41 protein-coding genes and 9 pseudogenes are annotated in these 57,671 nt (G+C 59.5%); 29 read left to right on the forward strand and 21 right to left on the reverse strand.

Annotated features, from left to right (window positions below; translation table 11 throughout):
- Positions 1-389: 389 nt before the first annotated feature.
- The 6 genes from AC1RZR_RS32800 to AC1RZR_RS32825 form a co-directional block, all read right to left on the reverse strand.
- The gene (locus AC1RZR_RS32800) at positions 390-1,112 is read right to left on the reverse strand and encodes a glycoside hydrolase domain-containing protein (RefSeq protein WP_481829382.1); all 723 of its coding nucleotides are present in this window, start codon (positions 1,110-1,112) and stop codon (positions 390-392) included.
- 117 nt (positions 1,113-1,229) lie between these two features.
- On the reverse strand, positions 1,230-1,802 hold the full coding sequence (locus AC1RZR_RS32805; RefSeq protein WP_481829383.1) for a glutamate acetyltransferase: 573 nt from the start codon (positions 1,800-1,802) through the stop codon (positions 1,230-1,232).
- A gap of 137 nt (positions 1,803-1,939) precedes the next feature.
- Positions 1,940-2,815, reverse strand: coding sequence for a hypothetical protein (locus AC1RZR_RS32810; protein WP_481829384.1), 876 nt, complete (start codon positions 2,813-2,815; stop codon positions 1,940-1,942).
- Positions 2,816-2,947: 132 nt separating this feature from the next.
- A complete protein-coding gene (locus AC1RZR_RS32815) occupies positions 2,948-3,682 on the reverse strand; it encodes a helix-turn-helix domain-containing protein (protein ID WP_199201597.1) in 735 nt (244 codons plus the stop codon).
- A 231-nt stretch (positions 3,683-3,913) separates the two neighbouring features.
- Positions 3,914-4,867, reverse strand: coding sequence for a LysR family transcriptional regulator (locus tag AC1RZR_RS32820; protein ID WP_436175297.1), 954 nt, complete (start codon positions 4,865-4,867; stop codon positions 3,914-3,916).
- Between the two features lie 479 nt (positions 4,868-5,346).
- Positions 5,347-6,768, reverse strand: a complete 1,422-nt coding sequence (locus AC1RZR_RS32825) for an alpha,alpha-trehalose-phosphate synthase (UDP-forming) (protein ID WP_481829385.1) — start codon at positions 6,766-6,768, stop codon at positions 5,347-5,349.
- Positions 6,769-7,234: 466 nt separating this feature from the next.
- On the opposite strand from AC1RZR_RS32825, the pseudogene AC1RZR_RS32830 reads away from it, so the two are divergent.
- From AC1RZR_RS32830 to AC1RZR_RS32840, 3 genes and pseudogenes are all read left to right on the forward strand, one after another.
- Positions 7,235-7,407: pseudogene (locus AC1RZR_RS32830) on the forward strand (Tn3 family transposase); the annotation flags it as partial.
- 2,020 nt (positions 7,408-9,427) lie between these two features.
- Entirely contained in the window at positions 9,428-9,619 is a 192-nt protein-coding gene (locus AC1RZR_RS32835) for a hypothetical protein (protein WP_244748469.1), read from the forward strand.
- Between the two features lie 312 nt (positions 9,620-9,931).
- Complete coding sequence (locus AC1RZR_RS32840) at positions 9,932-10,777, forward strand: ProQ/FINO family protein (protein WP_481829386.1); 846 nt, start codon at positions 9,932-9,934, stop codon at positions 10,775-10,777.
- A gap of 599 nt (positions 10,778-11,376) precedes the next feature.
- On the opposite strand, the gene groL is transcribed toward AC1RZR_RS32840, so the two are convergent.
- Both groL and groES read right to left on the reverse strand, forming a co-directional pair.
- Entirely contained in the window at positions 11,377-13,032 is a 1,656-nt protein-coding gene (gene groL, locus AC1RZR_RS32845; protein ID WP_481829387.1) for a chaperonin GroEL, read from the reverse strand.
- 65 nt (positions 13,033-13,097) lie between these two features.
- Positions 13,098-13,394 carry a co-chaperone GroES gene (gene groES, locus AC1RZR_RS32850; protein WP_481829255.1) on the reverse strand — a complete coding sequence of 99 codons (297 nt, stop codon included), beginning with the start codon at positions 13,392-13,394 and terminating at the stop codon, positions 13,098-13,100.
- A gap of 497 nt (positions 13,395-13,891) precedes the next feature.
- Between groES and AC1RZR_RS32855 the strand changes: the two genes are divergently transcribed.
- On the forward strand, positions 13,892-14,152 hold the full coding sequence (locus AC1RZR_RS32855) for a DNA -binding domain-containing protein (protein ID WP_481829613.1): 261 nt from the start codon (positions 13,892-13,894) through the stop codon (positions 14,150-14,152).
- 898 nt (positions 14,153-15,050) lie between these two features.
- On the opposite strand, the pseudogene AC1RZR_RS32860 reads toward AC1RZR_RS32855, so the two are convergent.
- Positions 15,051-16,229 (reverse strand): annotated as a pseudogene (locus tag AC1RZR_RS32860) (DUF1173 domain-containing protein).
- A 923-nt stretch (positions 16,230-17,152) separates the two neighbouring features.
- Between AC1RZR_RS32860 and AC1RZR_RS32865 the strand changes: the two are divergent.
- The 3 genes and pseudogenes from AC1RZR_RS32865 to glyA form a co-directional block, all read left to right on the forward strand.
- On the forward strand, positions 17,153-19,111 hold the full coding sequence (locus tag AC1RZR_RS32865; protein ID WP_481829614.1) for a putative bifunctional diguanylate cyclase/phosphodiesterase: 1,959 nt from the start codon (positions 17,153-17,155) through the stop codon (positions 19,109-19,111).
- A 330-nt stretch (positions 19,112-19,441) separates the two neighbouring features.
- Entirely contained in the window at positions 19,442-21,862 is a 2,421-nt protein-coding gene (locus tag AC1RZR_RS32870; RefSeq protein WP_481829388.1) for a bifunctional diguanylate cyclase/phosphodiesterase, read from the forward strand.
- A gap of 452 nt (positions 21,863-22,314) precedes the next feature.
- Positions 22,315-22,950, forward strand: a pseudogene (gene glyA, locus AC1RZR_RS32875) (serine hydroxymethyltransferase); the annotation flags it as partial.
- A 165-nt stretch (positions 22,951-23,115) separates the two neighbouring features.
- On the opposite strand, the pseudogene AC1RZR_RS32880 reads toward glyA, so the two are convergent.
- Positions 23,116-23,295: pseudogene (locus AC1RZR_RS32880) on the reverse strand (hypothetical protein); the annotation flags it as partial.
- Here AC1RZR_RS32880 and AC1RZR_RS32885 point away from each other — a divergent pair.
- From AC1RZR_RS32885 to AC1RZR_RS32895, 3 genes are all read left to right on the forward strand, one after another.
- Positions 23,224-23,448: a hypothetical protein gene (locus AC1RZR_RS32885; RefSeq protein ID WP_481829627.1), complete on the forward strand. Its 225-nt coding sequence runs from the start codon at positions 23,224-23,226 to the stop codon at positions 23,446-23,448. The pseudogene AC1RZR_RS32880 and the gene AC1RZR_RS32885 overlap by 72 nt on opposite strands.
- 345 nt (positions 23,449-23,793) lie before the next feature.
- Complete coding sequence (locus tag AC1RZR_RS32890) at positions 23,794-24,564, forward strand: hypothetical protein (RefSeq protein WP_481829389.1); 771 nt, start codon at positions 23,794-23,796, stop codon at positions 24,562-24,564.
- A 109-nt stretch (positions 24,565-24,673) separates the two neighbouring features.
- Positions 24,674-25,579, forward strand: a complete 906-nt coding sequence (locus AC1RZR_RS32895) for a hypothetical protein (protein WP_481829390.1) — start codon at positions 24,674-24,676, stop codon at positions 25,577-25,579.
- A gap of 938 nt (positions 25,580-26,517) precedes the next feature.
- Here AC1RZR_RS32895 and AC1RZR_RS32900 read toward each other — a convergent pair.
- From AC1RZR_RS32900 to AC1RZR_RS32910, 3 genes are all read right to left on the reverse strand, one after another.
- Positions 26,518-26,811: a type II toxin-antitoxin system RelE/ParE family toxin gene (locus AC1RZR_RS32900; RefSeq protein WP_481829391.1), complete on the reverse strand. Its 294-nt coding sequence runs from the start codon at positions 26,809-26,811 to the stop codon at positions 26,518-26,520.
- Entirely contained in the window at positions 26,808-27,053 is a 246-nt protein-coding gene (locus AC1RZR_RS32905; protein ID WP_481829392.1) for a CopG family ribbon-helix-helix protein, read from the reverse strand. Before AC1RZR_RS32905 ends, AC1RZR_RS32900 begins: the two co-directional genes overlap by 4 nt.
- Positions 27,054-27,573: 520 nt before the next feature.
- Positions 27,574-27,780 carry a hypothetical protein gene (locus AC1RZR_RS32910; RefSeq protein ID WP_481829393.1) on the reverse strand — a complete coding sequence of 69 codons (207 nt, stop codon included), beginning with the start codon at positions 27,778-27,780 and terminating at the stop codon, positions 27,574-27,576.
- Positions 27,781-28,287: 507 nt separating this feature from the next.
- On the opposite strand from AC1RZR_RS32910, the gene AC1RZR_RS32915 reads away from it, so the two are divergent.
- The 4 genes from AC1RZR_RS32915 to AC1RZR_RS32930 all read left to right on the forward strand — a co-directional run bounded on the left by AC1RZR_RS32915 (position 28,288) and on the right by AC1RZR_RS32930 (position 34,003).
- Positions 28,288-29,472: an MFS transporter gene (locus AC1RZR_RS32915; protein ID WP_481829394.1), complete on the forward strand. Its 1,185-nt coding sequence runs from the start codon at positions 28,288-28,290 to the stop codon at positions 29,470-29,472.
- A 226-nt stretch (positions 29,473-29,698) separates the two neighbouring features.
- The gene (locus AC1RZR_RS32920; RefSeq protein ID WP_481829615.1) at positions 29,699-30,760 is read left to right on the forward strand and encodes a saccharopine dehydrogenase family protein; all 1,062 of its coding nucleotides are present in this window, start codon (positions 29,699-29,701) and stop codon (positions 30,758-30,760) included.
- Positions 30,651-31,946: a SidA/IucD/PvdA family monooxygenase gene (locus AC1RZR_RS32925; protein ID WP_481829395.1), complete on the forward strand. Its 1,296-nt coding sequence runs from the start codon at positions 30,651-30,653 to the stop codon at positions 31,944-31,946. Before AC1RZR_RS32920 ends, AC1RZR_RS32925 begins: the two co-directional genes overlap by 110 nt.
- A gap of 59 nt (positions 31,947-32,005) precedes the next feature.
- Complete coding sequence (locus tag AC1RZR_RS32930; RefSeq protein ID WP_481829396.1) at positions 32,006-34,003, forward strand: class I tRNA ligase family protein; 1,998 nt, start codon at positions 32,006-32,008, stop codon at positions 34,001-34,003.
- Between the two features lie 256 nt (positions 34,004-34,259).
- On the opposite strand, the pseudogene AC1RZR_RS32935 reads toward AC1RZR_RS32930, so the two are convergent.
- The 3 genes and pseudogenes from AC1RZR_RS32935 to AC1RZR_RS32945 form a co-directional block, all read right to left on the reverse strand.
- Positions 34,260-34,597: pseudogene (locus AC1RZR_RS32935) on the reverse strand (DDE-type integrase/transposase/recombinase); the annotation flags it as partial.
- 790 nt (positions 34,598-35,387) lie between these two features.
- Positions 35,388-35,498, reverse strand: a pseudogene (locus AC1RZR_RS32940) (S-(hydroxymethyl)glutathione synthase); the annotation flags it as partial.
- Positions 35,499-35,585: 87 nt separating this feature from the next.
- Entirely contained in the window at positions 35,586-36,371 is a 786-nt protein-coding gene (locus AC1RZR_RS32945) for an aspartate/glutamate racemase family protein (RefSeq protein ID WP_481829397.1), read from the reverse strand.
- A gap of 617 nt (positions 36,372-36,988) precedes the next feature.
- Here AC1RZR_RS32945 and AC1RZR_RS32950 point away from each other — a divergent pair.
- Together AC1RZR_RS32950 and AC1RZR_RS32955 are read left to right on the forward strand one after the other, a co-directional pair.
- Complete coding sequence (locus tag AC1RZR_RS32950) at positions 36,989-37,651, forward strand: hypothetical protein (protein ID WP_481829398.1); 663 nt, start codon at positions 36,989-36,991, stop codon at positions 37,649-37,651.
- Between the two features lie 155 nt (positions 37,652-37,806).
- Positions 37,807-38,337, forward strand: coding sequence for a ProQ/FINO family protein (locus tag AC1RZR_RS32955; protein ID WP_481829399.1), 531 nt, complete (start codon positions 37,807-37,809; stop codon positions 38,335-38,337).
- Positions 38,338-38,604: 267 nt separating this feature from the next.
- Here the strand turns inward: AC1RZR_RS32955 and AC1RZR_RS32960 are convergent, their stop codons facing one another.
- The 4 genes and pseudogenes from AC1RZR_RS32960 to AC1RZR_RS32975 form a co-directional block, all read right to left on the reverse strand.
- Positions 38,605-39,201, reverse strand: a complete 597-nt coding sequence (locus tag AC1RZR_RS32960) for a DUF309 domain-containing protein (RefSeq protein ID WP_481829400.1) — start codon at positions 39,199-39,201, stop codon at positions 38,605-38,607.
- Positions 39,202-39,438: 237 nt separating this feature from the next.
- On the reverse strand, positions 39,439-39,624 hold the full coding sequence (locus tag AC1RZR_RS32965; RefSeq protein ID WP_481829401.1) for a hypothetical protein: 186 nt from the start codon (positions 39,622-39,624) through the stop codon (positions 39,439-39,441).
- Positions 39,625-39,953: 329 nt separating this feature from the next.
- A pseudogene (locus AC1RZR_RS32970) lies at positions 39,954-40,478 on the reverse strand (LLM class oxidoreductase); the annotation flags it as partial.
- Positions 40,479-40,970: 492 nt separating this feature from the next.
- Positions 40,971-42,023, reverse strand: a pseudogene (locus tag AC1RZR_RS32975) (ABC transporter substrate-binding protein).
- Between the two features lie 401 nt (positions 42,024-42,424).
- On the opposite strand from AC1RZR_RS32975, the gene AC1RZR_RS32980 reads away from it, so the two are divergent.
- Both AC1RZR_RS32980 and AC1RZR_RS32985 read left to right on the forward strand, forming a co-directional pair.
- The gene (locus tag AC1RZR_RS32980) at positions 42,425-42,811 is read left to right on the forward strand and encodes a hypothetical protein (protein ID WP_481829616.1); all 387 of its coding nucleotides are present in this window, start codon (positions 42,425-42,427) and stop codon (positions 42,809-42,811) included.
- 115 nt (positions 42,812-42,926) lie between these two features.
- Positions 42,927-43,559, forward strand: a pseudogene (locus AC1RZR_RS32985) (class I tRNA ligase family protein); the annotation flags it as partial.
- Between the two features lie 82 nt (positions 43,560-43,641).
- On the opposite strand, the gene AC1RZR_RS32990 reads toward AC1RZR_RS32985, so the two are convergent.
- Entirely contained in the window at positions 43,642-45,297 is a 1,656-nt protein-coding gene (locus AC1RZR_RS32990; RefSeq protein WP_481829617.1) for an MFS transporter, read from the reverse strand.
- Positions 45,298-45,645: 348 nt separating this feature from the next.
- Between AC1RZR_RS32990 and AC1RZR_RS32995 the strand changes: the two genes are divergently transcribed.
- The 11 genes from AC1RZR_RS32995 to AC1RZR_RS33045 all read left to right on the forward strand — a co-directional run bounded on the left by AC1RZR_RS32995 (position 45,646) and on the right by AC1RZR_RS33045 (position 56,842).
- Complete coding sequence (locus AC1RZR_RS32995) at positions 45,646-45,921, forward strand: hypothetical protein (RefSeq protein WP_481829402.1); 276 nt, start codon at positions 45,646-45,648, stop codon at positions 45,919-45,921.
- A 99-nt stretch (positions 45,922-46,020) separates the two neighbouring features.
- Complete coding sequence (locus AC1RZR_RS33000; protein WP_481829403.1) at positions 46,021-46,716, forward strand: hypothetical protein; 696 nt, start codon at positions 46,021-46,023, stop codon at positions 46,714-46,716.
- Positions 46,717-46,755: 39 nt separating this feature from the next.
- Complete coding sequence (locus tag AC1RZR_RS33005; RefSeq protein ID WP_027054576.1) at positions 46,756-47,004, forward strand: type II toxin-antitoxin system Phd/YefM family antitoxin; 249 nt, start codon at positions 46,756-46,758, stop codon at positions 47,002-47,004.
- The gene (locus AC1RZR_RS33010) at positions 47,001-47,408 is read left to right on the forward strand and encodes a hypothetical protein (RefSeq protein ID WP_056567551.1); all 408 of its coding nucleotides are present in this window, start codon (positions 47,001-47,003) and stop codon (positions 47,406-47,408) included. The genes AC1RZR_RS33005 and AC1RZR_RS33010 overlap by 4 nt, the downstream gene beginning before the upstream one ends.
- A 447-nt stretch (positions 47,409-47,855) precedes the next feature.
- The gene (locus tag AC1RZR_RS33015; protein WP_481829404.1) at positions 47,856-47,987 is read left to right on the forward strand and encodes a hypothetical protein; all 132 of its coding nucleotides are present in this window, start codon (positions 47,856-47,858) and stop codon (positions 47,985-47,987) included.
- Between the two features lie 179 nt (positions 47,988-48,166).
- Complete coding sequence (locus tag AC1RZR_RS33020; protein ID WP_481829405.1) at positions 48,167-49,069, forward strand: DUF3991 and toprim domain-containing protein; 903 nt, start codon at positions 48,167-48,169, stop codon at positions 49,067-49,069.
- Between the two features lie 331 nt (positions 49,070-49,400).
- Positions 49,401-50,006, forward strand: a complete 606-nt coding sequence (locus AC1RZR_RS33025; RefSeq protein ID WP_481829406.1) for a DUF1419 domain-containing protein — start codon at positions 49,401-49,403, stop codon at positions 50,004-50,006.
- Between the two features lie 9 nt (positions 50,007-50,015).
- The gene (locus AC1RZR_RS33030; RefSeq protein WP_027054579.1) at positions 50,016-50,414 is read left to right on the forward strand and encodes a DUF3085 domain-containing protein; all 399 of its coding nucleotides are present in this window, start codon (positions 50,016-50,018) and stop codon (positions 50,412-50,414) included.
- 84 nt (positions 50,415-50,498) lie between these two features.
- Positions 50,499-55,610, forward strand: a complete 5,112-nt coding sequence (locus tag AC1RZR_RS33035; RefSeq protein WP_481829407.1) for a helicase-like domain-containing protein — start codon at positions 50,499-50,501, stop codon at positions 55,608-55,610.
- A 320-nt stretch (positions 55,611-55,930) separates the two neighbouring features.
- The gene (locus AC1RZR_RS33040; RefSeq protein ID WP_481829408.1) at positions 55,931-56,092 is read left to right on the forward strand and encodes a hypothetical protein; all 162 of its coding nucleotides are present in this window, start codon (positions 55,931-55,933) and stop codon (positions 56,090-56,092) included.
- A 270-nt stretch (positions 56,093-56,362) separates the two neighbouring features.
- The gene (locus AC1RZR_RS33045) at positions 56,363-56,842 is read left to right on the forward strand and encodes a Ros/MucR family transcriptional regulator (RefSeq protein ID WP_481829409.1); all 480 of its coding nucleotides are present in this window, start codon (positions 56,363-56,365) and stop codon (positions 56,840-56,842) included.
- The last annotated feature ends 829 nt before the right edge of the window (positions 56,843-57,671 follow it).

The following is a 57,671-nucleotide window of genomic DNA, read 5'->3' on the forward strand; positions in this document are numbered from 1 at the left end:
GTGACGCCTTCTCCCCGAATTCCGTTCACAGCGTTGCCGTTTCCAATGCGCTGGCCGTTGATGTACCTGCCTTAGGGTAACTTTCAGAAACACGTCTGCCGGGTGGTGCGACCAAGCATCACACCACCCGCTCCGGCATCGATCTGTCGAGCGGCGACATCGCACGACGTCGGCGTGGTACTGGTGCCCAATGTCGGCCGCCGGTTGGGCGTGGGTGGACGGCGCTGCAGGTACTTCCGGGGATGATGATGGCGGCCGCACCGCTCGATTGTAGCGGGGCGAGCGCGTGGAGAGACGATTTGCGAGATACCGCGAACAACCTTACACTCGCCGTTGACGTCGGAGACCTCTACGAACATAAACGCGACAACGTTTTCAGCTTGCCGCGCCTACGAGCCGGAGTCCCTCGCCATCCTAGGCCAGCGAGCCTTCGCCCGACTCATCAACTTGGAAGGCCCCGATCTCCCTCCGAGGAACCCGAACGATATTGCGGTCATAGCCACCCCAGAGGAGCCATGGGCAACCTCTGGAGGTACCTGCCGCATCGACCATCGGTTGGAATAAAAGAACTTCTCGGTTCCAAGAAACAGTGGCGACATAGATATCCCTGGAACCGTGATCAGTCCCTCCGCCAATAATTTTGAGAGCACGGCACCGCTACCATACGCGCCGACTACGAAAGTGCCGTTGATCTCCTCTTTAATCGCGTGGAAGTAGGCGAGGATAGGGCCATCGATCTGCGTAGCCGGATAGTCCAAATCGACGGCGAAAAAAATCGTACTGCCTCTATCTTTCGGCTGGCCGACGCGCTTTGCGAACCCCATAGCACTCCTTGCATTTGCAGTACCGATCGAGCTCGAGAAATTGGAAATATGGCGGCTGCTGTCCTGGAAAATCGGTAGAATTCCGAAACCGTGCCCAGATAGTAGTTTGGCCTCCACTGGTGTGATGGTTTTTGGCCTCGCGGAACTCGCGTAATACCGAATGACCGTGGTCACCCCCGATCTTCGCAAGAAAGTGAGAAATTTCCGGCCTGGCGCATTGTTGAGACGGACGCTGACATCCGCTGCGGACCATCCGTCCGCCTTCGCGAAGTCTTCATGATAGGGCATGGGCTTTCCCGCTACAAAGCGCACCACCGACTTCGCTCCGCTGACGAAAGCTGCGGTATTCACATACTCAACGAGCGTGCTGCTCCTTCTGGCTGAATGTAACGTCTGGCATACGGATCAGGGCAAGACGCGCAGGTAGTAAGGTGAGTCGCTCGGCGGGCCGAAGCGGCCGAAAACCTGCGCGATAGTGGACAGCGTATCCTTGTTTGACAGATTCAGGCACGCCTTCAGCAATGTTGAGGTGACGGCGAAACTGCCAGGGCTTCCACCATCGAAAACGGCAAGGCAGGTTAAAGATAAATAGATTTTCGCGGAGTCGGATTGATCCAGGATGAAGCAATTGAATGCAGTCGGTTCGCCGTATCTGCTCAGATAGACACTGATGGGCTTCGCCAGATCGACGCCTGCTTTGTCGCCGTCGACAGCATCGGCGCAAATTGACGCGAGGGTACTTGGCAAATCCGCAACGGCCATCGTGCGGTTCAGGGTCGTCGAAGCCGTGGCGGCCTCCACCTGGTTCGGCACCATTTGCATGGCATTCTGCCACATACTAGGATCCAAGTTCAGAATTGAGCCTTCGGACAGTTTCCGGATCAAGCCTGAGCAAATCCTCTCCGCTTCGAGGGGGCCGCTGCTCTGGACGCCGATTACCAGGAAGAGGCCCGCAGTTGTTTCTGCGATCGAGTTCATAGTTGGTTTCTTATAGAAGCAGGGCCGGAGTTCGTCGGCACAGCTGTCAGCCGGACCTGATCTATGACGCCGGCGAGGTTTCTTCGAATTCACACCGTCGGTTGGTGCGCTGCTGCTTTCGAGACCAATCATGAGGATCAGACCTGGGGCGTGATGTCTTGTTGTGGGGTCGAGCCGCCGTTAAAGAAGTTCTTGGCATTCACAAACTGCTCGGTGGCGTTCTTATTCACGATCTCCTGGAAGTTTTTGTAATCGGGGCCGCCGTTGCGGATCCGGCGGGTCTGAACGATATTGGTAACCTCGCTATAACGTAGGTCGACGTTGACATATCGTGTCGATGAGCACGAAGATTTTAGATCAAGGAAGTACTCATTGAACGTGACTTCTCGAAGAACAATTGCTCCGTAGTCGTAGTATCCGCCTGCCCCGTTATCGAGAAGGTAGCTTTGGTAGGTGCATGTCAGAGCCTTGTACTGCTGCGATTTGCTGTTGGCGCTGAAGGCCAGGTTGCCCATCTCAGTGAGGAAGGACTCGAAATCCGTTAGCAGAGACGCCCCGTCAGTGACGATCGCCTTCGCGATCAAGGAGAGGAACGTGGCTGAAACGGAGGTGCCAGCAAACTTGTTTGAGTAACCTTTCTGTTTTTGCGCTCCCATCGAAAGGTCGGGAATGTTGCCCACAACGTTCGTCCATGTGTTGATGTCAAGTTTTTCCGCATCAACCTTAGGATAATGGGTATGCATGTAGTCGTGAATGAGCCCTCCTATAGCCAGAAGGTTGTCCTGATTTTCTTTCATGATGCCGCTGTACGCCGGGTCATCGGGTTTCTGACCAATGAGGTGAAACTGTACTGTTCCTTGATCGTTGGCGATCGTGTCGTCACCGGGGCGCGCAGCACCTGGCTGGGCCAAAAGAAGGGACTTGGCGCCGAAAAACGTGCTCGCCGCCTCATAGTTCTTGTCCGAATAGCTCTGTTCATGCCCTTGAAAATGCGCTGCGACCGCGTTCAACATGCTTATCTTCCTTTTCTGAGCGTTGCTGTAAAAGCCGCAAAGTGCCTGGAGCGGGTAAGCGCTTGAGTATCAGGTAATCTTTGCGTGTCTTCACTGGCTGTATACCAGTTTGTTTCGATCCCCACCTTTGCGTCAGGCAGACCTTTCTCTGCGCGCCGCCATTTTGCGATAGCGCAGCGGCGAGAGCCCATGGATCGCCTTGAACGCCGTGGAGAAATTGTTGCTGTTTTCGTAGCCTAAGGATTCAGCGACCTCGGCCACGCTTTCATGCCCGCTTCGCAAGCGGGCGGCAGCCTCCATCATCCGATAGTGCCGTAGCCAGGTCATAGGCCCGCAGCCAAAGGCAGCCTCGAAGCGGTTGACGAGCGTTGTCTTGTTAGTCCCGGCTATGCGCGCCAGTTCGCTGAGGGCGATCTGCTGATCGACTCGCTGTGCCAGCAGATCGCACGCCTTCTGAACGAGGGGGTCGGCTGAGAAGAATAGCGGTGCAGAACGCCGCGCGATCTGGGCGACGCAGGCGATCAGTCTGCTTACAACTTCCTGCTCGATCAGTGGCCACAACAGGTAATCGGAATACCCGTCGGAGAAAACCGCCTCTCGGTCCAGCCTGTCTTCGGAAACCAGGGCTAGTTGCACCAGCCCGGAAGAGAGCTTCGCATGACCGTACCCATGTTGCTCCGGTTCGCGGCAATCGATGATGACGATTTGCGCGCAGTGCCCCAACCGCAACAAACGGTGCTCAAGGATATCGATCTGCCGCGCTTCGTTGGGCAGATTGCCGAAGATCCGAGAACTCGCAATTTGTGCCAAACACTTACCTGCCAAAGGGTCCGGGCCAAGATACGCGGCCAGAATCGATGCATGCACCACACCCTGCCTGCGAAGGCCTTGACGCGGCCGAACGGCGGTCGAAGAAGGAGGGTCTTGGGTTGTGTAGTTGGCTGTAAGTGTGAATACCTTCTTCACAGCAGATGCTCGCTCGAAGTCAGCGCGCGTCGGTTTCACTCAGTTGGGACAGCGGAACCAGCATCACGTCCGATGGACGAGGGGGGTAATCAACTGGCTCGGTCCTGAAGATAGTGCCAGACCTCGATCGCATCACGCTTCTTCCCTTGGCGAAGCATCAGCCGTTTGCCCTCTCATTGTCGATGGACGCGCCAACTCTGTTCCCGCCGCCGCTGCGGCGGCAATCTTGTGGCGCAGCCAGTGATGTTCTGGGTCGCGATGGCAACGCTCGTGCCAAATCAGCCCAACCTCGTAAGGCGATAGTTCCACCGGCGGATCGACAATCGCCAGGGGGAGCAAGGCGGCGATCCGTGTCGCGACGCGGTGTGGTACAATCAGCACCAGATCAGTCGCCGCGATGGCTACAGCGGCCGTCAGGAGGTTGGAAACCAGCACCGGATCGCGATCTCGGAGGTGTAAATTTGCCAGATCGTCATGCACCCGTCCGAAGCCGCCCTTAGAATCCGAGTCAACGGCAGCGTGGCGCAGGGCAGCGAAGGCCTCGATCGTCCATTCCTGCGCCAGGGCTGGGTGGTCGCAACGTAGCAGGCAGGCGAAGCGATCAGTATAGAGCCTGCGCCGAAAGAAGCCCGGTGGCGTTTCACCGGTCTGCCCAACGGCCAGATCGATCTCACCTTGTTCAAGCCGCCGGAGCGCGCCAGTTAGAAACGAGCCGGTGACGATGTCGAGATTAGGCGCGTGCTCGCGCAGCAGGGGTAGGAGAGGCGGCAGCAAGATCAGGGCTTGGTGGTCGGGTATCGCCATTATTGTCTTTGATCGCCATTCCCCCTGGCGGTTCACGATCCCGCGGAGCGCATCCAACACCGGCGGCAGCATTCGGGCCAACCGTTCGGCCTGCGGCGTCGGGACCAACCCGCTCGAGCCGCGAACCAAGAGGTCGTCATTGAAAATGCCACGCAGCCTTGTCAACGCTCGGCTCATCGACGGTTGGCTCAAGCGCACGTGCCGAGCCGCATGCGTGACGTTGCGGTGCTCCAGCAGCGCCTCAAGAGACACCAGTAAATTCAGGTCAATGGATGCCAACATTTGCTGTTGCCGTGGGGCGCGAGCGCCCTCGACAATCGGTCGTGGCCGCTCACGCGTGTTTGAAGAAAGCTGCCGACTGCAAGAGAGCTCACCCATGTCTTTTTCCTCTTGTTTTAATGTGGAATGTGCTCAGGCCACGTCTTGAGATCTGGCGTGCGGTGTAGGTCGATGCTGCTTAGCCCATCAGCAATGTCGCCAACCTGGTGGTCGACATATTCAATACACGGGGTCTCGTCAGCGAAGCGATGACAGTCGAATACTCGACGCCGACGGAGCCGGGGACGAGAGCCCTCTTGCGCGGATCGGCCAAACTAGTTTGATGTGTGACCGCAGCCGCGAGTTCTTCGCTCCCGTGCCAGCATAATCGGCTACAACCCAACTGGGTGGTTGGCCTGCGGTCATCGCCATCCACCACAGCACATTAACCACGCCTCGGCGAGGCCGGAATGCTGCCCTGATCCAATTGGTCGCGATCAGCCTCATGCTGGCAAGTCCGCCGCCTCGAGCTTGGCGAGAAAGCCGTCGCACCATCGATAGACATCATGCCCGATGAGACTGTGCTTCATTGCCTTCCAACGGTCTTTCCGTTCGTCTGGCGACATGCGAAATGCCTGTTCCGTGGAGGCCGCCACAGCCTCTGGGTCATAGGGATTGACAAGCACCGCTCCCTCCAATTCGCCAGCGGCGCCGGCAAATTGCGATAGCACGAGGACGCCTGGATTGCTTGGGTCTTGCGCAGCCACGTATTCCTTCGCCACCAGATTCATGCCGTCGCGGAGCGGCGTCACCAGGCCAACGCGTGCCAGTCGATAGAGGCCGGCCAGTTGCAGCGGGCCATGGGAACGATTGGTGTAGTGTACTGGTACCCAATCGATGGTTCCAAGTTCCCCATTGACACTTCCCACCAGTTCGGCGATGCGCTTTTGCAGCGCCAGATAGGCCGGTATTTCCCCGCGGGATTTCGGGGTAATCTGCAGCAGTAGCGTCTTGCGGACGCGATGGCTGTTACGATCAAGGAAATGGCGAAACGCCACGATGCGCTGATCGATGCCCTTGGAATAATCCAATCGGTCGACACCAATGGCGACGTCACAGCCAGCAGTCCTCTTGTAAACTTCCTGCAGATCCCCGTCGCGCGTCGCTAGCTCTGCGAGGCTCTCGAACTTGGCCGTGTCGATACCGATTGGAAAAACCCCGCAGCGAAACTCCCGCCCTTTGACCAGGCAGCTACGGTCTTTCATGAGACGCCCTAAGTTTCGGCGGCGTAGACATTCGGCGAAGTTGTCAAGATCGTCGTCGGTTTGAAAGCCGACAAGGTCATAGAACGAAAGCGCTTCCAGTAATTCTTCGCAGAGCGGCACGGTGGCGAGGATGTCCGCCGGCGGCCATGGTATGTGCAGAAAAAAGCCGATCCGGTTGCGGCAGCCGCGTTCGCGCAGTTCTTTCCCTAGAGGGATCAGGTGATAATCCTGCACCCATATGACGTCGTCCTCGCGGTGGAGCGGCATCAAAGACTCTGCGAAGAGTCGGTTGACGCGGTAGTATCCTGACTTTCTAGCGTCGTTGTATTCGGCGAGGTCGACACGGCAGTGGAAGACCGGCCAAAGAACCCTGTTGGCGAAGCCGTAGTAATATTCGTCCAGATCCTTCTGCGAGAGATCCGCAAGGGCATAGGTGATGCCGTTGGCCTCCTGCATGGTCGGTGACACCTGGTTCTTCTCGGTTTTCACCTTCCCCGACCAGCCCATCCAAAGCCCGCCTCGTTGCTGGAGCGCGGCGTTCAGCGCAATGGCCATCCCGCCCGGGGGCAGTGACCCGTGCTCGTCGGGCAACGCAACCCTGTTGGAGACAATGACCAGTCTGCCGTCTCCACCGTCCCCAACACTCATAATGTTTTTCATGGTCACTCCTGTTGCCTGTCAGCTTTTGGCTTCGATCTCTGCCAAGTTAGTGACGGTCATCAGGTGGGACAATCTCATTAGGCGTATGGTAGAATAGCGCACACAAATAGGCACTAAGCGGGACAGGAACTGAGCTCGCAAAGCTTCGGTTTTTGGATCATGTTTCTCCTAAGTTTTTAACCGAGAGCGTGGACCCGATTCCCTACGACCACTAGTTTGGCAGACCGGCGCCCCCGGCTCGCGATGAGCGCATCAACCTCCCAATTTTCCCCGCCCGCGCTCTTGTAACCGTCGGCGTGGGTTGGGTGTCGGTCAAAGCCGAAATTCAACGCCGCGACCCCGACCATTTGGCCAGACACGCTTTCATTGGCTGCGATCGGCGGCGGATGCGCCTGGTGCCTCAAACCTGGCCGGCTGACCGAACGGATTGCCTTCCTGCGCAAGCTGGAAATCGACCTTCATCTGGCGGGCATCGATCAACACTGGTGCGGTTGTGCCCTCGACGATTTGAAGAAGCTCTCGGCATCACCGGAAGGAAAGCCAACTGGGCAAACTCTTCGGGAACTCGGCCGCGTCGAGCGGTCGCTCTCCATGATCGAATGCTATTCGAGTCCCGCATTGCGCCGGCGATCTCAGGCCCGGTCGTCCTTGATGGCGCTCAGAGCAACGGCTATGTGAAACGCGGTCGCAAACCCGGCAGGCCGCCGGTTCCACCCGGCCTGAGCAAGCACCCACTCAGGCGTCCCTACCGGAAGTCGGGCGCGCCGTTCGCGGACGTCGATCTGCGGCTGACGGAGAGTGACAAGAATCCTATCGCTGACGTCGTCACGATGCTTAGCGATCCCGCTGCAGCCGGCCCCGGCCAACGAAGCTAGTTCATAGCGGCGGCTCTCTAAGCCGAGGGGTGCCTGACTGAACGGTACCTGGTCGGGCTGGCAATCCCGACCAGGTGACGCCCGATCGGGCTCTCTCGTTGTGGCCGTCCCCACGGCCATGCAACATTTCAACTTTGCTGGCGCCCGACACATCGGCCGAGCGCTAGCCGCCCTGCGTCGAACTGCGCCTGGTCAATCAAGAACAGCGCGGAAGCGGTTACAGGGGGGCATGTCGCGATGCGTTCGTTCGCAGATAGTGCAGTGTTCTGCAAGTCAGCAGCTCCTATGTCGAGATGGCAGCGCCTCGCGGTAGCGCGGGTTCTGCGGGCCGCATCGACCGCCGCGCCTCGCCAGATCGAGCGGCTTAGAGCCTCCAACATTGGGTTCGCAGTGCCGCAGTCCTAGCCAGCGAAGGTCGTGTTCGTCATCCCCGCGGTTCGCGTGCATCCGCCGCTGGCCCATCTAATGCGCCTCGCCCCCGCGGACAGCAAACAGCGAAGCCGCCATGGCCGCGAAATCTCGCAATGTCAGCTTGATTCCAGGTCCCACCCTCCACTTTTGCGAGGTGATCCGTGCAGGTGCCGGTGGATCATTTCTCACCGAGTTTCAGCCTTTGCTAGGGCCTCCTGCCCTCCCTGCCGCGCGTCACTCTACCCTGCTCGCATCGCTTCACCTCACGCGGGAAACAATGTCGTTACGGGCATCCTGTGCGGCAAATGGCACAGCGATAAGACAGAACGCAGAACGCCATAATGGCGTCCGCCAAGCAATGGGCCTCGAGGATGCGGAGGCTTCGGTCAGCCATGAGTTCGATTCCTGCAAGCGGGCCGGCTCTTTAACCAGCCTTCCCTGGCGCTCACGCGCCGGCACTTTCGCCACGGTTACCTCCGGTGTGGAGAAGTTGCATGTCGCAATCCGCTGTCGGTCAGGGACTGGCACGGCGCGTTCCGGGCCTGACACCGTCAAGCTCGGAGGGCATTCCTAGTCAAGTGGTTGCAGCTCCAGTCGGCTTTATGAAGTCGGTGACCGGCCTAAGAAGCTTCCTGATCCCCGCACTGCGACATTATTCCTGACCCGCTCAATTGGATCAGGCTACCCTAACAAAAAGACTCGGCACAATCTGGGTGCCGGGTCTTTAAGGTCACATGTGATTGGGTAGGTGATGTGACGCTTCTTGGCTACGCCCCGCATGATTAACGAGCCGTTAACTGCGCGGCATTCCTCAGCTTCTATTCGGCGAGAAGAGCGACCACATAGGTCTCTTGGCGCCGGGACTAACCCATATGTCCCGGACAATGTGCCGGCGTTATTGCGTTCATGGGTCACTGGATGACGATTTCGCCGTTTAGGGTGTCAGTCAAGAGGGCGCGCTGCATTTGCGTTCGCAAGCTGTCCCATCAGCGAGATGTAATGGCGGAATTTCCTATCTAGGAATCAATGCCCGACCGCACAAACGGGAGTCTGCTTCCGATTTGCTGCCGCCTTCGCCGCGATCTTCGCCATCCGGCTGATTGCCGCCGCAAGCCTGCGCGTGCCATGGCTCGACAGGTCAGAAACTCGGGACGGCTTATGGATGACGCTGGGGACACATTGGCAAGGCTTGTGGTAACCCTATTGCAGAGTCAACCGGGCCAGGGTGACGCAATCAGGGGCTCTCGCATACAACCGGTGTTTGGTTACTCCCGGATCATCTTCGATTTAAATCAAATACGTCTAAGGATATTGACGATTGCGCGACCCTCACCTCGTAGACGGCTAACGCGGGCGGCAACTGAGAGGGTAAAATGACAAGCGATTTTTCCGCCGCGCGAGTGCATCTAGATCGAGCGTATCATTATCTGCGAGGTGATGACCCGATGAGCCGGAGGGGGCGCGAAGCCTTGGATTTGCTAATTGAGGCAGTTGCCGGCGAGGAGTTCAAGCAGCCGAGCCAAAACGCGGACGTGCTAATGTTTCCGATTGGGCGTCGCTTCTGAGGCGATCTCCAAGGTGGCAATCATGAACGCCCGTCAAGGCATGAGCCGAGTCGGCAATCGAATGGGAGTCCGAGGCCTATCGCTCACAAACTTCGGAATTTCGCTGCGCCTATTGTCATCGGCGGCAGCTATTCCGGAATGGCCGCCGCCCGGAAGTTCCGCCGCGTCCGCGCCAGGTTCCTAGTGATCGACGCCGGGTTGCGGCCGAACGCTTTTTGCCAGCCATTCGCCTGCCTTCCTGTCCCAGGACGGCGTCGATCCGGCCGAGATCAGGAACGGTCGCCTGATTAGCTTTCGCGCTACGCGACGCCCTTGTACGACGGAACGGCCGAACGGGTGAAGAGCCGCGACGGTTTCGGCTCCTACTACCCGACGGCCTCCGCGGAGAGCCGTCGAGTTGTCGCTGCCGGCGTTTCAGATGCGCTGCCAAGGGTCAATGGGCTGGCTGAGATATGGGGAAACAGCATTCCACCGACCCTGATGTATGACTGTGAACTCTATCGGGACGGCTCGGCGTGGGTTGCTGCCGATCCTGCTCGGTCCACCAGGCACTTCGTCTGTCCGAATGAGACCGCTGCTTTGCGCTGCGGGGCGAATGCCCATTTTTCCATAATCATTGCATATATCAGTGCTAGGAAGGTCCGAATTGGAAACGAAAACAATGGGGCGAGGCTTATGATGTTGAGCCGTAGCCAAGGCAAATCGCCTGCACAGCTTTTCCGCTATCTGTCGGCCAAGTGGCCGGCGGCCTTCAATCCGAAAGCGCCCAGACCGCTCAAGATCGGCATCCATCATGACATTCGCGTGCTTGACGGCGAACTGTCCGATGATGAATTAAGGAGAGCCCTGCTGGCGTATACCAAGATGGCCAAATACTTGGCGAGACTGGATGCCGGCGCCGCACGGGTCAATCTCGATGGCAAGCCGGCCGGCGTGGTCTCGGATGCGGACGCGGTGACCGCCAAGGCTTTGCTTTGCTCCCGCAAGGACAAACAAAAGTGCAAGCAAACGCCGGAGCCAAGGGTAGAGCCTCAAGCGCCGCCCAAACCAAAACCGAAGCGAACCGCCGTGTTCAAGGCGAAGAATACGGCCGACAGCCCGACCGGCATAATCGTTGAGACCAAGCGTCGCCGGTCATTCCGAAAGCCGATGACTTGATCGCCCGTGAGCGATAGCTCGCGCCGACCGGGACAGCCCTCAGGGTCGGAGCACATGGCGCCCGCGCCAATCCGAATCGCCGCGATCGCAATGGAGCTGCCGCATTCGCGCGCGAAAAACGGACTGGTCGGTCATCCCTTCTTCGGGATGAACGAAGGCCGGAGGCTATTCCGATGGTCGTTCTGGCCACCGCTGCGACCTCTATCGTTCGGGATGGCAGTTAGGTCGATGCCGGCCCAGATTGACTGTGGCCGCTTCACGAGCCCACGCTTCTGTTTGATCTCGACGGCAAGGGGCCGCTGCTGCCTCATGCTCTCGGCGACTTGGGGAGGTGCGAACATTATCTAGGCCGATTGCACGTTTTCGCCACCGCTCCCTCATACTCATGGAAGGGTTCGAATCGTTGATTGTCTTCGAAGCCCCGACGCCAGCGGCTCTCCGCCGTATCCGTGCCCGCGCTCGCTTCTAGTCCAGCTTTCACGACCAGCGCTACTACGGCCATACGGTCGGTGTACGCGCCGAACATTTCCGGCCGGATACGACTTCAAGGAAAAGGGCGGCATCGCTGCCGCCCTCGAGATTGTTGAGGTGCGTGGACCTTAGAAATCCATGCCGCCCATACCACCCATGCCGCCGCCAGCCATGCCGGCAGGCATGCCGCCGCCAGCCGCCTCCTTCTTCGGAGCCTCCGCGATCATGGCTTCGGTGGTGACGAGCAGGCCGGCGACCGAGGCCGCGTCCTGGAGAGCCGTACGGACGACCTTGACCGGATCGACGATACCCATGGCGATCATGTCGCCATATTCGCCGGTCTGGGCGTTGTAGCCGAAGGTCGCGCCCTTGTTCTCAAGGATCTTGCCGGCAACGATCGAAGCTTCCGCACCGGCGTTGGCCGCGATCTGGCGGGCCGGAGCCTGCAGCGCACGACGCACGATGCTGATGCCAGCGGTCTGGTCGGAGTTTGCGCCGACAGCGTTGATGCTCAGCGAAGCGCGCAGCAGGGCAACGCCGCCGCCGGGAACGATGCCTTCTTCCACGGCCGCGCGTGTCGCGTTCAGCGCATCGTCAACGCGGTCCTTCTTTTCCTTGACTTCGACTTCCGTCGCACCGCCGACGCGGATCACCGCAACGCCGCCCGCCAGCTTCGCGAGACGTTCCTGCAGCTTCTCCTTGTCGTAGTCCGAAGTGGTCTCTTCGATCTGCTGCTTGATCTGGGCAACGCGGCCCTGGATCTCGGCCTTCTTGCCGGCGCCGTCGACGATGGTGGTGTTCTCCTTGGAGATCGACACCTTCTTGGCGCGGCCGAGCATGTTGAGGCCGACATTCTCGAGCTTGATGCCGAGGTCTTCCGAGATGACCTGGCCACCGGTCAGGATGGCGATGTCTTCCAGCATGGCCTTGCGGCGATCACCGAAGCCCGGAGCCTTGACGGCGGCGATCTTCAGGCCACCACGCAGCTTGTTGACGACCAGCGTGGCCAGGGCCTCGCCTTCGACGTCTTCCGAGATGATGAGCAGCGGCTTGGAGGTCTGCACGACGGCTTCCAGAACCGGCAGCATGGCCTGGAGGTTGGAGAGCTTCTTCTCGTGGAGCAGGATGTAGACGTCCTCGAGCTCGGCAACCATCTTGTCGGCGTTGGTGACGAAGTAGGGCGAGAGGTAGCCGCGGTCGAACTGCATGCCTTCGACGACTTCCAGCTCGGTTTCGGCGGTCTTGGCTTCCTCAACGGTGATGACGCCTTCGTTGCCGACCTTCTGCATCGCTTCCGCGATCATCTTGCCGACCGACTCGTCGCCATTGCCGGCGATGGTGCCGACCTGGGCAACCTCTTCCGAGGTCTTGATCTTCGTGGCGTTCTTGATCAGCGTCGAGACGACGTCCCTAACCGCGAGGTCGATGCCGCGCTTGAGGTCCATCGGGTTCATGCCAGCGGCAACCGCCTTGTGGCCTTCCTGGACGATCGACTGTGCCAGAACGGTCGCGGTCGTGGTGCCGTCGCCGGCGATGTCGTTGGTCTTCGACGCGACTTCGCGGATCATTTGCGCGCCCATGTTCTCGAACTTGTCGGAAAGTTCGATTTCCTTGGCGACGGTGACGCCGTCCTTGGTGATGCGCGGGGCGCCGAACGACTTGTCGATGACGACGTTGCGGCCCTTGGGGCCGAGCGTTACCTTCACCGCGTCGGCGAGGATGTTGACGCCGCGCAGCATGCGCTCGCGGGCATCACGGGAGAATTTTACGTCTTTGGCAGCCATTTTTAGCTCCTGGGCATTTCGCCCGAAATTCAGATTGGATGGTACGGATGAAAGGCAGCGGCGTGTTAGCCGATGATGCCCATGATGTCGGCTTCCTTCATGATCAGAAGGTCTTCGCCATTGAGCTTGACTTCGGTGCCCGACCACTTGCCGAACAGGACGCGGTCGCCGGCCTTGACGTCCAGCGGGACGAGCTTGCCAGCTTCGTCGCGGGCGCCCGAGCCGACAGCGATGATCTCGCCTTCCTGCGGCTTTTCCTTTGCCGTGTCGGGGATGATGATCCCGCCGGCGGTCTTGGATTCGGATTCGACCCGGCGAACGACCACGCGGTCATGAAGCGGGCGGAACTTCGACTTTGCCATTTTGGATATCCCTGGTGCGGAGGTTGAAAGGTTCTCCGTTGCCGGAGGGTGGTTAGCACTCGCTATTGGGGAGTGCTAAGATGTCGGTGAGATAGGCTGTAGGTTCGTACTTAGTCAAGACGGGCGGGGGGACGGACCGAAGGGCAAAAGATGTGGAATCGGCGCGGAAGCCTGCCCCCATTTACGGCGCAATCCCACTGCCTACGCGCGTTTCGGCCGTAAGCTTTGGGCCGACTTTTGTGTCTTATTTGGAATGTGAAATTATGTGAAATTAACGGCCGAGCAGTCGGCCGGAATCGACGGCCAGCCGAACAGTCTTGAGCTTTTTGCAATTCATCCCTAACCTCGGGTTGCATCGCCAAAAGGAGCGCTCGTCGCTTCGGCAGGCACTTGCAGACCATGATCTGGAACGTCGTGTCGAGGCGATATTCCCTCGGGTTCGGGTAGCCTATCGAAGTGAGATCTTCGACCAGTTGCTTACGGAGCTCGATATCGTGATGAAATACCCAGACGTTAAATCAGGTCTTAAAGATGAAGTCCCTTGGTCGGACAGCCTGACCGACGACAAGGAGCACTTCAAGACCTACTTGAGGTTCCTGGACGCCTCCGCCGACGATGCCAGTTATGAGGAGATGGCGCAGGTCATCCTCGGCATCGATCCGGCGGAAGAGCCGGTGCGCGCGCGGAAAGCCGCGAGAAGCCATCTCGATCGGGCGAACTGGATGATGACGACCGGTTACAAGCAGTTGTTCGCGTAAATAAGGATGAACGGGCGGCGACACACGCTGCTTGTTCAGACGTGATCATGGCCGTCCGCCACAAGAATGGCATGACATCCGGGCCTGCGGGATACGTCTATTTATTGTCAAACTCCGCTGCTCGTACAGGCAGAATGTTCGCTGCGCCGATGCGTCTGGCGTGGCCATGCAGGTCAGCGGCGGCCGCTCGTCATACCTGGCCGGCGCAGCTAAGGCGGAGAAGATGAAGCCGTGTTCTGAGGCTGTGCTCGGCTTCTTCTGTCATGAAATTCTCCGGTTGGCTTGAAGGCAGCAGGCGAAACCTCGTGGCATAGTAATGGTTGTGGCTGAAGGCAATAAATGTCTCGGCAGCATAAGTATCGTCATAAACTATTACGAATACGCGTTCGCCCCGGAAATCGTTTCGGCTGCTAGGCGCCGGAACCGATATATGCAGCCATGCCGTCTTGAGCTTTTGTAATTCCGAAAGCAACGTGAAATGAGGTTTTGGGCAAACGCCCGGGCTCGCAAGCTTCAGTGCACCAAGATGATCAGGCCTCGTGGTCTACTGGCATGTCGTTGAGATGTCATCCTTGCTGACTTATATGCCGTTGTGCGTCGGGCGTTCTCCTCCCATTGCGTCCGGCGCGTTCCCCTCTGGAGGTTTTTGCCCTCTTGCTTGGCCGGGTGCTGCAAGCCCGGCCCTTTTGTTGCGCGCCAGAGGCGATGAAGCTCATCAGCGGCTACGAACACGGCGTGACCCGCCCAACTTGCGAACCGGAAGGGATCGCCTGCACGTCCGCACTGCAACCCGCTCTGTGGTCCAGGGCGGATACATCATTTGCCGGGAATATCCGCTCAGACGAGCGAATTGGATGATAATACCAGCGTACCTGAAATACCGGCCGCGAACGGTGCCTCATATGATGGGCCCACCGTCTTGCCGACCAGGCAAAGTCGGCATCTCACTATCGGCCGTCCGCCAGATCCAGGAATCGAACTCCGGTCGCGACGCGATCAGTTCGCTCAGCGTTTCCTCATATGTGCCATCGGAAGAAGGGGGGACGATCTAGAGGCCAACCGGCCGCGGCTGTGTCTGCAATATCGCCGTCGCGGTTGGCCTGTCCAATGGTAGATTGCAGCGCAGTCCTTTCATGCTTCGCTCCCCGGTCCTTGCAAGGGCGTCGACCAGCTTCTTTTCATAGGCGGACTCGTAAGGCACCCAATTCTCCGCCACGACCATGATGGCCATTTCCTCGATCACCGCCAGCCCCGCCGGGGTCAACCCGAAGGTGGCAATCGCGACTAGATGCGATGCCTCATCCGCGCTCCAGAGTGCCATCTTGGTTTCAAAGCGGGTTTGAAGCCGACGTTGAAGACTCTCATCCAACAGGAACACGAACCCCGGCATGTGCTTGACGATCAACTTGTGACCGCCCCGAGCCGGGCTGAACTCCTTGACCTCGCCGACCAGGATCATCAGCTTTCTGGGGCCGCTCTTCGGGGGCAGCGCAGGTGCAAGCGCCTGCCCGCGCCTTTTCTCGATCGCGATTTTATCGGCGGACCGGAACGGCTCGGGCACGAACAGGATTTCGCTCGGCGCTCCGCCCTTGACCGTCATCTGGCCAGCGGCCTCGACGAGGTGCCAACGGATATTCCACCAATGCCGTTTGCCAGCCCATCGTGACGTCCAGACCGTCAGCTCCGCTTCGTGCCAGAGGTAATGGAGCAGGCCTCGCAGCGAGAGTTTCCTGGTGTCTCCGACCACGCTGTTCGAGCCTACGGCGCCAGCTGCCGGCACAGATCGCGTGCCGACCTTCGACAGCCGAAAGTCCAGCATCAGCGCGGCCATGCCGCTCTCGGAATCGACCTGGATAGCGGTGCCCATCAGCACGCCGAGGCCGGACAGTTCGTCGGGCGGCTCGTAAGAGGAACAGGACGGATCATGGCTGCCACCCGACGGCGGCATCCGCTTGACCATGTATTGGTCGCCAACCTGCGCAATATACATCGCCGGGCAGGGCTCTTTGCACAAGCAAAGCGGTCGCAGCTTTCTGCGGTATGCATCCGCTAGCGCAGCCTGTAGATCAGGCGGCAATGCGAGGTTTCAGACTTGCTGACTAGGTGATCGAGGAGGCGGCCCTCCGTTGCTCCGGACGCCGCCGCATCCCCACGCCCATTGAGTCATGCTTTTGCCATCGAAAACGGGCTGTTTGCCACGGCATACACGCGCATCACCGCCGAGATCATCGCTGCAATCGAAGAAGGTGCAGGTGATTGGGGCGCGTCGTGGTTCCAAAACGGAAACCAGCGCCGCCGGCCCGACCAACGTCGCATCAGGCAGGCGCTGCCGCGGCATCAACACCGTGGCGCTGCGGGTCGCAGCCATCGTCAACGGTTACAGCGATGGCCTGTGGACACCTATCGACAACGGCAGGACGCCGGAGCGCAGGTGTCGGTTCCGGCATGTGAGGACGGGCGCCGCCCTTGCCTGGGAGAGATTACCGGCGCACACGGGACCGGCTCAGTCTGGCTTCCGCGCGGGCCGGCGCGATGCTGATGACAAGGAAGGCGACGCCCCTGCTTCAGGGCGTATCCTCGGATGGCGGGCGCCGGTGACGGCCTCGAAGATTGAAGCGCCCCCGCGCGCGCATTCGTTGTGTCGCGACAGCCACGCTCCAACCAGGAACGGCTACCGGGCGGCCCCCTTTGTGGGGACGCAGATAGATAGGACATCGCGGCCGTGAACCAGCGATCGGATTAGGGCAATGTGGGTCTCAGAATGCAACAAGGCCAAGTCCTTCACGGAGGCCGGCAACAGACTTGAGGCAGAATTCCTAGGCTTGCGTCGCGACATCCCGGATAGGGAGCATCGTGTCTTTCACTATCTTCGAATTCCGGAGCCCTTTGGTTTCCCCAACTGGGCTGTCCAAATTTGCCGTTGAAATTTACTTTTTCCGAATTGTTCGGTGCTAGGAGATCAACACGCAGCTACTACTCTAGGGCGGGAGTGAAAGAGTGATGCAGCGTCTGTCAGCCGCAAAGCTCGGTGACCTTTTGGCGGGAGACCTGCGTGTTTTTGGCGGGCCCTCGACGATCGAACCACTTGCCGGCCGTATCAGGGCGGAGCAGGTCAGTATCGTGCTTCGCAACACGCTTCTTGCCATGGTTGCGAACATCCTCAATGCGGCCACTTTTGTCATGGCGTTTTGGGGCTCGCCTGACCAAACCAAAGCCATCCTCTGGGCGAGTGTGATCATCGTCGCCGCTGGTTTCGTCGGCCTAAGAGCGAGATCATCATTTCAGTCCGTCAAACCAAGATCGGTGTCTCGCCGGACAACGCAAAACCTGGTGCGGAACGCCTTCTTGTTCGGCACATGGTGGGGAGCACTTCCCGTTCTGTTCTTCAGCGGGGCAACAAGTGCCGCCCAGGTCGTCATTACCTGCCTGAGCGCGGGGATGATCGCAGGCGGCGCCGCTTCCTTTTACACGATTCCTATTGCGGCCATCGCGTATACGCTACCGATCTTCGTCGGTTCAGCGGTGGCGATCGTGTGGGTGAAAGACGCGGTCAACCTGCCGGTCGCAATCCTGATGGTGAGTTACGCCATCACGCTGTTTCGTGCCGTGCTTGCTCACGCCTTCGAATTTACCCAGCGCTTTATTCTGCAGGCGGAAAGCGAAAATGCCATTCGCAGGGATGTTCTGACGAGACTGCCAAACCGGTTCAGCTTCAACGAGCGGTTGGAGAACGCGTTGGTGGACGCAAAGCAGTTTGACCAGCACTGTGCGTTGCTTTTGTTCGATCTTAACAATTTTGCCGAGGTGAATGATCGCTTTGGCCGAGCCATGGCGGATGCCCTTTTGGTCGAAGTGGCTGCGAGACTTCGGAGATCGACGCGGGAGAGCGATGGCATTGCCAGATTGGAGGGCGGCGAATTTGCAATAATTGCTACGCGCGATATCAGGCCAGATCAGATCAGGTCCTTGGCCAAACAGATCGTAGATGCCATGTGCGCGCCGTTCTTGATCGAAGGGCGCGAAATATATTGCAGGGCCTCTATAGGTATCGCTTTGGCCCCCGCTGACGGTTTGGATACCAACCAACTCCTGCGGTGCGTCGACACCGCGCTATACAGGGCCAAGACGCCGGGGGCGGGCTCCATCCAGTTTTTCAGCCCAGGCGACGATGAAGCTGCTGCAAGGCGCCATGCCCTGGCACGCGATCTCCCATCTGCGCTGGCCAATGACCAGCTTTGGCTCGCATTTCAACCCTTTCTCGACCTCGGGAGCGATCGCATCCGAGGTTTTGAAGCGCTTCTGCGGTGGCAGCATCCGACCCTTGGCCCTATCCCTCCGTCGGAGTTCATACCCATCGCTGAAGAAACGGGTTTGATTCACGCCATCGGACACTGGGTCGTCAAAACAGCTTGTTTGGCAGCGGCGCGCTGGCCGCGCGACTTGCGGGTATCCGTCAACTTGTCGGTAATGCAGCTTAAGAACAAGGCCTTGCTGGATGGAATTGTAGCGTCCTTGGCTGAAGCCGGTTTGGAGCCCCGAAGACTCGAGGTCGAGATCACAGAAACGGTGCTGATTTCGAATTTTGAAGAAACGATTTCGTTATTACAGTCGTTAAGTTCATTATCTGTGACAGTTGCTCTTGACGATTTTGGCACCGGCTATTCATCCCTCACTTACCTCCGTAAATTGCCTCTTTCGCGGCTCAAGATCGACCGATCTTTTGTCCAGGATATGCTGGCCGATGCGGATTGCGCCGCCATTGTAAGATCATTGATTGAGTTGGCGCATGAGCTTCGAATTGAGGTGACAGCCGAAGGCGTGGAAACTCTCGACCAGCTCGACTACCTGCGCCGCCTCGGATGTGATGAAGCTCAAGGCTATTTAATCGGGAAACCTGACCGGATTGACGACATTCCTGGCATTGCTGCGAAGCAGTTTGGTCAGGAGCTAGGTGTTTGAATAGCAGGACCGGCATCTTAACCGGCGATGGTCTGGTTACCTCCTATCTCGATGAGAACGGCCGCCTTGGCCGTCGCCTACGTATGTGACGCTGGCGCGGCACATCGAGAAGGCATTGCGTCGAGATTTCGCGATCACGGCCGGAATTGCGCCCGGCTCGGGAAGAAGACGAACCTTGCCTAGGCCGCGTAATCGCCTTTGAGGGCGCAAGAGATGACCGGATTTGAGAGACGAGATGATTCAAAGCGGATTTGCCGCTTAAGCGCTTTATTCAAGTTTTGGGCGTAGATTTCTCCCCAACGGGGTGATCATCCTGCCTGGGGGAAGAGCATGTTGAAAGTCTACACTTGCATTGCGACGCAGCATGATTTGCGTCTGGTTGCGCTGGCCGCCTTCATTTGCGCCCTGGCTTCCTTCACGGCCGTGAACCTCCTCCACCATGTCGGGCGCAGTGAAAGCGAGATGCGACGGATCTGGCTAGCCGTCGCCGCGGTCGCCACCGGCTTCGGCATCTGGGCGACGCATTTCATAGCTATGTTGGCCTTCCAGCCCGCCGTACCGAGCGGCTACAACATCGCCTTGACGATCATGTCGTTGCTGGCCGCGATCGCTTTGACCGGGACGGGTCTCACAATCGGCATCTCGCCACGCGTTCCACATGGACGCTGGATCGGCGGTGCGATCGTCGGAGGCGGCATCGCGGTGATGCACTACACTGGCATGGCCGCATTCGAGATCGCGGGCCGCGTCGTGTGGGATGTGCCGCTCGTCGCCGCCTCAATCATTCTTGGCGGGCTGTTCGGCGCGGCCGCATTGCCGGTTGCCCTTCACTCCAACACGCTCAAATGGAAGGCGCTCGGTGCCCTTGTGTTGACGGTAGCGATTTGCAGCCACCATTTCACCGCGATGGCCGCGGCGGCAATCATGCCAGACCCGCGCATTGTTCTTTCCACAACGGCGTTGCCGGCGGACTGGATGGCGGCTGGCGTAGCCCTCGTTTCGATCCTCATCATCCTCTTGGCCATCATCGGCCTCGCCCTCGATGTGCGCGATCTCCGTCGCGCTGGCGAGGCAGCGCGTATGCAGGAGCTGGCCGACGCGGCCGTCGAGGGGCTGATCGTGTGCAACGAAACCGAGATCGTGGCAGCCAATCGCAGTTTCGCCGCGCTTGCCTGCGTCGACGGCTCTCAGCCGGTCGGACGCCCGCTCACGTCCTTCTTTCCCACCGTTTCCCAAGGCGAGTTCACGGGCACTGCGCAAACGCCGCTCGAGGTGGGGCTCCGCGCGACGGATGGCAGCATGGTCCCGGCGGAGCTGATCCGGCACAGCATCCTCTATGCCGGCAAGCCGCATCAGGTGTTTGCCGTGCGCGATATCCGCGGGCGCAAGCGGGCGGAGGAGGAAATTCACTTCCTTGCCCACCACGATCCCTTGACCAAGCTTCCGAACCGCACGAGCTTCAACGAAAAGCTGGAGGCCGAGCTTACGGCACATCTCGACACTGAGCGGTGCCTTGCCGTGCTCTTCCTCGATCTCGACCGCTTTAAGGAGATCAACGACCTCTTCGGCCATCTCGTCGGAGACGCCGTGCTGCAGTGTGTGGCCGAGAAGATCAGGGGCGTCCTTAAGCCCGGGCAAATGGTTGCGCGCTTGGGCGGCGACGAGTTCGCTGTGATTGTTCCCGGTCTGCCGAGCGCGGGCTATGCGACGCGCACTGCTGAGGCCATTCTGGACGCATTCAACGACACAGGCGGCAACTTGCCCGCCGGCGTCACCATCGGCACCAGCATCGGCATCGCTGTATTCCCGAACGATGCACCCGATCGGGAGACGCTTTTGAGCCATGCCGATGCTGCGCTCTATGAGGCCAAAATGCAGGGGCGTGGCCTTTATTGCGTTTTTGAGCCGGCCATGGGTGAGCATCTGCGCGATCGCCGTCAGTTCGAGCACGACATCCGTCACGCGATCTCGCGCAAGGAACTCCGCCTCGTCTATCAACCGCAGGCGCAACTCGTGTCCAACGATGTCTTCGGTTTCGAAGCGCTGCTCCGGTGGGATCATCCTGAACGCGGCGCCGTTCCGCCGGCGGTGTTCATCCCGATCGCTGAAGAGTGTGGCGCCATTCTAAAGATCGGTGAATGGGTGCTGCGGACCGCCTGCGCCGAGGCGGCAAGCTGGCAACAACCGCTAGCAATCAGCGTCAACGTTTCGGCCATGCAACTCCACGGCGGGAATTTGCCCGAGCTGGTCGGGGCAGTTCTGAAAGAAACCGGTCTCGATCCGTCCCGCCTCGAGCTGGAAATTACCGAAACTTGCCTGATCAAGGATATCGGGCGGGCGCTCGCTGCCCTGCGTCAGCTCAAAAGCCTTGGGGTTCAAATCGCCATGGATGATTTTGGCACCGGATACTCGTCGCTATCGAATCTGCGGGCATTCCCGTTTGACAAGATCAAAGTCGATCAGTCTCTTGTCCGGGCGGTGGATACCAGCGATGAGGCGGCTGCCGTCATGCGTGCGGTCTTTGGCCTCGCTCGGGGCCTCAAGCTCCCGGTCCTGGCAGAGGGTGTCGAAACGGACGCGGAGCTGACCTTTCTGCGGCAAGAAGCCTGCGATGCTATCCAGGGTTACCTACTTGGCCGACCCTGCCCGATTTCCGACTTCGCTCAGCACACGATCGGCAATGGTAGGGCAGCCGCTTCCCGGCGGCTGGGGAACCACGAACTGCGCGTGATCAAGAACAGCGCGGCTTAATGCGGCAGCGGGTCGCACGCTGCAACGTCACGCGCTGCTACAAGCCGCTCGAGCTGCGGGAGGTGATCGGCAAGGTCACGATCAATGAGGTGAGGGAAAGGTTCGATGCCAGCAGTGCAAGAGCCGCGAGTGCGATGAGCGCATAGCTATTCCACCCAACCGGAGCAGCACACGATCTGCCTCCGGCACTCGGCGTTGGGAGATCTGGCGGGACGAATAGGAAAAAGGGCCGGCGCCGTTTGGTGGAGGTTGCCTGAAATGGACGCCGGCTAGCTGGGAGTGTACGCAGCACCGATACCTGACTCTTGACGCTAAGTCACCTGCGGCAATTTGGGATGGACCGGCCCTCTAGCGGGGTAGGTCAGCACGCGCCGGGCCTGACCGGCGGGGGCTCGGAAGCGAAACATGGCAGCGGCTGACGATGTACAATACGCCATTGCTAATGCCAAAAGGATTATCAACGCGTCCCATATGGGCTGCACGAACAGACGCAGCAAATTGACTATGACCGCTTGCGCGAGACAGCCAGGCGGGAACGGCCGAAACTGATTTGGGTCGGCGGAACTGCCTATCCGCGTGCCTTTGACTACGCGGCAATGGCAGAAATCGCTCTGGAGGCCAACTCCTATCTCGTGGCCGACATTGCGCACATCAGCGGCCTGATTGTCGCCGGAGCGCATCCGAATCCCGTGGCCCATTGCGACGTCGTCACCAGCACGTCTCACAAGTCGATCCGCGGCCCCCGTGGAGGCTTTATTCTGTCGAAGAATGAAGATCGCTATCAGGTGCTCTATCATCCCACGAGCAAACACAATCTCGCCAAACGGATTGATCGCGCGGTGTTTCCTCAACTGCAAGGTGGGCCGCACATGAATATCATCGCCGCGCTCGCTGTTGCTTTGCAGGAAGCCGCGACCCCCTCTTTCCGCACCTACGGTCACCAGATCGTCAAGAATGCCAAGGCACTGGCCGAGGCGCTTCTGGGTCGTGGTTATGATCTGGTCACCGGCGGGACTGACAATCACATGCTGATCCTTGATCTTCGGGACCGGCCGCTGCCAGTGGTTTCTTCGGCCGGACTGCTCGCCGGCACTGCGCCGAGATTTTACAGCATCTTGGCGTTCGACGGCTGAAGCGCACCGATCGTGAAGAGCTGACATCGGATCGCGGGCGAACTGTGCCCGACCGGGCAATCGGTTGGCGCCATGCTCGGGGTCTGAGTAGCAACGGAACAGAAAACCTACATGAAGATTTCAAAGCTCTTCGTCCGGATCGGCGCTTTTTGGATCGCCTAGCGGCCTGAGTTCGCCTCGGGCCACGAATTTGGGGAGTGTGAAGGCGTATCGGCCGAGCATGTTGACATGTCTGAAGCCAAGCGGCGACAAGCGCGCGACATCCTCCGGCCTGACATCGTAGTCTTCGGCCACGAGCTGATGGCGTCCTTCACCGCGATTGAGCTGGATGAGAATCCGGCGCCCGGCGATCGCCTGTTGCCCAATCCGCCTCAGACGCGCAATTCTCAACCGAGGACTCTGGCGTCAGCCGGTGCCAAAGCTGGTCACAGCATTTTGTCCAAGTCCGATTGACGACAATCTGTGTTCAGATCCAAACATCCTAGGGGTTAGGATCAAGCCGGCCAGGGGGCGACTCCTCCGATTTGTGGTCGCTGCTCACAACCCGTTTGGTGGCATGCCAATTGCATTCATAGACATGATACGTGTTCCGACATTGGCCCGTCGCGCAGTCTTTAGCAGGAGTTCGCATGACATTCGTCCGAACGCAATACAGGCCGCGCATCCCATGGGACGCCCCAGCTCCGTTGGATATCGCTGCGATCGGCAGACAGGATTGCCATCCCGAAGACCGCTTTCAGCCTGTTGTCAGCTAGCCGGGTTAATTCATCGACTCAAAAATCAAGCGCAACATAAAACATGAATAAGCAAAAATCACCGAGGAAGCTTTCAAAAATCGCCTGTGCCTGCCTGTTGTCGGGCAGCTTGCTGGCAGAGTCGGCGCATGCTGTCACGCCGGACAATGGCCAGATCCTGAGCGGTTTTTGGACCACCGCAAATCTGGTCAAGGAATATTTCGATTGGCGCGGCTGGGCTGGCTGGAGCGCGATTGGCCTGACCAATGTGGTCATTACCGTGGGAACCGGAGAGAGCAATGGCGCCTTTACCCGGGCTCTGTTCACCCATCTTTGCGGCTCTACCGCCGCCGGCTTTGTAGGCGCGTGGAAGCCGGTCACCGGGCCCGGAGCTGCGACGCACATCAAGGCAATCGTCAAGGCGGGGATCGTGACCGCCGCCGCCAGCGCCTGCGGATGGGCGACGCAGGCAATTCATAGCAAGATCGATTCCGAAATTCCTGCTGCGCAAAGAGCCATCGACAACGCGCAAAGAAACAATGTGCCGAACTACAACGAAATCGTCGACGACAAGACAAAAGTAAATAACGCATTTCTGGGCATCGAGAAGAATTACCGCGATACCGCGCTCGCCCTGAACAAGGCGGAGGATCTGATGAGCCAATACCGCAGAAACGGGTGCAAGGCCGCCACGCAGTCCACACTCTGCACCGACCTCAATCGTCGCAGGGCCATTGCGCAAGCCGAGGCTGAGCAGGAGCTGCTTGCCTTCAACAATGACGGCAAGACGATGTCCGCCAACGTCAAGGAACTGGGTCACGACGTGAAATCTTGAATTGAATTTGCCCGTTCGAATCTTCGGCCGGCCCGTTGAAAGCAGTGGGCTGGCGTCAAAATCCATAGAAAATGCGAATGTACTACTCAAAGTCAACAGGCAAAAGAAAATGCTGCGCGTCCTTCTCGTATCGCTTACAGCTTTGGCGGTCTATTGCATTTACTGTCTTTTCCAGTCGGATGAAATTGCACCAACGGCCGAGGTGTTGCCGCAGATTTCCCAGCAGCAATCTCCTCCGATCCCGGATCAAATCCTCATATCGAACAATGAGGAGTTGCCTGCCGACCCTCAAGCTCCCGTTCGATTCGATCTGTTGAATCCGGCGCAATATGCATTGCAGGCCAAGGATTACGGGGGGCATCCCGCCTACGGCGCAGCGATGCTGGCGCGGGTATGCGCCAGCTATATCGAATCTAGGAGCAATCACGACCAGGATCTGGCCGACGCCGCAAAACTGGAAAAAAGCGGCGACAGGAACTTCGAAGATCTTGTCGCCGCCACCGCTTTCAAGATTCGCACGATGGAGGTGCAGTGCAGCGGTGTCACCGCGGAAGACATCCGGAATTCCGGCGATTTGCTGCGCGAAGCCGCGGCCGCGGGGGATGTCAATGCCAAGGGCATCGTCTTGTTCGAGGACTTCCGCGCCGCGGATGCCGCCCGGACCGAAGCCAAGCTGGCCAACAAGGCCTTCGACGTCGATCCCGCCGTTTACAAGGATTGGCTGAACGAAGCGGTGCATCTGACCGAACAGGGAAATCTGAGAGGCGCCCAGCTTGCCGCCTTGTTGACCGGCGTCAGCGCCTACGGGCAAAAAGACATGACTACATCGGCCATGTGGTCCATGGTCGCCCAACAATCCAAAGGGGAGGCATTCGATTCCGGCAAATTCTCTTTCGAGACGGAGCCATACAACGAATTGAGCAGTGCAGAAAGAGCCGCAGCCACCGAGCGCGCAAAGAATGTTTTCGGCACGTGTTGCAACCAGCCTTCGGCGCAAGTCCAGGAGGCGCCCTGACAGAGTGATCGCCGCACCGTAGCGCGAGGAAATCGGACAACTTCCGGCGCGCTGAATCTCGGATGGCAGGCCGTTAAGCCGCCTTCCTGGTCTTGGCGGCCGTCTTTTTCAAGGCTGGCCGGCCCCGCCGGATTTGGCCGCGGGCGGTATCCCCCATCCTTCGCTTTGCTCCGTGTTGGCCGCTGTCGAGTTGACACTACCGAGCCCCGGGGCCTCACCTTGGTGCGACAAATCCTGGAAGTGCCTAAAGTGCCTTAAGCGTTGTTTGACCGCATCCTTATCAGGGCTTTCGGGCCGGAATCAGAATCTTGGCTGTCAATCACCCTGGAATCGGGACCCTGGTTTTTCATGTAAAAGGTGCGGGCCGATTGACACCGGGATTGCAGGGACCCGTTCCCACCGCGCCTCATGAAGGCTCGCGTCCCCACAGGTGGTGTAGTTCGGCGGTAGCAAAGCCGCTCGCGAGCGCGCTCTCAACAGCGCCGTAACGAGCTAGCGGCTTTGCGGTGGTCATCGACAGTTCGCCAGTAAGGTCGGGTTTGCTGACACCAACTTGATTTGAAGGAACCATCGATGACCGACGACATTATGAACCTGCGCGCGCGTGGAGAAGACTCCGGAAGCGGAGATACACCCAAGGAACAAGGTTCCGATATTGCCATCCATAGGCGCCAGATCAGTGAATGACGGGTCTGCTCAACACAAGCGAATATGATCAAGTGTTCGCCTTAGACACCCAGATGGTGTTCGAGGCGTGACCCTCTGACCAAGTTGCCATGGTCGACGCTCTCGTCGGGCCGATTCTCCTCATAGTCGTACCTCAGGTCAGCAGCGAGGCCGACGCTCGCAAACGGGACGGCAAAGCGGGGATGCCCCAAAAGCGTAAATACGACCATCCAATTCTGGCGTGGCGGCCGGAAATTTGCTGGTGCAGCGACTTACAGGGCCTGCGGCCACTGTTGGGCGGCGTGCATAATAGTCAGAATTTCGACAGTCTCGCCATTGACGTGATAGGGGATGATATAGGGTATATCAGCCAAAACCAGCTCCCGCGTCGTCTTGATGCGACCTATGCGACCCATGGCCGGTTGTTCGGCCAGGTACTCCGCCGCTGACACAATGCGCGCAACGACACGGGCGGCGGCATCGGGGCTGTCTTTCTCAATGTGGGCGCCGATTTCGTCAAGCCGCCGCAACGCCCGCTGGGTCCAGCGGATTCTTTTGCGGCTCATGATTGGCGGGCGGACTTGACGTATTTTCCGACCACGGCAGCTACATTATGGTCACTTGCGAATTCGCCGCGCTGGGCCTCGGCCAACCCGGCCTCTATTTCAGCCAGCTGCCACTCTTCCCGGGCCACGAAGTCCTCAATGGCCTGTGCGGCCACATAGGAGCGTGAGCGGTCAAGCTTTTCGGCGAGTTGGTCCAGCCTGTCTGCGGTTTCGTCCGGCACACGGACGGTGAAGGCGGTCATGGAGGCATAACTTTCGTTGGTTCACTATGATTATTGGTGAACCAAGCTGGTTCGTCAAGTGTGCGGCTCGCTTGAATAGCGAACGACAATTTTTGCCGGGTGTCAGGTCGGATGCTCATGACCAGGGTTATATCAGGATTTTTGTTACACAAATCCTTGCACATCACTCCAAAAAATGCCAAATACCGTAGTGTAAACAATGCGATGTGAGAAGGCTATTCGGTCTCCAAAACCGACGACCGCGCGTCCAGGCGGTGAAGCGCTCATCGGCCGAATACGAGCGACTGGCTGGTGAAATTCTGGCCGATCCCGCCTGGATCGCAGCGCAACAGCTTCCGTCGCGAAAGCGGCAGCGGGTTCGCGCGCGACTCATCGATGCCGCGCTGTCCAAAAACCAATGACATCACCCAGAGCCAAGCGCGTTCAGCGCCACGGACGGGGAGGCGGTTCAGATTTCGTGAGCTAGGGATCGGTTCCGGGAAAGGGCGAAATGACGGTCCTTGACGAAGAGCTGGCTGGATCATCCCTTACCCGCTGCGCGCTCGTCTTCGTATTCCAGCTCGCGCGCTGCAATCAAGGTCAGCCATACCGGACCGACGCGTTCTATGGCCTCCGCAGGCGTGTAGTTCATTTCGACCAGCCAGTCGGGCCGGTTTAGCTCGCCATACTGGCGGCATGACAGCGGCCCGTCCCGACCAACCTTCATGACACAGAAAAAACTTTGCAACACAACCCTCTCAACTCCGGGCTCCATTTGGACACAGCACGTGTTTGTGGCTCAGCGGCGAGATCAGAGCGGAGCAGTCTCAAAAACGCCATCCGACATCTTTTGTCGGGTTTGTCGAGTTCGCGATATGGCCATTTTCAGTCGATCTCTTGCCTTGCCTCGGGCTAATCGACTGAAAAGCAACCACAAAGTTCCTTCTTCAGCTCAATCAAGCAAGCTGGCATGACTCTTGATAGCCTTCGTTGCCGAGCGGGCAAACAGCTGCCGGCCATACCTCGTGTCACAGGTAGCCACGATGAACAGGCGAAGGACCGCTATGCTTCAGGCTCTCGATCTAAGGCAACGTATTCCTTCGACCATGACAATGGTCGCACCAAAAACGCGAATCATATTTGGATACATAATTTATCCTCATCCTAACCGACGCAAAGTACAATTTCATGGCATAACAAAATGAACGCTCGCAGCATCTCGATAACTAATACGCGCCTTCTATGGTACAGGCGCATGTTCATTGCTGAACGATTTCTGATTTCCTTCGCGATGGGCGTTTTTGCGCTGTTTCCAGTCTACCTGTTGTCGGTTGGGCGCGACGAGATCTTTTTTGGCTCGATCTCAGTAGCAGGCATGGCGGTCGCTATATTAATAGTTTTGATCAGTCCTACGCTGACACGCCAGTTTAGTGTGCGGAGGCTCGCACCCATCGGCGGACTTCTCTATGCAGCAGCCTGCGCGACCGTACTCTTGAACGAATTGTCAGGCGTGCGCGCGACATTCCCCTACTTCCTCAGCTACATGCTGCAATCAGGCGGATGGGCGCTGCACTTCACTATGGGCTCGATATGCATTTCCACGCTCTCAAGCGATGCAGACCGGCCATCGAGCTTCATGGCCTACTCTGCATTCTCCACCTTAGGGTTAACCTGCGGACCGCTGCTGAGCAGCCTCCTTACCCGGTACGCCGGCTTGGGCACGCTGGATATGTTCATTCTGGCAATGCTCGCGGCGACGGCAGGGTCAGCGTTGTCATCGTGGGCAGCGCAACGTGCGGCGAATATCTGCGAAGCCGATATTCCGAATAACGCCTCGATTGCGCGCGAGATTTTCGATCTGCTCTTCAGCAAATCTGCTCTATTTTTTATTCTTGTACTGTTGTCCGCAAGCATTTACACTACTTTGATAAACTTCCAGGCTCTATTTGCGAATAATTCAGGCCTTCCGTACGAAATATTCTTTGGCTGTTGGGCCATAGCAGTAGTCGGCTCCAGATTTGCAATCGGTCCGCGCGTAACCCGCAGTGCGGCCGACCGCACCTTGCCGCTACTCCTGGGCGGGATGGTCGTTTCGCTTCTCGGCTTTCACTACTCCCCGGGCCACCCCGTCATTTACGCAATGGCATCGCTGGCGACCGGCATAACTTATGGGCTATCCTATCCCTTGATGCAGGCAGAAGCTGTCCGCGTGACTGCGCCGCAGTCCCGGACTTTGGTGCAGATCATCTTCAGCCTTTCCTATTTTCTTGGCCTGTATTTCTTCCCCTTCGCCGCCGGGCTCATCTCAGTCCAGCTGGGATACGACACGCTGACGCTGTTGATTGCCGGCTTGGCTCTACTGCAAACGGCTATCGCTCTCCTTGGCTATCGCACGATCCGGCGCAAGCCGATCCCGACCGTAGTTGGCGGTAAAGGCTAAGGAGGGCACTATGCACGGGAGATCACACGTCGTCATCGGAGCCGGGCCGGTCGGTCGGGCAGTGGCGCTGCAACTTGCGGACCAGCCGGACTCGTTTGTTGTCGTGATTGACAGGAGCCATTCTGCGCTTGCCGTGGCGCAACGGCTTCTGGGCAATCTCGAAAACGTCCGCTTCGACGTGTCGTTGGGTCCATCCGCTCTCTCGGTTCAAGCCCGATCGCTGATCATGGCTACGTCTTGGAGAGATTCCCGAGTTTTGGTCGGCAAGCTTTTGCACCAAGCGCACGAGGCAGGTCTACACACCCCTATTATTTGCGTCGGCAGGCCGAGCCCTGGGGATCCTGACATTCTCCGGGCACCGCCTAACGGTCCGCCCGTAGTCTTGGGAGCGGGTCTCGAACCAGGACTGGTTGAATCTTTAGTCTCGCTGGTTGCGGCTGAAATAAAGGACATAGAGAGCATAGTTACTCATTGCGGAGGGATTCCCAGAATTCCGGAACCCCCGCTGAACTATGCTCTCGCCTTTGGGCGTCGGCTGCCCATAGAGCAGAGGCTCGCGTTGGCTCGAATCGATGGCCAAGCCGTAACGCGAAAACGATTCGAAAGCGTATCTCAGCTGTTCGTGGATGGTGTCGGCCTTCTCGAAGCATACGATGATGCAATGGTTTCGTCGACGGCTGCAGGCGCTCATCCTAGCATTCCAACGCTTCGACAATTGACTGTGCGGTGGCCTGGCTTTGCGGCTGGCGTTCGAATGTTGCATCGCCTCGGGCTGCTGTCCGACGAGGAGATCGAAATCGGAAGCGCGCGCCTGCAAGTCAAGGAGGTCACGGAGGCGCTTTTAAGTCGCCGGAGCCCAAATGACGATGGCGACCAGGTCGTCCTTGACATCGCCATTGAGGATCGCCAAGGGCGGGTTGGCCGCTGGACGTGCATCCTGCGCTCCGAGCTTCAGGAGCGAGGCATCTCAAGCATGGCTATCGCCACCGCAGTTCCGGTGGCCGCAGCCGTGGAATGCGTCACGCGTCAACAGTTGCGGGGTCCTATACACCCCAGCAAAGCCGCGCTCGCCGATGTCGCCGCGATGGCCCTCGAGCAACTGAGGAGAAGCCGGATCGCTGTCTTAGCCGAGCGCGCGACCGGGCTGTTGGAAACAAGCACGATTTTGGGAGCCGGTCATGCAAAGACGAAAGACAATACTCGTGGGGAGCGGACCAGCAAACCTGGCACTGCTGACCTGCCTCAAGGAGCGGGGATCCTCAGTTCTGGATTCGCTGGAAGTCCTTGAGCGCCGCGACAGCGCAGAATGGCACCCGGGCATCGCTTTCGAGGATTCGATGCTCCAAGTGTCGTTGTTCAAGGACCTGGCGTTCCTGAGGAATCCGGCAAGCCCGTTCACTTTTTTCTCGTTCCTGCGTGACAAGGAGCTTCTCTATCACTTCATCCATACGAACAATCTGTATCCTTCAAGGAAGCTGTTTTCTGACTATCTGGTCTGGGTAAGCCGGTTCTTTGCGAACAAGATTTCTTTCGGCAAGGAGGCGGTGGCGGTCAGGTTCCACCAGAAGCCGTCGGGAACCCAAACCCTTGTCGTCATGACCAGGGATGTCTCGAGCGGAGATGTTTCAGAAATCGAGGCAGACGACGTGGTCGTCAGCCTTGGGCATGAGCCATACATCCCCGAAGAACTGGCCGTCGACTCCGGCCGCGTGGTGCATTCAAACTTCTTCCTATCCCATGCGAACGAGGGAATGATCAACGCTAACGCTCGCGTTGCGGTCGTCGGGTCCGGGCAAAGCGCCGGCGAGATAGTCAGATTCCTGCTCCAACACCGGGAAGTGTCGGAAGTTATCGTCGTTGGTCGGCGCCACCTCTTCGAACAGACGGATGACAACCCGTTCGTAAATGATTTCTATACTTATCCACACTCGCTGAAGTTCGCGGATTTGCCACTCGAAGATCGCAAGAGGTTTCTTTCCGACACGAGGAACACGAACTTCTCCACCGTCACCAAGGACGTCCTCAAAAGCATCTACGATCTTCGATTCGAGGACCAGGCGTGCGGACGCGACAGGCTCAGGCTGTTCCCGTATACTGAAATCACGGCGGCAAAGCGTCTCGAGAATGGTCTTCGTCTTGACCTTCGCGGAATCGGAGGCAGGCCGGCCTCCACGACGCTTGAAATTGAGCTCCTGGTATGCGCGACGGGCTTTTCAAACCGTCGCCATCTATCATTCCTCCAACTGCTGCAACCGCGAATGGAAGATGCCGACGTCGTTGTCGACGAGTTCTTCGAAGTGGGACTCGATCCGATGCCAGGATCGTGTCTCACCGGTCCGAGACCTCGCGTTTTCTTGGTGAACCATTCTTTTGGCCTTCGGGGCCCAACGGAGCACACACTCGGCGGTCTGGCCGAACGGGCTGCGGTGGTGGCGAAGGCGCTGCAAGACGGGCACGTGCTTCAACCTGCTTAAGGTCGCCCCGAGACCTTGCCAGCGGCATTGCCAACGGGAAATTCGAGCGTGGAAACGAAATGATGTGTTCGCAAGTAATAGATCTGAAAAATGAAACACGCGCAGTCCCCGTTTCGAACGAAGGGGGCATCGTCATGCATGATCCCTTCCCGGAAGGGGGCGACGTTTCCATCCGACTATTGAAGCTCAGTCCAGGCGCGACCACTTGCCGTCACAACCATACGGAAGTCGAATTTTGGACTGTGATCTCTGGCGGCGTTCGAATTCATCTAGACGAGAAGACGTTCCTGCTGCTTGGCGGAGAGAGCATTAAGATAGACCCGCTGAGCAGACACAGGATTGAGGCTTTGGACAGCGGTGCAGTCATGCAGACGGTGTGGTGGCACAGCCGCGCAGCGTTCGAAGAGGCGACTTCCACGAACGAAGCGATAGGAAAGAGTAGACCGCTGCTACTGGTGCCCGCAATGCTTACCCCGAATGGGAACATGCATATAGGTCATGCCTCAGGACCGTTCCTCTACGCGGATGTGTTGCGCCGAATTGCCGAGACCGGCGGCCGAGAGGTTTTCGTGCTGCAGGGCACGCACGGTCACCTTGAGCACATTACAATTGCGGCCGACGCTGCTGGACTGGAATACTACCAGCTGGCCGAGAAAAACACGGCTTCTTTCCAGGAGGCTCTGCATCGGCTCAATGCAGTTTCGGATATTTTCCTTGGGACAAAGCCTGACCGCCGCGGCAAGGCGGTCGTTCTCGAGGTCTTCAAGCGACTTTGCAGCAAGGGCCTGATCGCTGAAAGAGAGCATTTGGTCCCGTATGACGTCCAAAGTGGGCGCTTCAAGGTGGACGCCTTCGTCCACGGCAAATGTCCATATTGCGGCGGCTATTCCTCCGGTCACGAATGCGAGGATTGCGGCGCGCTGGTCCTCGATGCCGAACTCCAGGATCCGGTCGATCTCGACGGGCGCTCGCTGGAACGTCGTCCCCTGAAGCGCCTGTTCCTGAACCTCGCTCCATTGCATGACGCACTCGAATCCTTCGCCTCGCGGAACTTCCTGCCCATTTACGCCAAGCTCTATGTCGAGTCCTGGCTGTCCCGGGGACTTCCGGCAGTCTGCATCTCAAACCCAAACCGGGAGGGAATTCGGATTCCAATGCCAGGATTTGAATTTCAGCGGTTTACCATCACCATGGAACACGTGCCTCGGCACTTGCTCGCCTTAGAAACGATAAGAGAAAAGAGCGGATGCCCCGCCTTCTGGTACCAAATCCCACGGGACGAGATGCCGGAGCTGGACATTCTCTTCGGGGCGGACAATGCCTTCGGACGTCTGTTGGTTATTCCCGGGGTACTTTCGGCGCTTGATCTCCATGAGATGCTCCCCCGACGGATTTTCGTCAACCAGATGCTCACGCTTGAGGGGAAGAAGTTCTCAACATCACGAAATCACGCAATCTGGGTGAACGACATCGCTGCGGAAGAAACTGCCGAGCCGCTTCGCTTCTACTTGTGTCGGTGTCGTCCGGACGGTTCTGTCGAGGACTTCTCCATGGGTGCCTACGAGAGCTGGAAACGGGACTTCTGGGAAGGACGGCTGTCGAGATCGGTCGCGAAGGCTAACGAGGTCATCGGGCGGGTGGCGACAGACGAGCTCCCGTGTCCTGGCCAGTGGTCAGCCACCGACATTGCGTTCCTCGCGGACTGCAGACGCTTCAACGCGGAAGTGCGGGCGCGATTCGAAGCGGATTACCCGGACGTACGTCAGCTAACACGCGCAATCGAGGCGTTCGTCGACGCAATTGACCGCTATTCATCTTCAGTGCTGCAAGTTCCGGCTGCGCCGAAGGTGAAGGAGGCGCTTGCCCGGACTGCGGCCCGCACGGTGACCTTCGCGCTCGTCGGACTCTGTGTCGCGACATACCCGGTCGTACCTGATTTCGCCATCTCCATCGCAAGGAGTCTGGGGCTAGAGGTTCCCAAGCTCAGCTGGTTCGACCGCGACTGGATGGCCGAGCCAGTCCGTCTGTCCGCAAGCCATGACGCCGGAGGCCGTTGAATAACCGATCAAAGATTTCGGGCGTTCACCGCAGCCACTTTTCGAGATCAGCCCGCAGGATGCGGGCAAGCCAGGAAGTGCGTCGAGGACTTCGTCTTTGATCAGCCTTGTCAGCGAAACGACGCCGATGTCGCCCGGCTCGGGCGAAGTCTGAAGTGTTGATGGCTTTTCAAAAGCGCGGCTAAACGACGACAAGAGTTTGGTTGGGTTGCAAAGTTTTTTCTTGGTCATGAAGGTTGGTCGGGACAGGCCGCTGTCATGCCGCCAGTATGGCGAACTGCTCGGCCAGGGAGGGATTTGGATTGAACGCGTACTTAGCCTGTCGCTTGCGCATCATGTGAAGCATTTCGATCCCCGACAGGGTGATGCTGGCGGTGGCCGGCGACTTGAAACCCAGCATCGGCCGCACACGGCGCTTGATGCGCCGGTGGTCCTGCTCGATCCTGTTGTTCAAGTATCGACTTTTCCTGATCGTGATCGGGTTCAGCCAGCGCCGGAACGATCCTCCAACCGATTTGCCGCATCGCAGGAAGTGATGGCTTCATGATTGGTCTGGCTGCCGTCGATGACGATGGGATCGGGCCGGTGATCTCGAAAAGGCGCTGGCCGAGACCGTGGAGCCGCCGCCGCTTCTGCATCCGAACATGGCGGAGATTTTACGCCAGCGGATTCGACCCTCTATGAGGGGCTGCAGAGCGAAGACGGCAAGGCCGAGGGGCGGAGGTCTTCCGGACGTTGATTGATCAGGTGACGCTCGTGCCCGAAGCGGTTGGGCTGGCGATCGTGCTACACGGCGACCTTGCCGCGCTGCTGCGGTTCGCCGCGCTTTCGGAAGCCGGGGTTTTGGGTACCTTGCTTTCGGAAGAATCGTGGGTTGCGGGGACTCGCAACACCCGATTCTGGCGATTGGTCGAGAGGGCCATACCAAAGCTAGCAGCATAAGCGCTCGATGTAAGACGACTTCGAATCTTTCCTGCCCCGCAGGCCTCGGCGGTTCTGCAACTTCATCCGCCATGGTCGCCGTTTGCCGTACAAGCGAGCGGTGGATTTTGACCAGAGAATGAACATTGGGGATCAGTCGCGCCCCGTGGCGCGATAGCGGCTTGAGCGCCAAGTATATCGCCGCCGTACTTCCGGAGAACAGCGCGCACCACGATTTCGGTCCTTCGAGACCGTGCACGCGGCGGCTGATCGGGATTCCTGCCTACCAAGCGCTGCGGCTGCTTAGCGGAAGCTTCCGCGCGCCGACACTACAACGAAGTAGCACAGATGGCGAAGCTCTATCCCATCAGCGCACTTCCCCATCCGCACTCTTGGCCTGCTATACCAACGAGTTTCCCGTATGGAAGGCCACGGGCCGGTAGCAGCAACCCGTCACCCACGATCAATGATGGACGCCGTTCTTCTTCGCGGTCCAGGTGGCGAGATAATCCATCAGAGCTGGGGAAATGCAATCATAGGGCTCAAGTCCCAGTTCCCTAAGTTTAGAGCGGAGGCGTGATCCCGCTCCACCGGCCCGTACGTGCGCCGCATTCCCTGCAAGCATGGCGCTGGGGACCAACAAGCTCTCATAGCGTCTACCTCATAATCTGTTGGCTAACAGGTGTGGCTGGCTTTCTGCTATCCACCAGGCAATGCAAGCATCAGCAAGGATATCAATCGGGTCGACAATGTTATGACCGTCTGCGATGTCTCCGCAGATTGCTGACAACTCACTGCAAGCTAGGATAATTACGTCAGGCTCGAGACATCTGGCGATTTTAACGACCCTTATTAGTTTGTCCTTCGCGTCTTTCGTGTTTCCTGACTTGACGTCCGCTATAATTCTTGCGGTCTCATTTTGAAGTGTCTTGAGGCGGCGACAACACCCTTTGCCGAAGTGGTTTTCGTTTCGTTCAACATAAAGTCCGTGTTGCATAGTTGCGTTCGTTCCTAAGGTGATTGTGCGAAGATTGTGCGCTTCACTACCATGTGAGACGTCTATGGCTTGTTTTGTGATCTCAACCATATCGATCAGTTTTACTGACAGCGCTTGTTTTATCTCTCTGGCCCAGAGATGCGCTGTATTGCAGGGGATAGCGATTGCTCCGCATCCCGCTTTCTCTAGCCAAGACGCGCGCTCCACAATTTGCCGCAAGGGGGCGTCGCTGCCGATTGAAATTGCTTGCGAACGATCGGGGATATTTGGAGCCGATAGACATATATATGGGATGTGATCCTGGTCTGTTTCAAATCGGCTATTGCGAGCCAGAGCCTCCAAGAATTTAGCCGTCGCCAAGGTTCCCATCCCGCCGACCACTCCTAGTGGTTTTCGTTGGTTAGGTAGCTCGCAGGTAGGAAAATTGCGCTGCAGCATGACGTCGATCATCGAAATTCCTGTTCTTAAGATTTACGCCACCGATTGTCCGTGAGGCGGCAGCCGCCCGCGGTTGTTCCATCTGCGTATTTAGCCACATGTTCTCCAGCTGCTGCTCTGCCGCCGTGGTCGGCGAGCCCCGCATCGCTGAAGCTATGCGGACGGACCCACATAGATTGGCAGAGCTTGGCGACGCGCAATTGAAAGATTCAAATATCATGCCAACTTCGCAATAAGAGGCTTGGCTGAAGTTTTGATATTATTATGAAATACTTTAGGGATCTTGTGGTGCGAAATTGGGCCATACACCATTAATGTCGTAGACGCGACAAACCCGACAGGGTGTTGCTTTTCGATGGCCGAGTGGAGAGAGCGCCAATCGACCAAATTTTCAGGTAAGCCTCGTCAATCCGAACCGGCTCGCAACGTGACTTGCGGAAACGCCAGCCCCCGGCGCCTCATGACGCAGGGTCGAAGCCGACATTCGCGAGGTCGGCGGTCGACAACGATCATGGTGATCGCCCACATCTTACGCAGCGGGCCATGACGTGAGCCTGATGGGTCTTCCAAGCGCCGATTTGGCCGGCTAGGGTTTGGGGGGGCGTGAACAAACCGGATGAACGAACGCAATGATGCTGGAAAAACTGCGAGCCTGTTGGGGATTTAGCCGGACCGTGGATAGGAACGTCGCCCTGGTCGAAGGCTTTCTGAAGGGCAAGCGCTTCGCCGACCTGGCGCAGGAACATGGCTTGTCGATAACGAGGGTGCGCCAAATCATCGAGAGGGCCGATCGGCACGTGGGCGGCGGCATCGTGACCGAGGCTGAACCGTCCAAGGCCTCGCCTCGGTCCGATTTCATGGTCGACTATCCGTATGTGTGGAAGCTGGCCGAGCTGCACCGGCTCGGTAGCGTCACGCCGCATCATTTCTTTACGGAGCTGGAGCGCGCGGGATCGCTGGAGCGGCTGGTTGACAAAATGAAGCGGTTGCCGTGGCGCACACCAACAACAACACGAGAGCTGGCGCGCCTCGTTTGGCAAAAGGAGAGGGGCGAGAGCCCATGGCCTGCAATGAAGCGGTCAAGCATTGGGGTCGCGCAACCAAGCTGCCCGGTCGACCACCCGGACCGTGCCCTTCAGTGCCAGCTCGCGTTGGAACCGGCCCTCCAGCAATTGGTTGAGCGCGCAACGGAATCCGGCTGGACCGAGGACGAGATAGCCTACGCGCTCCTCGAGCTCGCCCGCTCGCGCCTCAAAGAGGCTGCTACCGAGCGGGGAAGCTGCCCACCCTGAACAGCAACCGTGACGTGGTAAAGTTGCCGAAGAGCATGCCTCATACCGCCGGCCGGCAACGGAACGGAGGGACGGCAACGTACTCGTCTAGACGCCAGGGTGCGCTGCTTTGCCCCTGCCGGACGAATCCCATTTTTTCCAGGCATCCATAATCATTGCATATATGGGCGCTACCAAGGGATCCGAATTGGGAACGAAAACAAATCGGGCGAGGCTTGATCATGACGACCCCTAGCCGAGGGAAATCGCCCGCGCAGCTTTTCCGCCATCTGTCGGCAAAGTGGCCTGCGGCATTCAATCCGAAAGCGCCCAGGCCGCTTAAGATTGGCATCCATCATGACATTCGCGTGCTGGACGGCAAACTGTCAGAGGATGAATTGAGGAGAGCCCTGCGCGCCTATACCACGACGAGACTGGATGCTGGCGCTGTGCGGGTCGATCTTGATGGCGAGCCGGCCGGCGTCGTCTCGGATGCGGACGCGGCGACCGCCAAGGCTTTGCTGTGCGTCCGCAAGAACAAGCAAGGTTCCAAGAAAACGCCGGAGCCACGGGCAGAGCCTGATGCCCCGCTCAAATCGAAACCGAAGCAAACGGCCGTGCTCAAGGCGAAGAATGCGGCCGACGGCCCGACCGGAATAGTCGTTGAGACGAAGCGTCGCCGGTCTTTCCGAAAGCCGATGACTTGAGCGCCGCTGAGCGATGGGTCTTGCACCGACCGGGACAGCCCCTGAGCATCGAAGCACGTGGCGCGCCCCGTGGCGATCCGAATTGCCGCGATCACAAAGGAGCTGCGCATTTGCCACCCGCTGCGTGGCCGATCGCCATGAACTCAAGGATGACCTCAGCAAAGGTTCCAAGCCAGGTTGGCTTCTAATCGCTTTCGAGCCGTGGTACCACGGGCCCGAGCGCGCACCGCGCCCGTAATACGGCACCGTGAAAACCCTGGTCTTCTATCAATAACTACCTGCGATCGGATCGGCATTCCCAGGGGAATTTGACCCGAGAATGAAATCAAACACGGCTTGAGGCTGACCGGGCGGCGGCGTCTGCAAGGCTGCCGGGATCCTTGCCGCGGTTTCGGCGTGTTCGGCGAGCACTGCGGGCGACATGCCGAGCGCACGCTCGATAGTGCGATCCGGGGCGTTCATCAGCCGACGAAGGAGCGCCGCGGCGCGTCCGGCATGACGGACCGCCGCCGCCTGCTTGCCCTCGCGGATCTTTACACCGGCCGCCGACAACAGGATCAATCCCTTGAACAGCGTCCGAACCGGAGCGCCTCGATCTGCAACCTGCCAAAGACCTTCCCAAGCCTCATGGGCTTCCCAGTAATAGCCATGATTGAAGAGGTCGATGCCCCAGACGAACATGTCCGACTCAAGCGACGCCTCTTCAGCAACCGGGATTGCTTCGCTATGGTAGCTGTGTCCTGCAGGATGGCGCACGGGGTGCGGCTGCCTGCCTGGAAGATACGCGTAGGACGGAAAGCTCTTTTCCGGTAGCCAGCGTGGGCGCGACTTCGAACCAATAGTCATCAAGAGGTATTTTGTCACTTGGCAATTACTGGGGATAGAGGCGATTTGGCCGCGACGAGCGGTCCGCAGGCCGGTCGCCCCTCGTCCGATACCACGCACCCCACTTGCTCTACAGGCAGGCTTATCCTGAGGCCTGCGCGTCTGTCGCCCCACACCGCTTGAAGAGATGCTCTCGACCGAGCGGCGTCAAACCACCAGCCTTGTGATCATAGCGCCGACGCACGGTCCGGCCGGACCGCGGCAACGCGAGATCCGCTAGCGCTCACATTTTTCCGCTATTCCGGCGATGCATTCCTCGATGCGCTCCAGCCGGAATTTCGCAACACGAAGTTCATTCCCGGCTTCGAAACGTCGATGGCGTCCCTGAACTGTGGTCGCCATGAGGTCGCGCTCCAGTTCCGCGATGCGCGCACGCACCTGCCGCGCCTCGTCCTGACGCAACCCCTTGATCCATCAGTTTTCCTGCCAGCACCCCGAAAGTCATGCCGAGTTATGCCACCGAGACCCTAATTTGCGGCAAGCCGAAACACTCGAAATTTAACTTCCGCTAATGCGAGGAGACGAAACAGCGCGGCAAGATACTTAAGGAAGGCGGACACGATCCTGGGAGGCGGCTATCGTCTCGCCAATAAAGCCCAGCCCGAACCGGAGACAGACCGCATACATGTGCCAGGAGCGCGTCAAGACGCGAAACACCGACTGGAGATGCGGGCGAGAAATCCCGTGTCGGATCGATCCGCCCAAAATTGAATGCCCGCTGCGAAAGTAGCTCAGGCAGTCGCCTTTTGCGGCCGGCTGAATATATTGTCCGGGCGAGGCAGACGGAAATGGTCCCTCAGCGTTGCCCCGTCATAGTCGTGCCGGAAAAGTCCGCGCCTACGTAAGATCGGCACCACCTCGTCGGCGAATACGTCGAACCCGCCCCGCAGATAGGGCGGCATGATATTGAAGCCATCCGCGGCACCGTTGTCGAACCATTCCTGGATGCTGTCGGCGATCTGTTCAGGCGTCCCGGCCTGGACCCAATGCCCACGCGCCCCTGCAAGGCGGTGGAGCAACTGGCGGATGGTTGGATTCTCGCGCTCGATGATGTCAAGCACGACATGGAAGCGGCTGCTTGCACCGCGCTCGCCCTCGACACTGATGAGCTCGCGCGGAAATGGCCCGTCCAGATCGTAACTGGAAAGGTCGGCGTCGACGATGCGGCGTAGCTGGTGAAGGGAATATTCCGGCTGTGTCAGCTCGTTGAACTCGTCATGCAGCGCGCGGGCTTCGGCCTCGGTGGAACCGATGAACCACAGCATGAGCAGCGGGATCAGCGCGAGTGTCGGTATCGCCCGCTTGATCTGAACAGGGCCGTCGATGATCGCCTCGCCAAGCCGCGACAACCCTGAAATGAGAGCAAGCACGGTTCCGGTCAGGATGCCGAACACCAGACCCTGTGCTGCCCGCCAGGCAGACGTCATCAAGTGATCCTGAAGCTTGCCTTCGGCGATGAGATCGATGGCAGTGCCGACAACCGACCAAGGCGCCGGGAGTGTTCTCGGATCGATCAGGCCAGCGCCACTGCCGAGGGACCAGATCACGAGAAGAAGTGCGGGCCCGATCAGCGCGCCAAACGGGATCGCTCGTCCAAGGGCCAGGCGCCGCCTCGTCCGGGTCTTGCGGGCCTGTACAGCGGGCGGAAACGATCGCCTTTCATCCGATGCGAAGGGAATGGGCAGTGCAACCGCGGCGGTGTGGGAGAATGCGTTCATCTGCGTCGTCTCCAGTCTGGGAAGCAGGTATCAGGACGCGTTCCGCGCATTTGCCGCGATCGTCTCGAAGCGCCTGTCGAAAAGATCCTCGGCCTTGATCGTGGGTCTGTTCAGTTCCCTGGCCAGGAGATCGATCGTTGCCTGCTGGCGCGCGATCACATCGTTCCAGTCGGACGGAATGTCGAACTGTCCGTCGGCGTCGACGAGATACTGGCCATCTTCTGCGTTGAGGCCCTGGGTGGCGACGTAGTAGCCCTCGATCCACTCTTTCGGATGTTCTTGCACCCAGCGGGTCGCAAGTGCCCAGTAGCGCACATATTCGCCGAGAGCGGCAGCTTTGGCCGGGTCGTCAAGCACCGCCTGTGGCGCATAGAGATGGGCTGGATCGTCGCGCAAGCCATGCGGGATGATGGTCGCGCCGTCGGCACCGTACTGGCGCAGATAGTGCTTGACGAGGACGCCCCAGATCGGCGCCACATCGACTTGTTTGCTGGCGAGCGCCACCGGGTAGGCGTCGCCTTTGCTGGGCAGTGCGATGAGATCGACATCCTGCTTGTTCACGCCGGCGGCCTACATGACCCTCAGCACCAGCGCGCCTTGCGCTTGACCGGGGCTGAAAGCAATCCGTTTGCCGCGCAAGTCCGCGAGCGTCTTGACCTCGCCGCCCGGCGCAATGCCGAGTTGATAAATCGGGTGCGCAACCGGATCCTTGCGGAACTTCGCGGCAATGATCTTGACCTTGAGGCCCGTCCACGTGGCGTGGATGGGCGGAATGTCGGCGACGGATCCGACGTCCAGCGCATTGGCGCGAAAAGCTTCGATTGTCTGGGGACCGCCGCTAATATTGGCCCATTCGACCTTGAACGGCAGTTGATCGATCAGGCCCGAGAGTTCCAGCGCCCTTTGCGTCTCGGGATCACCGATACGAAGCACGGTGCCATCCGGGATTTTGGTCGGCAGTTTACCGGCGTCCGCACTGCCCGCCTGGGCACTGAAGGTGAAGGAAGAAGCGACGAAGGTTACCGCCAAAGCGGTCACCGATGCACCGAACCTCCTTCTCGAAAATCTCTCCACAGCTGACATCATGGTCTTGCTCCGATTTTGGAAATGGCTCCTACTTCGCTGTGCAGTATGTCTATCAATGTAGACGATAAAGTATCGGATGCTGTTCTTTGCAGCCCGAGGGAAACTCTGTTCGTCTCCAATGCGCATTTGGGGCACGTGTCCCTCAAATGAGGCGGGTTGGGTCGCCGCAGCGCGGGCGGCGTTTTCTGGCCGGTGCCAGCAATCGCGTTCGAAGTCCGCACGGGGTGGCACGCGGCACAGAGGCAGAAGCGACCTAGAAGGCGTCCGTTTGCAATACAGGAGCTGGCGGCCGACATGAGGCGCTTCTTTGTTGTCGCCTATGAAAAGCCCATCGGTGGCTGGTGTGTGGAGCGCTGGCGTCTTGCCGATTGCGCCAGCCGGCGCGCACTCTCGCGGCCATGGTGGTGGAGCATGTTGAACTGGCCTTGTTTGAGCAGTCACTCGGCAACATCGAGGGCCTCAATCGACCGTTCGGCGATCGTGTGGCTGACGCCGCGGAGAAAACCGCAGGGTCGGTTCTGTTCGATGTTCGCGTCGACGGCGACGCCTGCGTTCAGCGGATGGCTGCGATTGGATATGGCGCAACCGGCACAGCGATAATCCTGATGGGGAAGAACGGACAACTTAGATGCGCGTCGATAAACGAAGACACCGCTCTTTTGGTGGCAGAATTGGCTGCCTGGAATGCATCTCCGCTGAGGGAGCAAGCGAGGGTTGACCACAGGGCAACGGCCAGCATCCTGCTGGCGAAGCTCCGTATCTCAGGTCACTTCGACCGTCTCTAGCCGGCTCGCCGCTGCTCTTATCGGCCGCCAAGGACGTGTCGATAACGACGTCAAAACCAGACGCCTGTTGAGCCATCCAAGGAGTTGATCACCATCGGTACGGTCCGCCGTCAATTGCTCAGCGCGCCCCGCTAGCGGCTCGTTCAAGCTGCTTCACCCGATGATGCCGTTCATGACCGAGGAGTTGTGGGCACAGACAGCGGGCGAGGGCAATGAACGGGCCTCGCTGCTGTGTCATGCCGCGTGGCCGTCGCCGGATTTCGAGGACGCAGAAGCGGCCGCCGACATCAACTGGCTGGTCGACATCGTCTCCGGTATTCGCTCGGTGCGCTCCGAGATGAACGTGCCGCCGACGGCGATCGCGCCGCTGATGGTGATCGGCGCCAACAAGGTGACGCAAGAGCGGCGCGAACGCCAGGCATCAGCCATCAAGCGGTTGGCGCGGGTCGGCGACATCTCTCTGGCAGATGTCGCCCCGAAGGCCCAGATCAGTGCTCAACGAGGCGACCATCTGCCTGCCGCTTGGCAGCCTGATCGATGTGTCTGCCGAAAAGGCGCGTCTCGAGAAGGCGATCGCAAAAACCGAGCAGGAGACCGCTCGGATTGCCGGCAAGCTTGCGAACGAAAAGTTTGTTGCCAACGCGAATCCGGATGTGGTCGCCGCCGACCGTGAGCGTCTCGGCGAACTGGAGGGGGACAAAGTGCCAGCCTCAAGCTCGCATTGGCCCGGATCAGCGAGGCGGCCTGAGGAAGCAAAGTCAAATTTGGCACGCGCCGATAGTCGCGTGCTGTTGCGGTCGCTGATGCCCCAGATATGTGCCGGTCGGGCGTCAATGACGGGGAAGGTGAAGGATTGACTGATAGGGTTTGCGGGCCGAGCTTGTCGGCCGCTCAATCGAAAGCGTCATTTGAGGCGCTTCCTCGCCCGCGTGCAACTGGAGGATACGCTCGTCCAGTTCCTTGTCTACTTCCGTGAGACGATGGTTTAACCGAAGGTAGTCCGTCCAGGTCGGCGTGCGAAACGTTTCTGTCCATTGCATGGGCTTCTGCAGGTTGCGCTGGAGCGTCCAGTTCCGAGCCCCGACGCGGCTGTGGACATGACGCCGCTCGCGCATGAGGTCGAGGAAGGCCTCGAGATTTCTCTCGGCTATCAGATATTCGACCTTGACCACGATCGGCCCGCTTCTCGGCTTCAAATTGAGGGCGACTGCCGGGGCGTCGAATTCCTCCAAAGGATCGGGCTCGGACTCGCGGCGCTCGCGAAGAGGAAACAGAACGCCGGCTGCGGCAACCAGCAGCAGAGCACCAGCGGAGCCCTCCAGTGCCCAGGTCAGCGAATGGTTCTGGGAAACCGTGCCCCATACCCAGCTGCCGGCCGCGATGCCGCCATCTATCAAGGCATAGTAGATCGAAATCGTACGCCCCACGACCCAGCGCGGGCTCGCCAGTTGCACGCTCACGCCAACCCCGGACCAGGCGGTGACCCAGCCCGCGCCGCCCAGGGCAAGCGCAATTGCTGCAACCGCAATTGAAGAGGTCAGTGCAAGGGAAAGGGAGCATGCCGCGCAGGCGACGCACGCGAGCCTCATCAACCGTTCCTGCGATAAGCTCCGTCTGAATGTGCCGTTGGCGAGGCCGGCGAAGACGGCGCCTGTCCCGAAACCGGCCATGAGCGTGCCATAGGCGAGCGGTCCTCCGCCCAAATGATCGCGGACAACCAGCGGCAGCAGCGCGAGTATGGCGATGCTCGCCAGGCCAAAGAGGGTTCCGCGCGCGATCGCCGCCTTGATTTCCGATGACATCGCCGTGAAGCGCAGCCCATCATAGATCGCCGTCCTCATCGACTCGCGTGGAAGAGGTGACGAGCGAACCTTCCACTTGCAGCGCCATATGGTGCCCAGGGGTACCAAATAGGTGAGGGTGGTCACGGTAAAAGCTGCCATAAGCCCGAACGAGGCAACCACGATGCCGCCGAGGGCCGGGCCCACGGTCCGCACAGTGTTGAAGCCGACGGAGAGCAGAGTGACGGCGGCTGGAACATCGCGTCGGTGCACCATATCGCCAACCGAGGCCTGCCAGGCAGGATCGTTGAGAGCGCCGCCGCTTGCGATCAAGAAGCTGAAGCCGAGGATCATCCACGGACTGACAAAGCCCAGCGCCACGGACGCAGTGAGCATCGCAGAGGCTATCACCATAAGGCAACGGCCGGCGAACATGACCCTGCGACGGCTGAAATTGTCGGCGAGCACCCCGGCGAAGACAGATAAAATGAACGCGGGCAGGTTCGATGAAGCCTGTACCAACGCAACCATCAGATCGGAAGTCGAGATCGTCGCCATCAGCCAGCTGATGGCGACAGTCTGCATCAACCAGCCGAGAGAAGAGACCTGCGTGGCGAGCCAGATCGAACGAAAAGTCGGCTGCATGAGTGGCGCAAAAGTCGTCGGCGCAGCCAAATCTTCAACTGATCCAGCTACCCTACTCATTTTTTGCAAGCCTTTTCTTTCCGGTATCGGCCCTCTCGCATGTAATCTCGACTGAACCGAGGCGGCTGGCAAAATTGAGAGAAACTTTTTGCCGCCGATGAGGCGGGCACAGTTCCTTCCGATCAGTGATTTGCGGCCGAGACGCTGACCCGAGCCAACTCACCTTGCCTTCGAAGACATCACCCGGGCGGAGCCCGTTCTTGCTTGTCGTTTGACGCAGCATGCTTCATCAACAGGCTCTTTGCCGGGCGACGCCTTTTCGCGGGAAGCGACCATGTTCTTTCGTTGAAAACTCATTCACCAGGCGCGTTCAATGCGCTGAGTGTGGCTTGGGGAGAGTGAGGACGTTTGCAGATCTTTGACAGGATCGATTCACTGATAGACGCAGACGATTGCCGGGCCGCGATCGAAGAGGCGCGTGCCTTGCTACTTCAACTCGAACAAAGGTCTGATGCGCTCACACATGCGATCGACGACTTTCTGCTCGATCTCATGACACTGTCTTTCATTGTTGAATGTTACGGGCGCGGCTTTGAATTTTTGGCGCGAACGCTTGCCCGTAGAAGACTGGCGAAGGTCAGGCTTTTGTCGGGAGGGGTCGGTTCTGTCACTTGGCCGTTTTAGTGTAAGCACCGGAGCCATGACGTGAGTCTGGGGGCTTCCAAGCGCCGGTTTGGCCGGTTAGGGTTTGTAGGGGCGCGAACAACCGCATGAACGAACGGGATGATGCTGGAAAAACTGCGCACCTGTTGGGGGTTTAGCCCGACCGTCGACAGGAACATCGCCCTGGTCGAAGGCTTTCTGAAGGGCAAGCGGTTCGCCGACCTGGCTCAGGAGCATGGCTTGTCGACAGCCAGGGTGCGCCAAATCATCGAGAAGGCCGATTGGTTCGTGGGCCGCGGCATCCTGACCAAGGCTGAACCGTCCAAGGCCTCGCCTCGATCCGATTTCATGGCCGCCTATCCGTATGTGTGGAACCTGGCCCAGCTGCAAGGGCTCGGTAGCGCCACGCCGCGTCATTTCTTTAGGGAGTTGGAACGCGCGGGATCGCTGGAACGGCTCGTTGAGAAGATGAAGCGATTGCCGAGCCGCGGACGAACAACACGTGAGCTGGTGCGCCTCGTTTGGCAAAAGGAGAGGGGCGAGAGCCCATGGCCTGCGATGAAGCGATCAAGCATTGCGATCGCGCAACCAAGTTGCCCGGTCGACCGTCCGGACCGCGCCCTTCAGTGCCAGCTCGCCTTGGAACCGGCCCTCCAGCAATTGGTTCAGCGCGCACTGGAATCAGGCTGGAGCGAGGATGAGACAGTCTACGCGCTCCTCCAGCTCGCCGGCGCGCAGGCAGCTTCCGAGGGCGGCGGTAGTCGATGGAGATGGCACTTCCTGAAACAGCTAATTCAGCCATATTGCCAAAAATAGCTGTTTCACCTATCTTAGGGGTAAAGATGGAGAGCTAGGATGACCAGCTTTACGCTAACCGACCTCGGAAACAAATCTGGCGAGGTGGTAGAGGCGGCATACCGAGGGCCTGTTGAGATCACAAAGCGCGGCAAGCGCAAATTTGTGCTTCTGACCGTTGAGCAATTCGACCGATTGGCGGGACGAAGCGCACAACGGGCGTATCGTGTCGAAGACCTCAAGGGAGCCGAGCGTGATGAAATTCTCGCTGGCCTGGACGCCGTCACCTTGAGGGATAGCGGAGAATGACCGAGCCTGAACATGGCCACGTCATTCTCTATTCCTATCTGTGGGCGCGAGAATTCGATCGCGGTGAAGACAGTGGCCGAAAGGCTCGGCCGACTTGTGTGATGGTAATCGTCGCAGGCAAGGATGGCCGCACGCGGCCTCTGCTTTTTCCCATCACGAGTAAGGCTCCGGGACCTGACCGGCGTTGCGTCGAGGTCCCGGAGACTGAGGCGAAGAGGGCGAAGCTCTATACGCCGGCCTGGGTCATCGTGGACGAATTCAATGTCGATGACCTCACGACCTCATGGGCTTTGGAGTCCACCGTTCCGGTAGGCCAGTTCACGCGACGTTTCATGGCGAAGGTTGCGGCCGAGGCAGCGGCCGCCATTCGGGCCAAAAACATTCGCAGCATACCGCGGCAATGATTATCGCATTGCTCGCTGAAATCCTCACTTGAATGGGGTTCTTTGCACGGACGCCACTATCGCGGCGGCATCATCGGTACAGCAAGAACGGTTCCTGCCCTGGACTAGACCTTGATGAAGCTGGCATAAGTTGGCCGCAAGTACTGTAGTCATGAATCCGCGAGGTTTCGTGGCGAGTGACGTGGCTCCTGTGCGGGGCCCATTTCCCGCTCTTTCGGCTTAATTCCCTTGTTCCAGCCCGGACCTTGCCGATCAACCCGCTGCGGGGTCGGACTACGCAAAGCGTGCCGTCGCTCAAGGCTTCGCCATCGCGATGATTGCGGTCCCGGCTGGACCCGACGGGCGCCTGTCGAGCGGGGAATGGTCCCCGCAAACACGGGAGCAAAACACATGTAGCACGAACTCAGCCTCGCTCAGAGCCACGCCTGGAACCTCGCTCGCACCCTGATGACGCCGGTCATCCTGTTCAAGGTCAATGACAACGAGTACGGCGTTCTTCCTGCCGAAGACCTCGACGGCGACGAAGTCGAGGCGATCGCTGAATACTGCCCATACACAGGCGGTCGGCCGGTTCATTGAACCGGCCCTCTATGCCACGGCGTGCCGCTTGCGAGCGGCAGGCCGCAAGGGAGGCTGCGCCGCGGCGGAAGCCGCGCCCTTGCGCCCTTTGCTCTTCGCGGCGGTCGCGGCGTGTTCCGCGAATTGTGCGGAATTGATAGACTTGGAAAAAGGCCGGCAGCAGCTGCCAGGAGAGAAGAATGGAAAAGGCGGATATAGAGGAGCTGCGCGGCCGGGTCGGCTGTGCGGCGGTGTTGGAGACGGGCGGCTTTGCGGTCGACCTCAAGGAAAGCACCCGCAAAGCGGTCAAATACCGCCGTGGCGACGATATCATCATCGTCATCCATGACGGCAAGGGTTGGTTCGATCCGTTGTCGGATGCAAAGGGCGATGTCTATTCGCTGGTCCAGCATCTGGACGGCGGCGATTTCGTGGAAGCCTTCGTGCGGCTTGCGTCGCTTGTGGGATTGGTGCCGAGCGAGCCCGAATGGAAACGGCAGTCCCGGGAGACCGAACCCGACCAGTCCATCCTGCAACGATGGGTGGCGCGACGCAAGCCGTGGCGCGGGTCGGCGACCTGGCGCTATCTGCGCGATGAGCGGCACATTCCCGAACAGGTCATCGCGACAGCGACCGCTCAGAACGTTCTGAGGGAAGGCCCGCGCGGCAGCATGTGGGCCGCCCACAGCGACGCGGCCGGTATCGTCACCGGCTGGGAGGAGCGCGGCCCGCAATGGCGGGGTTTTGCGGCTGGAGGCGGCAAGATGTTGTTCCGGTTGGGGACGACGATGACAGCCACCCGCATCTGCGTCACCGAAGCGGCGATCGACGCCATGAGCCTGGCCGCGATCGAACGGATCCGGCGCGATACGCTGTATGCCAGCACTGGCGGCGGCTGGTCGCCGGCGACGGACACGGCTCTTCGCCTGTTGGGGGCAAGGCCGAACACGCGGCTTGTGGCGGCCACCGACGCCAACCCGCAAGGCGAGGCATTCGTGTCGAGGCTGCGTGAGCTTGCCGGCGAGCTCGCCTGCGACTTTGAGCGGCTGAAGCCGCGCGCCGAAGACTGGAACGCGATGCTGCAGGACGCGGCACCCGCCTGACGGCGCCGATCACTCAACCGCCGGCGCAAGATTGAAGATCGTTGCCAGCGCTTTGCCAATGACCATGTCAACTCGAAAGTCTGCGCCACGCAGGCATGACAGCCGGTTCGCACCGCCAAATTGGAGAGGAAGAGAAAGAAAAGGAAAGGAAACCGGGTTGCCGCATGCCCGCCGGTCGCGTGCAAGGGTGAAGCTTCGCCCGGCTGCGCCGGCCCTTGACCCGCCCGGACGGAGAGGCGGCCGCTGGGAAGGGGTCATGAAGGGCTGAAGATGATGGGCATCCACGAGGGTGCTGCGCGCTCAGGCCCGACGAGGCTGAAGGAGCCCGCCGATGAACCCCTTTTCTCCCATCCGTAAAGTCTACCAGGGCATTGCCGACCGCCGGCAGATGTTCCGTTTGTTCGACCGCCATGCGCAGCGCCCGAACCGGGATCACGTCGATGCCGGATCTCTTTATCTCGGGGAGTGGTTTGGAGTCGGCCGCGCCGAGCACGACTACATGCTGGAAATTCTGCCACCGCTCTGGATGCGAGGCGAGATGTTCGCGCTACGCGAGTTTCTTACCGATAGCATCACCAGCGTCTTCTACACACTGCGCATCGACGGCGGAACGCGTTACTATCATGCCTATTGCGATCTGAATGTGGCGCGATCGCCTGCCGAAATGCGCGATGCCATCGTCGAGCGCGAGTCCTCGCCGGGGAAGGCGATGACGCGCGAAGAGCGGTTGGAGCATATCTGGAGCGCCACGCACGACGATTACCGTGGCTATGCCGGGGACCGCTGGCTGCCGGAGCATCGAGGCAAGCGCACGGTGCTCTGTTATGGCGGCCGGCAGGGCACCACGCTGAAGTTGCTCGACGAACTCACCGATGATGAGATCGCGGCCAAGCTGCCGGTGCATCTGCGCCATCTCCCGATCCAGGCGGCGGCGTGAGGTGGGGCGATGTTTACCTTTCCCATCCTTGCCGTCCGCAAGGTGATCGATCGCGGCATTGCCGATGCCGCCGCCAATGGAGGCTTCCGCAATCCCTACTATGGGACGAGGCCCGGTGAGGGCGAACGGCCCGGCCTCTGGTTGGTCGGCGACGAGGGCGTCTACATCCTGTCCAACGGCAAACTCGCCGAGGGCGCCCGTGCGCTCGTCGCCTATTCGGAGCAATGCCACCCTGTCGGCAATCCCGACTGGTGGGACTACAAGCGCCGGCATTTCGGCGGTGACGACGGCATCGAATTCATCGACGCCGAGCAACTGATCCCGCTGTTCGATCGCAACCTTCGCTGCACGCATCTCAACGTGCAGCTCACCGAGACCGAAGTCTCGCTCTCGCTGATCGCCCGCTAACCCCAGCCAACCCGCCAGCCTTTCACGCGGCCGCCAACGGCGTCCGCGTGCTCGCGCTTGCCCTCAAATCCAAGGAGATTTTTCATGGCCCATGACGACCCCTTTACCATCGACCTGTTCGGCAGCACGGCCATTTCGTCCGGACTTGGCCTTAGCGTCACCGCCTTCGCGGCTGACTTCGGGCCGGGCGATGACGATGATCCCAATTCTTCCGCGCCTTCGCCGGTCACGCCGGCGGTTGCAGCCATGCAACCGACGTCGAAGCCTCGACGGGGTCATGGACTGAACTTTCATCTTGCCGGCGATCGTGGGCTGGCCCGTGGCTGGAAGGATCGGGCCGGCGACAACATCGCTTTGATCCGGCTCGCCGCCGAAATCGAGGCCGATGAGCGCCCTGCCACGCGCGAGGAGCAGGAGCGGCTGATCCGGTTCACCGGCTTCGGCGCGTCCGACCTTGCCAATGGTGTCTTCCGCCGCCCCGGCGAGAGCGATTTTCGCAAAGGCTGGGGCGAGATCGGCTCGGACCTGGAAGGAGCCGTCGGTGAGATCGACTATGCCTCGCTCGCGCGCTGTACCCAATATGCCCACTTCACCCCGGAGTTCATCATCCGGGCGATCTGGTCAGGCCTCCAGCGTCTCGGATGGCACGGCGGTCGGGTTCTTGAACCAGGCGTCGGAACCGGCCTGTTTCCGGCGCTGATGCCGCAGTCCTTGCGCGGCGTCTCCCACGTCACTGGAATCGAACTCGATCCCGTAACCGCCCGCATCGCCCGGCTGTTGCAGCCGCAAGCGCGGATCATAGCCGGCGATTTCGCCCGCACCGACCTGCCGTCACATTTCGATCTTGCGATCGGCAATCCGCCGTTTTCGGATCGAACGGTCCGCTCCGATCGGGCGTATCGGTCGATGGGATTACGGCTGCATGACTACTTCATTGCCCGGTCGGTCGATCTGCTGAAGCCGGGGGCTCTTGCCGCCTTCGTCACCAGTTCGGGCACGATGGACAAGGCAGACAGCACATCGCGCCAGCACATTGCGAAGTCGGCCGATCTGATTGCCGCGATGCGCTTGCCCGAAGGCAGTTTCCTGGCCGACGCTGGCACTGATGTCGTGGTCGACATTTTGTTTTTCCGTAAGCGCAAGCTCGGCGAGCCAGAGGGCGACCTGTCATGGCTCCACACCGAGGAAGTCCGGGGAGCAACCGCAGATGAGGGCGCGATCCGCGTGAACCGCTGGTTCGCGCGCCACCCGGATTTCGTACTCGGCACGCATGCCACTGTCTCGGGGCCTTATGGCGAGGCCTATTCCTGCCTGCCCCATCCCGGTGTCGATCTGGAGCGTGCGCTCACCGCAGCGATCTCGCTTCTTCCGGAAGCCATTTATGACGGCGAGCCGGACGAGATTGATCATGAGATTGATCACGACGCCAAGCCCAGTGCCGATGTCGTCGATGTCGTCGATACCCTGCCGGAAGGCGCCGGCGTGCGCGAGGGCAGTTTCTTCGTCGCGAAAAATACCGCCCTCGCGCAGATGATCGATGGCGCTGCGGTGACCATCACGGTGCGCAAGGGCAGGGCGAGCGAAGGCGTGCCGGAAAAGCACGCGCGTATCATCCGCAAATTGATCCCCATCCGTGATGCGGTGCGTGAAGTCCTGAAGGCCCAGGAATTCGACCGGCCCTGGAAGCCGGCGCAAGTCAAGCTGCGCATCGCATGGTCGAATTTTGTGCGCGGCTTCGGCCCCATAAACACGACCGTCGTTTCCACCAGCGAGGACGCAGAGACCGGCGAGGTCCGCGAAGTGCATCGCCGGCCAAACCTGCAGCCCTTCCTCGACGATCCCGATTGCTGGCTGGTCGCCTCCATCGAGGACTACGATCTCGAAACCAACACCGCCCGGCCGGGTCCGATTTTCACCGAGCGCGTCATCGCGCCGCCCGCGGCACCCATCATCACAAGTGCTGCCGATGCGCTTGCCGTCGTGCTCAACGATCGCGGCCATGTCGACGTCGATCACATCGCCGAATTGCTGCACGCCGATGCCGAAGCCGTCATCACCGAACTCGGCGACGCCATCTACCGCGATCCGGAGACCGGTTCGTGGCAAACGGCCGACGCCTATCTCTCCGGTCAGGTCCGCGACAAGTTGAAGGCCACGGAAGCCGCAGCCGCACTCGACCCCATTTTCGAGCGCAATGTCCGCGCCCTGGTCGAGGTTCAGCCGGCTGATCTTCGGCCTTCCGATATTACGGCCCGTCTTGGCGCACCATGGATACCCGCCGCCGATGTTGTCGCCTTCATCGAGGAGACGATGGGTGCCGAGATCAGGATCCATCATATGCCGGAGCTGGCATCGTGGACCGTCGAGGCGCGGCAATTGGGATGGATGGCGGCCGGCACGTCCGAATGGGGCACCGATCGCCGTCATGCCGGTGAGCTCCTAGCCGACGCGTTGAACAGCCGGGTGCCGCAGATCTTCGATACGGTGAAAGAGGGCACAGCTGAAAAGCGCGTGCTCAATGTCGTGGATACGGAGGCCGCCAAGGAAAAGCTGCAGAAGATCAAGACCGCTTTCCAGAACTGGATCTGGTCCGAACCCGAGCGGACCGACCGGCTGGCGCGGGTCTATAATGACCGCTTCAACAACATCGCTCCCCGAAGATTCGACGGGGATCACCTGCAGCTTCCAGGCGCCTCCGGCGCCTTTTCTCTTTATGGACACCAGATGCGCGGTATCTGGCGTATCGTCTCGGCCGGCTCGACCTACCTCGCCCACGCCGTGGGCGCCGGCAAGACCATGACGATTGCCGCGGCCGTCATGGAGCAGCGCCGGCTTGGTCTGATCGCCAAGGCCATGTTGGTCGTTCCCGGCCATTGCCTTGCACAGATGGCCCGCGAATTTCTGGCGCTCTACCCGACCGCGCGAATCCTCGTCGCCGACGAAACGAATTTTTCTTTAGCCAAGCGACATCGCTTCCTGTCGCGTGCGGCAACCGCCACTTGGGACGCGATCATCATCACCCACAGCGCCTTCCGCTTCATCGGCGTGCCGTCGGCATTCGAGCAACAGATGATCGAGGACGAACTGGAACTCTACGAAACGCTGCTGACCAAGGCCGAGAGCGATGACCGCGTCTCGCGCAAGCGTCTCGAGCGGCTGAAGGAGGGGCTCAGGGAACGGCTGGAGGCGCTGGCGACCCGCAAGGACGACCTACTCACCATCGCCGAGATCGGCGTCGACCAGATCATCGTCGACGAAGCGCAGGAGTTCAGGAAGCTTTCCTTCGCGACCAACATGTCGACGCTCAAGGGCGTCGATCCGAACGGCTCGCAGCGGGCCTGGGACCTTTATGTCAAATCCCGGTTCGTGGAGACCAAGAATCCGGGCCGGTCGCTCGTGCTGGCCTCCGGCACACCGATCACCAACACGCTTGGCGAGATGTTCTCGGTGCAGCGCTATCTCGGTTACGAGGCGCTGCTTCAGCGCGGCCTGCACGAGTTCGACGCCTGGGCTTCGACCTTCGGCGACGTCACGACTGAACTCGAATTGCAGCCATCCGGCAAATACAAGCCGGTGACGCGCTTCGCAACCTTCGTCAACGTGCCGGAATTGATCGCCATGTTCCGCTCCTTCGCGGATGTGGTGATGCCGCAAGACCTTCGGGACTATGTGAAGGTGCCGGCGCTTTCGACCGGCGCACGGCAGATCATCACCGCCAAGCCGTCCGCGGCCTTCAAGCACTACCAGATGGTGCTCGACGCCCGCATCAAGGCCATCGAGGAACGCGACCGTCCGGCAGAACCTGGTGACGACATCCTGCTTTCGGTTATCACCGACGGCCGGCACGCCGCTATCGACCTGCGCCTGGTCGATCCGGACGATGACAATGAGCCGGACAACAAGCTCAACGCCCTGATCGGCAATGCCTTCCGTATCTGGCAAGAAACAGCGCAAAGCAGCTATGTCCGCGCCGACGGCAAGCCGTTCGAGCTTGCCGGCGCAGCGCAGATGATTTTTTCCGATCTCGGCACGATCAGCGTCGAGAAAGCCAGAGGCTTCTCGGCCTATCGCTGGATTCGCGACGAGCTGGTCCGCAGGGGCGTTCCGGTATCGGAAATTGCCTTCATGCAGGATTTCAGGAAGTCAGAGGCCAAGCAGCGCCTGTTCGGCGATGTGCGCGCTGGAAAAATACGGTTCCTGATCGGCTCCTCCGACACGATGGGCACCGGAGTCAATGCGCAGCTTCGCCTCAAGGCGCTGCATCATCTCGATGTGCCGTGGCTCCCCTCCCAGATCGAGCAGCGCGAAGGTCGTATCCTGCGGCAGGGCAACCAGCACGATGTCATCGATATCTTCGCCTACGCCACGGAAGGATCGATGGATGCCCAGATGTGGCAGAACAACGAGCGCAAGGCCCGGTTCATCGCGGCCGCCCTGTCCGGTGACACGTCCATTCGGCGGCTGGAGGATATGGGTGAGGGGCAGGCCAACCAGTTCGCCATGGCCAAGGCGATCGCCTCGGGCGATCCGCGTCTGATGCAGAAGGCAGGTCTGGAGGCAGACATTGCCCGTCTGGAGCGCCTTCGCGCGGCCCACATCGATGATGAGCACGCCGTTCGACGGCAGATCCGCGATGCCGAGCGCGATATCGAATATTCGACCCGGCGCATCGGCGAGGTCGGAAAGGATATCGAGCGCCTCGTGCCCACGACCGGAGACGGGTTCAGCATGGTGGTCGGGGGCGAGGCGGTCACTGAGCGCAAACGCGCCGGTCGTGCGCTGATGAAGGAAATCCTGACTCTCGTGCAGCTTCAGAAGGAAGGCAAAACCCCTATAGCCTGCATCGGCGGGTTCGAATTCGAATATTCCGGCGAGCGTTTCGGCAAGGACGGCTACCGCTATGCCACCATGCTGGTGCGCACCGGCGTCGATCATGAGATTGAGCTCGCGGTGACCACCACGCCGCTTGGTGCGATTTCTCGCCTCGAGCATGCCTTGGCCGGCTTCGAGGGCGAGCAGGTACAATACCGCCAGCGTCTTGAGGATGCCGAGCGCAGGCTCATCTCCTATCGCTCGCGTCAGGGCGGCGAGTTCGGATTCTCTGGTGAACTGGCCGAGAAGCGCCGGCAGCTTGCGGAAATCGAAACCGATCTCGCGTCCTCGACTGATGTCCGGGATCAGCGTGCTGCCGCATAGCAGGCTCGATCACGCCGCCGATCATTGTCAGCCATTGACCGGGGGCAAGGGTTCAAGGCGGGTGCAGGCGATGCAGGAGGTGCGCCGAACTGCTTACCCATGTTGATGCCACGTTTCGGTCATGCTCGGCTCCGGCCAGCCAGACCACATGACGTAACGTCAAGAATCAGCTAACTGGATCATCGCGGCGGACCTGATTGGACCGTCCGGCCGGCGCCTGCCAGAGCCCCCCGCAAAAGCGGGCGCCGGCCTTTTAGCGCTTGAAGGGCGAGCAGTCATATTGTTTCGTCTTGTCCCCATCCAGACACGAGGCAGTTGCGATGGACGACACCAAAGGCGGCGCAAACCACACGTCCGTTGAGATAGTCGAGGCCATGGGCGAGTGGTTCGTCCGTGTTATTGGGAACGGCGAAGAACTTACCCGATCATTCGACCTAGAATCGGTCGCCCTTTCCTTCGCGGAAGGCCAGCGGATGACGTAACCGCTTTGGTTCCGTGCTTGTCCGTTGGACGTTCCGTTATTTTAGCCAATCGGCATGTAATCGGCCCGTCACTTAGATGGCTGACGGGCAGCCTTTTTTATCGGTCTCCAGCTTAGTCGCGGCCAAAAAGAACGCGTCAATTTCGGCGTCGCTCTTTGCCCAGCGCCGCAAAGCCGGCCGCCATCATTGGCTCAGAATAGATCAGGCCCGGTTGCGTACTGGACAGTGCTCAAATAGAGATGGGACAAATCTGACGAAAGGACCGACACATTGACAGAAGAATCCGACCACCTCCCCGCCGAACTAGCCGAGCTTACTGCGGAGATTGTATCCGCCTACGTAAGTAAGAACCCTGTACCGGCTACCGGCCTGCCTGAACTAATCGCATCCGTGCACAAGTCTCTGTCCGGGCTTGGTACGCCGATCGCGCCTGTCGTCGAGCCGCAAACTCCCGCGGTCAACCCGAAGAAATCAGTGACGCCAGACTTCATTATCTGCCTCGAAGACGGCAAGAAGTTCAAATCCCTGAAGCGGCACCTTAGCACGGACTTCGGTCTGACGCCGGACGCCTATCGCGAGAAGTGGGGCTTGCCGCGCGACTATCCGATGACGGCCCCGAATTACGCCGCTCAGCGCTCGCAACTGGCGAAGTCCATCGGGCTTGGCCGCAAGGCTGAACCCATCGCAGCAGCCAAGAAGGCACCTGCGAAGCGGAAAGCCAAAGCGTCCGCACCACCTGACGCTACGTAACGACCCAGCTATGTCAAGGCGCGGCGGATTCCTATCCCGCCCGTGGCCGGCGCCATTCGGATAAGCTTCAGCGAGGGCCCGGCCTTTGTTCTTAGCGTGGCGGAACTCGCCGGGCGAAGAAACCCCAACCACCTCAAGCCCGGCGAGCCTACACCTGATCAAAATAGGCGATCAGGACCGGGATCAACCGGCACCACGTCCGAAGCAAGAGCAATGCCAGCACTTTGGTCCCGAAATGGGACAATACCCAGGGTCCCACGTTAGCAGCCGGGTTTCTCCTCACAAACAACAAACATAGAACAATGGTGGGCTGTCGCCACGGGAGCCGCCGCGCCGAGACAGAGAACCGTCCAACGGCCCGCGAGCGCTGATTGATGTCCACAAGATAGCATACGCTGCATCCGGCAAGGCGCTCAACGAAGTGGGCGAAAACAGCCGTGACCATGATAGAGCGAGCCGGGTTGAGGAAATGGCGCTGCTGGCCATCTGCGCCTATCCTGCGATCAGGGAAAGCAATGCTTGGCTAAGGCCCGATATCTTTTAGAGTTCGAGGAGCGCGGCTTCGCTCAACTATGTGGAAGGGTTGAGATGGACTGCCTGTTAGCCTCCATCAGACGGTTCGGAGTTCGCCGCTCGACGTCTTCCGGAACGTTTGGCCTGCACCAGTTCGTAGCTGACCTTCGGGTGACCTCATGATCACAGCCCGACAGCTTCGAGCCGCTGGAGGGCTCCTTGCGGCGTGCGTAGGTTTCAAAGACGTTAACCTTCGGTTTGCCGTGCAAAATTTTCCCCTTATCTCCATACCCCGGTCTAAGTCGGAGGGATGAGG

The organism is Mesorhizobium bavaricum, from assembly GCF_056781655.1.

Excerpts from the sequence above, each read along its gene's own strand:
- AC1RZR_RS32800 (WP_481829382.1), bottom strand. The coding sequence starts at position 1,112 with ATGCCCTATCATGAAGACTTCGCGAAGGCGGACGGATGGTCCGCAGCG.
- AC1RZR_RS32805 (WP_481829383.1), bottom strand. The coding sequence starts at position 1,802 with ATGAACTCGATCGCAGAAACAACTGCGGGCCTCTTCCTGGTAATCGGC.
- AC1RZR_RS32810 (WP_481829384.1), bottom strand. The coding sequence starts at position 2,815 with ATGTTGAACGCGGTCGCAGCGCATTTTCAAGGGCATGAACAGAGCTAT.
- AC1RZR_RS32820 (WP_436175297.1), bottom strand. The coding sequence starts at position 4,867 with ATGTTGGCATCCATTGACCTGAATTTACTGGTGTCTCTTGAGGCGCTG.
- AC1RZR_RS32825 (WP_481829385.1), bottom strand. The coding sequence starts at position 6,768 with ATGAAAAACATTATGAGTGTTGGGGACGGTGGAGACGGCAGACTGGTC.
- AC1RZR_RS32835 (WP_244748469.1), top strand. The coding sequence starts at position 9,428 with ATGACAAGCGATTTTTCCGCCGCGCGAGTGCATCTAGATCGAGCGTAT.
- groL (WP_481829387.1), bottom strand. The coding sequence starts at position 13,032 with ATGGCTGCCAAAGACGTAAAATTCTCCCGTGATGCCCGCGAGCGCATG.
- groES (WP_481829255.1), bottom strand. The coding sequence starts at position 13,394 with ATGGCAAAGTCGAAGTTCCGCCCGCTTCATGACCGCGTGGTCGTTCGC.
- AC1RZR_RS32855 (WP_481829613.1), top strand. The coding sequence starts at position 13,892 with ATGAAATACCCAGACGTTAAATCAGGTCTTAAAGATGAAGTCCCTTGG.
- AC1RZR_RS32865 (WP_481829614.1), top strand. The coding sequence starts at position 17,153 with ATGCAGCGTCTGTCAGCCGCAAAGCTCGGTGACCTTTTGGCGGGAGAC.
- AC1RZR_RS32870 (WP_481829388.1), top strand. The coding sequence starts at position 19,442 with ATGTTGAAAGTCTACACTTGCATTGCGACGCAGCATGATTTGCGTCTG.
- AC1RZR_RS32885 (WP_481829627.1), top strand. The coding sequence starts at position 23,224 with ATGTCTGAAGCCAAGCGGCGACAAGCGCGCGACATCCTCCGGCCTGAC.
- AC1RZR_RS32890 (WP_481829389.1), top strand. The coding sequence starts at position 23,794 with ATGAATAAGCAAAAATCACCGAGGAAGCTTTCAAAAATCGCCTGTGCC.
- AC1RZR_RS32895 (WP_481829390.1), top strand. The coding sequence starts at position 24,674 with ATGCTGCGCGTCCTTCTCGTATCGCTTACAGCTTTGGCGGTCTATTGC.
- AC1RZR_RS32900 (WP_481829391.1), bottom strand. The coding sequence starts at position 26,811 with ATGAGCCGCAAAAGAATCCGCTGGACCCAGCGGGCGTTGCGGCGGCTT.
- AC1RZR_RS32905 (WP_481829392.1), bottom strand. The coding sequence starts at position 27,053 with ATGACCGCCTTCACCGTCCGTGTGCCGGACGAAACCGCAGACAGGCTG.
- AC1RZR_RS32915 (WP_481829394.1), top strand. The coding sequence starts at position 28,288 with ATGTTCATTGCTGAACGATTTCTGATTTCCTTCGCGATGGGCGTTTTT.
- AC1RZR_RS32920 (WP_481829615.1), top strand. The coding sequence starts at position 29,699 with ATGGCTACGTCTTGGAGAGATTCCCGAGTTTTGGTCGGCAAGCTTTTG.
- AC1RZR_RS32925 (WP_481829395.1), top strand. The coding sequence starts at position 30,651 with ATGCAAAGACGAAAGACAATACTCGTGGGGAGCGGACCAGCAAACCTG.
- AC1RZR_RS32930 (WP_481829396.1), top strand. The coding sequence starts at position 32,006 with ATGATGTGTTCGCAAGTAATAGATCTGAAAAATGAAACACGCGCAGTC.
- AC1RZR_RS32945 (WP_481829397.1), bottom strand. The coding sequence starts at position 36,371 with ATGATCGACGTCATGCTGCAGCGCAATTTTCCTACCTGCGAGCTACCT.
- AC1RZR_RS32950 (WP_481829398.1), top strand. The coding sequence starts at position 36,989 with ATGATGCTGGAAAAACTGCGAGCCTGTTGGGGATTTAGCCGGACCGTG.
- AC1RZR_RS32980 (WP_481829616.1), top strand. The coding sequence starts at position 42,425 with ATGGTGGTGGAGCATGTTGAACTGGCCTTGTTTGAGCAGTCACTCGGC.
- AC1RZR_RS32990 (WP_481829617.1), bottom strand. The coding sequence starts at position 45,297 with ATGAGTAGGGTAGCTGGATCAGTTGAAGATTTGGCTGCGCCGACGACT.
- AC1RZR_RS33000 (WP_481829403.1), top strand. The coding sequence starts at position 46,021 with ATGATGCTGGAAAAACTGCGCACCTGTTGGGGGTTTAGCCCGACCGTC.
- AC1RZR_RS33005 (WP_027054576.1), top strand. The coding sequence starts at position 46,756 with ATGACCAGCTTTACGCTAACCGACCTCGGAAACAAATCTGGCGAGGTG.
- AC1RZR_RS33010 (WP_056567551.1), top strand. The coding sequence starts at position 47,001 with ATGACCGAGCCTGAACATGGCCACGTCATTCTCTATTCCTATCTGTGG.
- AC1RZR_RS33015 (WP_481829404.1), top strand. The coding sequence starts at position 47,856 with ATGACGCCGGTCATCCTGTTCAAGGTCAATGACAACGAGTACGGCGTT.
- AC1RZR_RS33020 (WP_481829405.1), top strand. The coding sequence starts at position 48,167 with ATGGAAAAGGCGGATATAGAGGAGCTGCGCGGCCGGGTCGGCTGTGCG.
- AC1RZR_RS33025 (WP_481829406.1), top strand. The coding sequence starts at position 49,401 with ATGAACCCCTTTTCTCCCATCCGTAAAGTCTACCAGGGCATTGCCGAC.
- AC1RZR_RS33030 (WP_027054579.1), top strand. The coding sequence starts at position 50,016 with ATGTTTACCTTTCCCATCCTTGCCGTCCGCAAGGTGATCGATCGCGGC.
- AC1RZR_RS33035 (WP_481829407.1), top strand. The coding sequence starts at position 50,499 with ATGGCCCATGACGACCCCTTTACCATCGACCTGTTCGGCAGCACGGCC.
- AC1RZR_RS33040 (WP_481829408.1), top strand. The coding sequence starts at position 55,931 with ATGGACGACACCAAAGGCGGCGCAAACCACACGTCCGTTGAGATAGTC.